The organism is Corynebacterium sp. 1103A (assembly GCF_055700955.1).
In genome coordinates this window covers 1-57671 of record NZ_JASTTF010000004.1, presented here as the reverse complement: position 1 = coordinate 57671, position 57671 = coordinate 1, and the positions used below count along the sequence as shown (strand labels likewise).

Sequence of the window (57671 nt, the reverse complement as noted above, 5' to 3'; positions counted from 1 at the left end):
GGCCTCGAGCGCGCGCTGGTACAGCCCGCGCTTGTCGCCGAAGTGGTAGTGCAGCATGCGCTTGGACAGGCCCGAGAGGTTGGCGATGGTCTCCATCTTGGTTTCGGTGAAACCGAACTGGGAAAACTGCTCGAGCGCGACTTCGACGGCGCGCTGGGCAGACTCGGCTCCCGTGACGGCGGTGGGAGAATCGGAGTTACCCATAGCACTATGTCCCTCTTTTTAAGAATCGCTTAGACGGATTGGTTCATTCCCTATCGTGCCGCAAATTCGCGACCCCGTCCGGTAATTGCCCCCGGGTGCGGTAAAATGCCAGTACAGCCGAGTTAGAGATGTACTTCTGCTACCTCAATTCGAGGGCAATTGGGCAGAACCTATCGCTCTACCGTTTTTGCGTCTAGACTAGGAATTTCACCAAAAACTCGAGGTGTTCTTCTGGGAAGGATGATGCACATAATGTCTAAGCCAACAGCACAGGGTGCACCGAAGCACAACGTTTCAGAACCCATCAACGTCACGGTCACCGGCGCCGCCGGGGCCATCGCCTACTCGCTGCTGTGGCGGATCGCCGCCGGCGAGGTCTTCGGCGCCGACCAGCCGGTCCGCCTGCGCCTCCTGGAGCTCGAGTCCGCCGTGCGCGCCGCCGAGGGCGTGGCCATGGAGCTGCAGGACTCCGCCTTCCCGCTCCTGGCCGGCGTGGACATCACCGCCGACGAGGATACCGCCTTCGCCGACACGAAGGCCGCCTTCCTGGTCGGCGCGCAGCCGCGTACCAAGGGCATGCAGCGCGCCGACCTGATTTCTGCCAACGCGGAGATCTTCTCCCGGCAGGGCGAGTCGCTAAACCGCGTGGCCGCCCGCGACGTGCGCGTGATGGTGGTGGGCAACCCCGCCAACACCAACGCGCTCATCGCTGCCCACCACGCGCCCGACCTGGATGATTCCCAGTTCACCGCGCTGATGCGGCTCGACCACAACCGCGCGGTCGGCCTGCTGGCCCAGCAGGTAGGCGTGCGCCCGGATGAGATTGAGAAGCTGGCCGTCTGGGGCAACCACTCGGACACCCAGTTCCCGGACATCACCTTCGCCACGGCGGGTTCCCGCCCGCTGGCGGAGGCAGTCGACCAAGGCTGGTACGAAGACACGTTCATCCCGGCCGTGGCCGGGCGCGGCTCCGAAATCATCGAGGTCCGCGGATCCTCGTCGGCGGCCTCGGCGGCCTCGGCGGCCGTGGACCACATGCACGACTGGATTTTCGGCACCCCGCAGGACGACTGGCGCACCGCGGCTATTGTCTCCGACGGCTCCTACGGCATCGACGCCGGCCTGGTGGCGGGATTTCCGACGGTCAGTCGGGACGGCCGCTGGAGAATCGTGCAGGGCCTGGAGTTAAACGATGCCCAGCGGGCCCGCATCGACGCCTCGGTCGCGCAGCTGCGCGAGGAAAAGGAAGCCGTCGCCCACCTGCTGTGCTAGCCCCGGGACAAAAACCCGCGGTCTTGCCTGGGTGGGGCCCAAAGGGGTTTGACCGACAGGGTAGAATTGGTCGGCGTGACTGAGCGTAAAAATGAGGAACTAGTAGGTACCAACCGCGCGGACGCGCTGCCCAAGTCCTGGGAGCCGCAAGAGCAGGAGACCGCCCTGTACGAGGGTTGGGTCGACGCGGGGTATTTCACCCCGGACGCCCACTCCGACAAGCCCGCCTATTCCATCGTGCTGCCGCCGCCGAACGTGACTGGCCAGCTGCACATGGGCCACGCGCTGGACCACACGCTCATCGACTCCATCATCCGCCGCAAGCGCATGCAGGGCTATGCCACGCTGTGGCTGCCGGGCGCGGACCACGCCGGTATTGCCACGCAGACCAAGGTCGAGGCCGCCCTCAAGGAATCCGAGGGCAAGGCCCGCTGGGACTACGACCGCGACGAGTTCATCGGCAAAGTCTGGGAGTGGAAGGAAAAATACGGCGGCACCATCCAGTCCCAGATGCGCGCCATTGGCGACTCCGTGGACTGGTCCCGTGAGCGCTTTACCTTGGACGACGGCCTGTCCAAGGCCGTGCAGACCATCTTCAAGATGCTCTACGACGCCGGCCTGATCTACCAGGACTACCGCCTGGTCAACTGGTCGCCGGTGCTGGAGACCGCCGTGTCCGACATGGAGGTCGTCTACGACGACGTCGAGGGCGAGCTGGTCTCCATCCGCTACGGCTCGATGGATGACAATGAGCCGCACTTGGTCGTGGCCACCACCCGTGTCGAGACCATGCTGGGCGACGTCGCCATCGCCGTCCACCCGGACGACGAGCGCTACGCCGACCTGGTGGGCAAGGAGTTCCCGCATCCGTTCCGCGACGATCTGAACCTGAAGATCATCGCCGACGACTACGTCGACATGGAATTCGGCACCGGCGCGGTCAAGATCACCCCGGCGCACGACCCGAACGACTACGCCATGGGCCAGCGCCACGGCCTGGACATGCCCATCATCATGGACACCACCGGCCACATCGCCGATACCGGCACCCAGTTCGACGGTATGACCCGCGAGGACGCCCGCGTCGCCATCCGCGAGGCGCTGGCCGAGCAGGGGCGAATTGTTAAGGAAATCCGCCCCTACGTTCACTCGGTTGGCCACTCGGAGCGCTCCGGCGAGGCCATCGAACCGCGCCTGTCCGAGCAGTGGTTCGTCAACGTCAAGGAGATGGCCAAGTACTCCAGCGAGGCGGTCCGTAAGGGAGATACCACCATCCACCCGGCCTCGCTCGAGCCGCGCTACTTCGACTGGGTCGATGACATGCACGACTGGTGCATCTCGCGCCAGCTGTGGTGGGGCCACCGGATCCCGATCTGGTACGGGCCGGAGGATGCCGACGGCAACCGCGACGTGGTCTGCGTGGGCCCGGACGAGCAGGCCCCGGCCGGCTACGAGCAGGACCCGGACGTCCTGGACACCTGGTTTAGCTCCGCGCTGTGGCCGTTTTCCACGCTGGGCTGGCCCGAAAAGACCCCGGACCTGGAGAAGTTCTACCCGACCAACGTGCTGGTCACCGCCTACGACATCCTGTTCTTCTGGGTCGCCCGCATGATGATGTTCGGCACCTTCGCCGCCACAAAGACCCCGGAGCTTCTGGGCAAGGGCACCGACGGGCGCCCGCAGGTGCCGTTTGCGGATCTCTACTTGCACGGCTTGGTGCGCGACGAGCAGGGCCGCAAGATGTCCAAGTCCCTGGGCAACGGCATTGACCCGATGGACTGGGTCCGCGACTACGGCGCGGACGCGCTGCGCTTCGCCCTGGGCCGTGGCGCCAACCCGGGCGTTGACCTGCCGCTGGGCCCGGACGCGGCCGCCTCGGCGCGTAACTTCGCCACCAAGCTCTTCAACGCCACCAAGTTCGCCCTGCTCAACGGCGCCGGCGTGGCGGAGCTGCCGGAGCGCGATGCGCTGACCGATGCCGACCGCTGGATCCTGGACCGCGCCGAGCAGGTCCGCGCCCGCGTCGACGCCTACCTGGACGATTTCCAGTTCGCCAAGGCTAACGAGCTGCTCTACCACTTCGCCTGGGACGAGCTGTGCGACTGGTACGTCGAGATCGCCAAGACCCAGATCGCGCGCGAGCCGGCCGACGAGGCCGAAAAGCAGCGCGCCCGCACCACCCAGATCGTGCTCGGCCGCGTCCTCGACGTCGTGCTGCGCCTGCTGCACCCGACCATGCCGTTTGTCACCGAGGTCCTCTGGAAGGCTCTGACCGGCGGCGAGTCCCTGGTCGTGGCCGACTGGCCGACCGCCGAGGACACCAACGGCGGCGTCGAGACCGACGAGGTCGCCGCCCGCCGCATCCAGGACGCCGAGAAGCTCATCACCGAGCTGCGCCGCTTCCGCTCCGACCAGGGGGTTAAGCCCTCCCAGAAGGTGCCGGGCCGCCTGGACTTCGCCGCCGCGGACCTGTCCGGCCAGGAGGCCCTGGTGCGCAACCTGGCCAAGACCACCGAGCCGGGCGAGGACTTTACCGAGTCCGCCTCCATCGAGGTCCGCCTGTCGCAGGCCACCGTCGAAGTCACCCTGGACACCTCTGGGGCCGTTGACGTCGCGGCCGAGCGCAAGCGCCTGGAAAAGGACCTGGCCAAGGCCAACAAGGAGCTGGAACAGACCACCAAGAAACTCGGCAACGACAACTTTCTGTCCAAGGCCCCGGAAGAGGTCGTGGAAAAGATCCGCACCCGCCAGACCGTGGCGCAGGAGGAAGTCGACCGCATCAGCGCGCGTTTGGAGGCGCTCAAGTAGTGACTGACCGTACCGGAAACGGCGGCAACGGCCGCGAGCAGGACCGCGATAAAGGCCGCGATAAGGGCCAAGAGAACGAATACGAGATCGTCGACGCCCTCAAGGAGGGCACCGAGGGCTCACCGGTGGAAATCACCGAGTCGGGACTCACGCTCAACCTGGGCGGGGCAGAGGACTATTCCGCGCCCGCGCCGGAGACCGTCAGCGCCGAGGAACTGCGCGAGCTCGCCGAGGTCGAAGAGGAACTCAACGCCCGGTGGCCGGAGACGAAGATCGAGCCCTCGCTGGAGCGCATTGAGAAGCTCATGGACCTGCTCGGCCACCCGGAGCGGGCCTTCCAGGCCATCCACGTGGCCGGCACCAACGGCAAGTCCTCGACGTCGCGGATGATCGACTCGCTGCTGCGGGCCTTCCACCGCCGGGTCGGCCTGTTGACCAGCCCGCACTTGCAGCGGGTGACCGAGCGCGTCGGCATCGACGGCAAGCCCATTCACCCGCGCGACTACGTGCGCATCTGGCGCGAAATCCGGCCCTACGTGGAGATGGTGGACGCCGAGTCGTTGGCGGCCGGCGGCCCGGCCATGTCCAAGTTCGAGGTCTTGGTGGCCATCGCTTATGCCGCCTTTGCCGATGCCCCGGTCGACGTCGCCGTCATCGAGGTCGGCATGGGCGGGCGCTGGGACGCGACCAACGTGGTCAACTCCGAGGTCGCGGTCGTCTGCCCGGTGGGCATGGACCACACCGATTACCTGGGCGATACCCTCGCCGAAATCGCGGGGGAGAAGGCCGGCATCATCAAGGCCCGCCCGGACGCCGACGACCCCATCACCCCGGCCGAGAACATCGCCATCCTGGCGGAGCAGGAGCCGGAAGCCATGGAGGTTCTGCTGCAGCAGGCCGTGGCCGTGGACGCGGGCGTGGCGCGCGCCGGCAGCGAGTTCGCCGCGCTGGAATCCACCATCGCAGTGGGCGGCCAGCAGCTGCGCATCCAGGGCCTGGGCGGCCTGTACGAGGATGTCTTCTTGCCCCTGGCCGGCGAGCACCAGGCCCGCAATGCCGCGGTCGCCCTGGCCGCCGTGGAGGCCTTCTTCGGGGCCTCGGCCGGGCACCCGCTGGATGCGGCGAGCGTGCGCAACGGCTTCGCCCAGACCATTTCCCCGGGCCGCCTGGAGCGCATGCGGCAGTCGCCGACCACGTTCATCGACGCCGCGCACAACCCGCACGGCGCCCGCGCCCTGGCTCAGGCCCTGGGCCGGGACTTCGACTTCGCCCGCCTGGTCGGCTTGGTTGCCATCCTCGGCGACAAGGACGCTGCTGGGATCCTCACCGCGCTGGAGGACGTGCTGACCGAGATCGTCATCAGCCAGAACAGCTCCCCGCGGGCGCTGGACGCCTACGAACTGGCCGAGCTAGCCCGCGACATCTTCGGCGAGGAACGCGTCTACGTCGAGCCCGACCTGCAGTCGGCCTATGCCCAGGCTGTCGAGCTGGCCGAGGATGCGGAAATCCAGTCCGGTTCCGGTATTGTCATCACCGGATCGGTGGTCACCGCCGGTGAGGCACGCGCGATGTTTGGAAAGGAGCCGGCATGACGGACAAGCCGAAAGACGTCGGGCCCCTGGGCATGGGGCACAAGCCCGTCAAGGACCCGATTAAGGGCTTTAACGGGATGGTCATCTCCAGCACCCTGACCCTGGAGGCGCTTACCCTGGTGCTGGCGCTGCCGATGCTGCGCATGCTCTACAGCGGCGAGCTGTGGACCGGGGTCAACATCGCCATCGTCGTGGCACTGATGGTCTTCCACCTGGTAATGCTGGCCTTCGCCAGCCGTCGGTGGTCGCTGAATGTCATCCTGGCCGTGCAGGTGTTGGGTATTGTCGCTGGCCTGTTCATCCACTGGTCGATCGTGGCCATCATGGTGGTCTTCGGATTGGTCTGGCTGCTGGCGGCCTACCTGCGCTCCAACCTCATCGCGCGCATGGAGCGCGGCCTGCTGACCACCCAACACCTGGATGAGAAGGGCTAGGGAGGCCGCCGTGCGCTACGTGTATTCGCTGCTGGCCGCGCTGGCCTGTGTGGTGGTCATCCTCGCGCGCGCTTTCCACTGGCCGGGCGTGGTCATCGTGGTGGGGCTTATCGTGGCGGCCGCCTTCCTGGCGCTGGCCTTGTTCCGTGGGGACCAGAATCGCCCGGGCAAGGATCGCCCGCTGCGCCAGGCCGATTTCTCCCCGGAGCGCGAGGAAGAAATCCGCGAGCTCGTCTCCGCCGGCAAGTACGGCACCGCGGTCAAGCAGGTCCGGCTGTGGTACCGCCACGTCGGCCACGACGAGGCCGAAGCCATGGTCAGCCAGCTGACCACCGGACGTTAGCTCCACCGCCTACCGCAGTCTCGGCCCACTTTGCCGGCTCCAGTGCGAAGGATTACTCGGTATTCGGTACGATGGCCGGTATGACTGAACGTACTCTAATTCTCATCAAGCCGGACGGCGTCAAGAACGGCCACGTAGGCGAAATCATCTCCCGTATTGAGCGCAAGGGCCTCAAGCTGGTGGAGATGGATCTGCGCACCGCAGACCGCGAAACCGCAGAAAAGCACTACGCTGAGCACAAGGACAAGCCGTTCTTCGGCGAGCTCGTGGACTTTATCACCTCCGCTCCGCTGGTCGCAGGCATCGTCGAGGGCGAAAGCGCCATCGCTGCCTGGCGTCAGCTGGCCGGCGGCACCCACCCGGTCGAGAAGGCCACCCCGGGCACCATCCGCGGTGACTTCGCCCTGACCGTCGGTGAGAACGTCGTTCACGGCTCCGACTCCCCGGAGTCTGCTGAGCGCGAGATCTCCATCTGGTTCCCGAACCTCTAAGACGCACCCTCTTTACTACCCCCGCCCGCGGCGCCTGGGTATTCAGGCCCCGCGCGGGGGTTTCGTGCATTCACAGCACCACTAGGCGACCGCGGCTCCGAGCCTGTTTCTAGCGCCGCTGCGACTCGGCCAGCGCGTGCACGCCCAGGGGAGTAATGCTCATATCCCAGCGGGCGGATTCTCCCTGCCAGATGGGCACGCGGAGCTTAACCAGCTTGGCGCTGTCTAGCTCCTGCAGGCGCTCGCGCAGCGCTTCCTCGTCCGCGGCCAGCGCGGGGTCCAGAATCCTGTGCAGTCCCTTCAAGCTCACCTCGTTACCGTCGACGGCGCCGATCGCGATGAGCGCGGCGAGGATATCGGTATTCTCCTCGGCCAGGCGTTGCGTGGTGGAGGTCAGCTCGGTCAGCTCGAAGTCCATCCGCTGGATGCGCCGGCGGCCAATGCTGTAGGAGCGCCGGAAGTGCACGGTGCCGGAAAGAAACAGTCCCACGCTGTAAAACGCCGCCGTGGACAGCGTGGCCACCGCCGGCGGGACCGAAAAATCCCAGCCCAGCGCCTGTACCGGCAGGGCCAGCAGGGGCGCGACGATGGGAATGAGCGGGGCGAAGTAGGCGGCGGCGGGGTAATCGCCGTCCCGGAATTCCGTTTGCGGGACGGCCACGGCCTTCGAGTAGTGGCGGGCAACCTTGACCCCGCTGGCCACCGCCGCCACCAGGCACAGCGCGCTAAGGACGTAGAAGGCCGTATGGTCTAGGAAGAAAAAGCCCACGCCGAAGCTCGCCGTGGTGGTGAAGGCAAGCAGCTCGCGCGGGTTGAACTCGTTGCGCCGCCGGTAGTGCCGGATTGCTGCTGCCGGTGAGGTGGGCACGAGTTCGCCGTCGGACATGGTCTTAAGCTAACACAGCGCGAAATTCCGCGCGCTCGGGCAGGTGTGGCAAGAAGCGGGCGCCCAAGTGTGCCACAATAGGAGCTAGAGCCTGTATGCCGGGCTTGCAGTTGTGCATAACTAAATACTCAATCTTTAACACTTAAACTTTCGGCGCTTTCAGGGTAGAAAGCCCCGCGGTGTGCTTGCCTGCAGCTTGGATGACTTGCGCGGCCCCGCGGCGAGCTTGCCCTCGCGCTATTAGACGTCAGGAGTAGCCCGTGGCTGCAAAGACTAAAAACGAACAGAATACGGATTTATCAGCGGCCGCCGCGTTGGCCGAACGGATCGATAGGGGCCAGCTGAAGGACAAGACGCGGCTCTACGCCCTCGCCAAGATGCTGGGGATTTCCTCCAAGGCCCTGGTGGAACAGTTCGCCCAGCAGGGCATCAAGAAGGCCCCGCAGTCCGGCCTGAGCAAGGCGGAGGCCGAGCAGATGCTCGACCGTATCCAAGCCGCCGGCTCCCAGGCCTCGGCTGGCGATGCCCCCTCCGAGGCCGCAACCGATCCGGAGACCGAGGCCCAGGACGCGCCCCAGGCCAAGAAGAAGACCATCAAGTCCACTAAATCCACCAAGAACAAGCGGAAGGCCGCGCCCAAGGGCAAGCGGGCCGCCACTAAGTCCGAGAAGGCTAAGGCCGAGAAGGTCAAGTCCGAGGAGGCCAAGTCCGAAAAGGACGCCCCGGCTGAGGAGCGGGCCGAGGATAGCGTCGCGGACAAGCCCAAGAAGACCCGCAAGCGCGCGACCCGCACGTCCACCAAGAAGCGGGCCGTGCGCGCCGCCGCCCCGGCCAAACCGCAGCAGCCGGATGAGGAGCCGCGCGAGCAGGGCCCGGATGCCGAGGCCCCGGCAGGCGACGAGCCGAAGCACAAGGACTCGGCCGACGCCGTGGCCACAGCCGCCGAGGAAAAGCTGCGCGACCGTGTGCGCAAGAACGTGAAAAACGAGTTTAACCAGATCGCAGACAAGGTCGACTCCGAGCTGCAGAACCTCGCCACGACCGAGGCGCCCGACGGCGCCGACGCAGCAGCCGGCCACGGTGGCCAGGACGGCATCGACAGCACGCAGGCTGACCAGGCCGACACTGCACAGGCCGAGGACGAGCACGCGGACCTTGAGCGCGAGGAGGACCTGGAGGAGCTGGTCGCGGCCCTGACGCCGCCGTACCAGGCAGCGGTTAAGGATAATGCCGCGGACTACGCGCCGGTCTTTATCGCCCCGCAGGCGAATGCAGCCAAGCCGGCCCGGCAGGCCGAGCCGTATGATGCGGACGGCGATGACGACGAGCCGGAGCGCATCGAGGCCCCGCGCGGCATCAAGGGCTCGACCCGTATCGAGGCGCAGAAGCGCCGTCGGGCGGAGATGCGCGAGAAGGGCCGGGAGCGCAAGCACATCGTCTCCCAGGCGGAGTTCTTGGCGCGCCGGGAATCCGTTGAGCGCACGATGGTGGTGCGCGAGCGCCAGCGCGTCGACCACGCCGGTTCCGTCACGCAGGTCGGCGTCGTGGAAGACGACCTGCTGGTCGAGCACATCGTGACCTCGGACTCGCAGGCCTCTTTGATCGGCAATATCTATCTCGGCCGGGTGCAGAACGTGCTGCCGTCGATGGAGGCAGCCTTCGTCGACTTCGGTGAAGGCCGCAACGGGGTGCTCTACGCTGGCGAGCTGAACTGGCGCGCCTTGGGGCTCAAGGGCCGCTCCCGCAAGATCGAGCAGGCCTTAAAGTCCGGCGACCAGATCCTGGTCCAGGTATCCAAGGATCCGGTCGGGCACAAGGGCGCGCGCCTGACCACGCAGATTTCCCTTGCCGGCCGCTTCCTGGTCTACGTGCCGAACGGCCGCAGCGCCGGTATTTCCCGCAAGCTGCCCGCCCCGGAGCGCAAGCGCCTCAAGGAGATCCTGCGGCGCGTCGTGCCGGGCGAGGGCGGCGCCATCATCCGCACCGCCGCGGAGAACGTCTCCGAGGAGGCCATCGCCACGGACGTTGGCCGCCTGCACGGGGTCTGGGAGGACATCCAGGAGCGTGCGGAAAAGGAAAAGAAGTCCAAGGGCGCGAAGCCGGTGACCCTCTACGAGGAGCCGGACATGTTGGTCAAGGTCGTCCGCGACCTGTTCAACGGCGACTTCAAGCACCTGGTCGTGGACGGCAAGAAGGCCTTCAACACGGTCAACGCCTATATCCAGTCGGTCGCCCCGGACCTGGCGGACCGGGTGGAGCGCTTCGACCGGAAAAAACACGGCGGCCAGGACGCCTTCGAGGTCTACCGGATCGACGAGCAGCTGCAGAAGGCCCTGGCCCGCAAGGTGTGGCTGCCTTCGGGCGGCACGCTGGTCATCGACCGCACGGAGGCCATGACCGTCATCGACGTCAACACCGGCAAGTTCACCGGCTCCGGCGGTGACCTCGAGGAGACCGTGACCCGCAACAACCTCGAGGCCGCAGAAGAGATCGTGCGGCAGATGCGCCTGCGCGATCTGGGCGGCATGATTGTCGTCGACTTTATCGACATGGTGCTGCCCGAAAACCAGGAGCTAGTCCTGCGCCGGCTCAAGGAGGCTTTGGGCCGCGACCGCACCCGCCACCAGGTCTCCGAGGTCACCTCGTTGGGCCTGGTGCAGATGACCCGAAAGCGCCTGGGAGCAGGTCTCCTCGAGACTTTCTCCACCGAGTGCGCGCACTGCCAGGGCCGCGGCATCATCATCCACGACGACCCGGTCGAGCACACCGACGATCACTCCGGCCACGGGCATCACGACCGCCGCAACCACAAGCACGGGGATTCGGGCCACGGCCGCAACCAGCGCTCCGACGAGGAGCAGGGCTCCAAGTCGGAGTCCCGCGGCGGCACTAAGCAGCTCGATGAGCTGGTGGCCAGCGTGGTCAAGGATGACAGCGCCGCCAAGGACGGCGAAAACCGCGACGAGCGCAACGACCGCGATTCCGAGGACCGTAAGGGCTCGTCTTCGCGTCGCCGCCGTCGCCGCGGCAGCCGGGGCGGTCGCTCGAACCGCTCCCGCGCCGAGCACTCGCGCGACGACCAGTCCGGTGACGATCGGTCCCAGGACTCGGTCAGCGATATTGAGAAGATCGCCTTCGCCGCAGCCGACAACGCCGCCGATAGCGACGATGTCGCCGAGTTCAAGGACTACGTGCCGGACGAGGACGCGCAGCAGGAGCAGGGAAGTGGCGCCATCTCCTACGACGAAGCAGTCGAGGAATTCGAGGCTTCCCCGCGCCGCAAGCGTAAGACCCGCGGGAACTCGCGTTCCGACCACCGCCCGCGCCGGGAGGATTTCCCGAGCCAGGGCAGTGGTTCCGCGCAGCCCGCGGCCGGCCCGCAGGCCCAGCCGGAGGACGCTGCTGACGATTCCGGCGATTCCTCTGCGGCCCAGCCGGCGCGCGCCAAGCGAGGTCGCCGTCGGGCTACTCGCCGCAGCGGCGGACAGCGCGGTGGGCGCGGCAACCGTCGCGGTGGGCAGTCCGCCTCGGCGCAGGAGCAGGCCCCGGCCCAGGCCTCGCGGGCTGATGCCTCGGCGCAGGCCGAGGACAACACCGAGGACAACACCAAGACCGTGATCCGCGGACGCCGCCGGCGGGCAGTGCGACGCTCGACGAAGGCCGCCCAGCCGGAGCAGCCGGAGTCCGGTCGCGCCCGTGCGAACCAGTTGCGGCGTGGCACGGATGAACCCAAGGCCGACGGCGGTGCAGAAACCCGGAAGCAGCCCAGCCGGGGCCGCCGCCGGGCGACGCGCCGAAGCAGGAAATAGGCAGAAATTGGTGCGACCGGCGGGTGCAGGAAAGACGCGGTTTGTCTTTTCTGGTTCCGTCGGGGTAGGATTTCCAAGTCACCGTTTAAGTCCAGTTGAGCCGCGCCAGAAGTCTCATGACTTACGTGTCGCGCCGGCACTGGACTCAAGCGCAAAATGTAATTGTCCATTCAGGGGTGGGCCTCGCCTGCCCCTGAGCCGAGTTTAGATAAGGGGTAACCCTCTATGTACGCGATCGTCAAGACCGGCGGAAAGCAGTACAAGGTTGCCGAAGGTGACCTCGTCAAGGTCGAGAAGATCGAGGGTGAGCTAGGCTCTGCCGTGGCTCTCACCCCGGTTCTGCTCGTCGATGGCGCAAACGTCAAGTCGAAGGCCGATGACCTGGCTAAGGTCAAGGTCGACGCTGAGATCGTTGATCAGGCCAAGGGCCCGAAGATCAACATCATGAAGTACAAGAACAAGACTGGTTACAAGAAGCGCATGGGCCACCGCCAGCCGCTTACTGTTCTGAAGATTACCGGTATCAAGTAAGCTGCGAGGCTTGCACTAAAGACCCCTTGAAGGAGGGAAACCACAATGGCACACAAGAAGGGTGCATCCAGCACTTCTAACGGTCGTGACTCCAACCCGAAGTACCTCGGCGTAAAGCGCTTCGGCGGTCAGCAGGTCAAGGCCGGCGAGATCATCGTTCGCCAGCGCGGCACCAAGTTCCACCCGGGTGAGAACGTTGGCCGTGGCGGCGACGACACCCTGTTCGCTCTCGAGGCCGGCTCCGTCGAGTTCGGTGTCAAGCGCGGGCGTCGCATTGTCAGCATTGCTCCGGCCGAGGTAGCTGCCCCGGCTGCGGAAGCTTCCGCCTAGTACTACTCTAGGTTCCACACCCCGTCATTCCACGCCTTAAAGCGTGGGGGGCGGGGTTTTGGCATGCCTGGGTACTCTCGGGCTTACTGGAGGCTGGGAGAACCGTGGTCAGCGGCCCTCGGGGAAGGCGGAAGAGGGGTAGCTGATGGACCTGCCGATCGAGAACCTGAAAGAAAGCTCCGAGTTTCCATAGCGTTAAGTGAAAGTATTGGCAAATTTCGCGCCCGTTATCAGGGTGTGCGCGGGTTTGCAACCGCCGATGTATGAATAAATATTATGGCGGTCAGCTTTAGTCGCGCTTCGCAATTATGCAGCTTATGGAATTTTAACCGGGTAAAAATAGCTTAAAGGGCCAAGTAAAGTTCCAACACCAAAAGAGGCCTTTTCGGCTTGTCTTTAATTAGAAGTTGTCTTAATATTACCTGTGTTATACATACTCCCCAAGCCTAACGATAACCAACAGTGGTGATGGGCCCAAGGGGTGACATTTCTTTAGCTGAGAGGCTCTTGTATTAATGACCGCTTCCAAGAAGATTGCCGCCGCTCTGGCCGCGACTACCCTGACCTTGACCACCGGTTTCGTCGGCGCTGGGGCGAACTTTGCCTTCGCGCAGGAAACCGGTGCGGAATCCACCCCGGCGGAAGAAGCGGGCGCTGAAGCCCCGCTGGCTCCCAACAACGGCGCCGGCCTCATCAACGCCGACGCCGACGTCGCTCTCACCATCGAAAAGTACCTTGGTGAGCCGGGCGATACCTCCACCTCGCTGCCGGGCGCTAAGTTCCGTGTCGAGCGCGTTAACGGCATCGATCTGACAGACCCGGCCGGCTGGGCACAGGTTGGCAACCTCAACCCTGACGATGAGAGCCTGGACGTGACCGCGGTTACCGGCGGCGAAAACGGCGTCTTCACCACCAACGATCAGGGTGTTATTAACCTGACCACGGCCGCCAACGGCCTATCCGTGGGCGTTTACCGGGTCACCGAGGTCCAGTTCGAGAACTACACCGTGGCGGCCCCGTTCTTCGTCACCCTTCCTTATGACAACAACGGCAGCTGGGAATACTCTCGCACCGTTCAGCCGAAGAACCAAGACGTGACCCCGAACAAGCAGGTCAAGGATGACGGCGTCACCGTCGGCAAGGCCCTGGAATACACCATCAACGCTCCGGTTCCGGCAGGGGATCTAAACCGCTTCAACATCGTGGATAACTTGGTTGAGAGCCTGGCCGCACCGACGGTCGGCGACGTGACGGTCAGCACCAACGGCGATGTCGATCTGGCCGACGGCACCGACTACGAAATCTTGGTGAACGGACAGGAAGTCCGCGTCAACTTCACCGCCGCGGGCCGCGCAAAGCTGCAGGAGGCCCGCCAGTCCAACTCGGGTTTGCAGGTCAGCGTCAACTTCCCGGCGGTTGTTAACTCCATTCCAGAAAACGGGGTCATCAACAACTCCGCGACCGTGGAGCTTCCGAACGGCCAGGACAGCACCACCGACGACGGTGATACTCCGACCAACACCGTCTTCGGCAACCTGACCATCACGAAGACCTCGCCGGCTTCGGAAGGTTCGCTGAACGGCGCAACCTTCGAGCTCTACCAGTGCTCCGCGCAGGACGACGGAAGCTACCAGCTGCTTGGTGACGCCGTCGAGGTAGCTTCCGCGGCCAGCGGTGAGAGCATCACCACCGGCACCGAAATGACCACCGCCGGCGGCGGGGCCGATGATGCCTCGGACGCAACGGCGAACGGCTACGCCATCCCGCTGCAGTCCACCTCCACCGGCGCGACCGGTGTCGTCGCCAACACCTACTGCGTGCTGGAAACCCAGGCCCCGGACGGCTTCGTCCGTAACCCGCAGCCGCAGCCGGTCAACGTGGACATTGAAAACCGCGCGCTGTCCGTCTCTGTGGAAAACCAGCGTGATTCCATCATCGGCCAGCTGCCGGCTACCGGTGCCTGGGGCATCCTGATCGCCTTCCTGGTGGGCATGGCCTTCCTGGCCCGCGGCCTGTACACCAGCTACAAGGATTCCCGCACAACGGCCTAAGACCACGGGGTCATCCTGACGGGCGAGGGCCTAGCTGGTCAACGGTGCGTTCGCGAATGTGAGGAGTAAAGATGCGAGCAGGCGGTGACCATGCGCAGCCGGTAACGGCCGCGCAGGCGCCCCGACGTGGGTGGTGGAAACGTTACCGCTCCGTCGTCTACCTCGTCATCGCCGCCCTCATCTTCCTCACCCCGGTGGGGCTAACGCATTACCAAAACGTCGAGCAGAACCGGATCGCGGAAGAGTATTCCCGCAACGTGGCGCAGCTAGACCCCGCCGAGCGGGAGGCAGCGTTGGCCGCGGCCCGGGACTATAACTCCCGGCTACCGGAGTTCGACGCCCCGGACCCGTGGACTTTGGGGCCGGACAAGGACTCCGAAGGCTACCGCGAATACCTCACCCACCTCGACGCCTTCGACAACATGGTGCGCCTGCGGGTGCCGTCGGTGGGCATCGACTTGCCGGTCTATCACGGCACCGACTCCAGCGTCCTGGCGCATGGCGTCGGGCACCTGTACGGCACCGCGCTCCCCGTCGGCGGCGTAGGCACGCACTCGGTGCTGACGGGGCATACCGGCCTGGCGACTCTGACCATGTTCGACAATCTCACCCATATTCGCGAAGGCGAAGTCTTCACCGTTGAGGTGATGGGGGAGAAGCTCGCCTACAAGGTCACCTCGATTGAGACCGTGCTCCCGGAAGATATTGAGACCATCCGCCCGGTGGCTGACAAGGACCTGCTGACGCTTGTTACCTGTACCCCGTACGGGATTAACTCGCACCGCTTCTTGGTACACGGGGAGCGCACCGAGCTACCAGGCGATATTGAGCAGGATTACCACAGCCCCTGGCAGCCCTGGATGATCGCCGCCGTGATTATCGGCCTGCTGGTCATCATCTACCTGTGGTGGTGGATGCGGCACCAGCGCCGGAAGAACGAAAACGACACAAAGCAGACTCCATAGACGCAGCCTGCAGTACCGGACACGTTTTAGACAAGGACTTGAACTATGGACATAGTTAGCGCACTAGGGCGGCACCGCCGCGGCGCTTCGTCGTTGACGGCAAGTCTGCTAGTAGCTCTGCTTTGTGCACTCGGCGTAGTGGTCACGCCGTGGGGTACCCCGCAAAGCGCTGCGGCGGAAGAAACCGGGACCGTCATGGTTGCTAAGACGGCCGGGGTAGGGGATGAGTCCGAACCGGCTGTCGCGGGTGCCCAGTTCCAGCTGCTCGAATTGCCGGAGCTGCGCGCTGACAGGGAAGAAGACTTACAAGAACTCGTCCGCGCCAACCCGCGTCTGCTCTACGGAGATCCTGGAGTTCCTGTGGGCCGGCGTCTGGTGGCAGAGACCGACCAGGCGGGCATCGCCCGTTTTGAAGGAGTCTTTCCGGGCGGTTACCAGCTGCGGGAGTTGCCCTCCCAGTCCGGCGATGTGGAACGCACCGCAGCCACCACGACGCTCGTGTGGGTCGAAGCCGGCCGGACGGCGTGGGTGCGCGCGAAGAACCAGCCGTTGCGCGTGGACAAGGAAGTCAACGTGGCCTCCGCTCGGCCGGGCTACACTGTTGCGTACCGGATCACCAGCAACGTGCCCGACGTCGACGCCGCAGGCGCACTGCACCGGTGGGAGTTCCGCGATGAGCTGAACCGGAACTTCGCCTCCGGGGCTATTAAGCGGATCACCATCGCGAATGCTGACCGGGATATCACCCTGGACGAAGGCGTCCACTACACGGATAAGTCCGTGGGGCTGACGCTGGAGGTATCGTTTAGCGATCCCGGGCTGGCAGAGCTCGCGCGGCTGCGCGACGGCCACCCAGAAACCACGGTCAGCGTGTACCTGGAAGCGGTCGTTAGCGACGACGCCGCCGCGGACACGCGGGTCCCGAATACCGCGTTGGTCGCAGTCGACGGCCTGCGCCTGGAGCGCAACGCCGTGGAGTCTAACCGGGCTACCATCACCGTGGTCGCTTCGAACGAGCCGGTGCCGAGCACCTCTCCGTGGCCGAAACCGGAAGAACCCGACCGGCCCGACCACGAGGCGCCGGGGCGGCCGGGGAATGGGCAGCCCGAGACGTCAACGCCGCAACCGCAGCAGACTCCGGTACCGCCCGGGCGCGGGCCCCGGCAGGTGCTGGACAAGCTAGCAACGACGGGCGCGAGTATCTTCGGGCTGGTCCTAGCAGGATTATGCGCCATAGCCATCGCGATTGTATTACTGCGCCGGCGGCGCGAAGAAACGAATGAGACAGAGGTGTAAGGAATGAAGAACAGGAGCACGCTGATGCCCGGGCGTAGGCTACTCGCCTTTGTTCTCGTCGTCGTCTTGTACATTTCTGCGTTCATGGTGCCGGGCAATTTCTCAGAGGAAGTGACGCCGCAGGCGCAGGCCCAAACCAACGACGGCTCGGCGGGGCAGGCCGGCGACTTCGACTTCGGGGACTGCGCCGTCCGGCAAACCCGCGGCCCGCTCGTCGACGACATTCCGGAGCTGTGCTGGATCGACTTCAGCGATCTTGGTGCGCTGTCTACCACCCCGAAGAAGTTCACCAAGCAGATCGGCCATTACGAGCTGTCCTTCGACCTGCAGATCAACCAGGCGATTCCCTCAGATCACGTGACTGCGCGCGGTGAGCGCCAAACCTACTCGGCCTTCGGGTATGCAGACGCGGAAAATACTATCTATTCTCCCTTTGCCGGCGACCAGACCAAACCCATCATCCACGTCGATCAGCGGAATGCTACGGCCACGTTCAGCCCGATTAAGCAGGCAAAGTTCACCTTCCGGAATATCCAGATCGTGGACAAGAAGGCTGGTGCGGCACTGCCGAATTACAACATGGTGCTGGCTGACGCCGAGTCGACTAGGGTGCAGGCCTACGGCGAGCATATGGTCATGGATGACCTCAATCCGAACACGGTTATTGAGGACTGGGGGCAGATAACCCCGCCGGATTTTGATTCTGCTTGTCAGCCGGCACCTTTAGCGGGTGACAACTATTACGGGCGTGCGCGCAATGACGATGGAAGCTTTGTTTACCGCAACGATGATGCTGAAATCGTCGGCGAAAATGGCCCGCGAGCCCGGCGCTATGTTTACGAGTATTACCGCGCGGGCGATCCCTCTCGCCAAGAGACGAGGGACATTGCCTGTGCAGAAAGCCGTGGCGCATGGCCGCAGTCCAAGGGCAAGTCCGGTACGTACTTGTGGTCGGCTGATACTCCCAAGAGCCTCGAGGTCACGACCTTTTCGACCCGAAATCAGGCTTTTGCTTTGGCCGTGCCGCTGTCCTTGATGCGGACTAGCCAGAAGGCCGACACGACGATGGAGCAGACCGTGACCGGTCAGGCCACCGGGTTCGACACGGATATGTTCTTGGCCGACGACGGCGAGGAGACCCCGATCTCGAAGTCGACGGGCGACCGCTACAGCGAGGCCCTGCGGATTGTCACTACTCGCGACCAGAACGGTAACCTGCAGGACCGCAACCCGCGTGCCATGTCGGAGCAGGTCTTCCGCTCCCAGGCCAAGGGCGACCAAGTGGACAAGGTCTTTGACCGCTACCGCCCGCAATGGAAGTGTTCCTACCAAGCCACCGAGAACGAGGTCTACACCCTGGACGAGAATTCCCCGAAAGCGGGCGAATTCACGTTGTTCAACGACCCGGAGAAGCATTTTTCCGAGGTACGCACCACGAACACGGACAACCACGCGGTCCACTGTGAGGTGGAATGGCAGCCGCGGTTTAAGACCGCCTCGCTGCAACTGCAGAAATCGGTCGCCGGTTCCGCGGCTACCTTCGCGGAAAACCAGAACCGTTCTTTCCACCTGAAATACCAGTGCAACGTTTCGGATGCCTACCTGTGGGCCTACGGCGATGATGTGGTCACGGGCGAAGCCGACTTGCTCAATGGTGGTACCACCACCGTCGATGGCCTGCCGACCGGATCCGAGTGCCGCGTGGTCGAGGACTTTGGGGAGGCGGAACCGCGTCCGAAGGGCCAGGACTGGGACCTGGTATGGGACGTGAAGCAGGGATCGAATCCCGACGCCGCTCCTCGGACAGAGGAGGAAAACGGCATTGACGCGCAGGTGCTGACCCTGACCGAGGGCAATAACGCCGTTTCCCTGCGCAACAACTACGAGGCCCGGCTGGGCACCCTGGACCTGTCCAAGCACGTCACCGGCGCGCCGGTAGCGGAGCTGGGAAGCCCCAAGGATTATCGTTTCCACCTGACCTGTGAGGGCACCAACTACGCCCAGGACGTCACCCTGAGCTTGTCCGGTAGCGGGGAGCTGTCGGGCTCTACCGAAATCACCGGCATCCCCACCGGCCGTGACTGCACGTTGTCGCCGTTGACAGGCCTCGACCGGGAGCAGACAGAGTTCATGATTTTCGACGGCCGAGAGGTCACCTTCAAGGGACAGGACACCCCGGCGGATGGATCCGGCTCCTACCACTTCGAGCTGGATGAGAACCCGACTGCCGCGGGCGCCGAGGAGATGCGTATCGAAGCGCACTATTCTTACAAGACCCGGGAGCTCAATGTCGTCAAGCAGCTGACGGGCCCGGGCGGCGAAAAGGCGCGCGGTCTGCATTACGACTACCCAGTGACGGTCCGCTGCCAGCGCGGCGATTTCGCGGAGTCGCTGGTTGAGGCCGAGGGAACGACCAGCACGCAGAACTATTTCTCCGTCGCTGACGTTCCGGTCGGCGCCACCTGCCGCGTGGAGGAAGGCGAGTTTGACTACCCCGCGGACGCCGGCATCCTCCCGTCAGATAATCCGGTGAGCATCACCGTTCCGGACGGGACGTCGGAAACGCGGACGGTTGAGTCCGCAAGCGTCGAATTCGTCGTCCCGCCGGCCTCCCGCGCAGCGACGGTGCCGGTCGTGGTGACGAACGACTATGACGTTGAGGTCGCCCCGGTTAACCTGCAGAAGCTGGTGGACACCAACGGCATGGCCGGGCAGTTCCCGGATTCCTACGAGCTGCAGTTCCGCTGCGGAACCCGCAACGTCCGCGCCGCCGACGGCAGCTACCCCTCGGTGAGCCTGACCGGTAGCGTTCGGCTGGCTGCCAACGAAGATCAGCGCTTGGTCGCGGACACGGACAACCCGGAGCTAGCCGCCTTGGTCAACGACCAAGACGGGGCGCTCGGCGTACCATTGGGCAACGAATGTACGTTCACGGAGACTACTCCGGGCGGTCTGCCCAGCGGCGTTAACTGGAGCTCGGATCTGTCGCAGAGCGCGCACGAAGTCACCGAGGGCGACAACCAAGTCACCGTGACCAATACCTTCGAGCCGGCCGGTGAAGGCCTTACCATCAACCAGAACTTCGCCGGTATCGCGCGCCTGGGCGAGGACGTTGAATACCAGCTGACCTGTGAGATCGATGGCGCGCCCCTGCCGCTGTCGCCGGCGGAAGAAAACTTCACCCTGGGTCCGGACAACCCGCGGCACGAGATCGATAGCTCCTCTCTGCGCGAGGGCGCCGAATGCCGGATCAAGGAGATCCGTAATGAATCCACCAGTGGTCTGCGGACCATGGATGGCATCACCTTCCCAGTCCGTCGTGATAGTAGCGCGACGCTGTCGCAGGACGACGGCAGCGAGCAGCGCTACGAGTTCGCCGACAACGAGCTCATGGAAGGCTCGTTCACGATCGGCCAGTCGACCGTTATCAACCTGGAGCACGCCTACGCCTACCAGATGCGTGATATCTCGGCCCAGAAGCTGGTCGAATTCGCGCACCCGGAGGATCCGATGATTTCGCCGGCCGGCCAGGACGCGCTGCGCGAGCGCGGGTACACCGTGACCCTGCAGTGCGTGCCGCCGGCTGGTGGGGCCACCATCACGGTTACCGACACGATGACCAGTACCGAGGGCGCCGAGCGCCTGGCGGCGGTTCCGGCCGGCAGCCGCTGTGAGCTGGTGGAGCAGGACTTCGCCAGCGGCACGGGCCTGGATTCGGAGAGCAAGATCTCCCTCGAGGGCGGCGATGGCTCCGGCCCGGCTATCGATGACCCCCTGCGTTTTGTTGCCGTGAACCCGGAGAACCCGCAGAATACGGGCGAGATCGCCGCGAAGATCACGAATACCTTTAACCGCCGCGCGGCCACGGTCGAGCTGAACAAGATCGCGCGCACCCCGATTGACGTCCAGGCCACCTTCCCCGAGTGGGACTTAGGTCCCTTCGGCGGTGATAACGGACCGTCGCACCCGGACAACGGTCGGGTGTTCTACCAGCACGACTTCGTGCTGACCTGCCACGATCCAGGGGACAAGGACTCGGTCATCGCGGTCCGCGAATCCACCATCACCGGCCCCGGGCAGACCGAATTCGTCGACGTTCCGGAAGGCGCCGAGTGTAGCATCAGCGGCAACAAGTTCGGCACCCTGAACATGACGAAGGAGCAGGACGGCATGGAGCTGGAGACCCACCTGCGCCCGAAGCAGGTCAACTGGGCCTCCGTGCACAACGACGGCACGACGCTGGTCGATGACGAGTTGGCTAACGACGCCACTGAATCCCTGGAATTCTCGGTCCTGGCGGACAACGGTTCCGATCCCGGCAACGTCATCAACCTGACTAACACCTACGAGTTCCTGCCGGCTACGGTGCGCTTGACCAAGGAAGTCAAGGGCGACGCGGTGAACCTGGCGCGGTTGGCAGAAGACCAGCAGTTCGGCTTCTCCTACCAGTGCCGCGGCGTGGGATATTCCTACTCCAGCATTGGCCTGGGCGAAGTGACCCTGCCGAACACGCTGGAGCTTAGCGAATTCATCGAGCGCGACGGGGTCTATCGCTTCGAGTCGGAACCGGTCCAGGTGCCGTCGGGCGCGCTGTGTAATTTCACCGAAAACCAGCCCCTTGACACCCCGGAGGAGCTGGAGCTCAACGTGGATTCGCCGGGCGATGCCGTCCGCGTCGAAGACGCCGCGGACCAGGAGATCGATCAGACCTTTGAGTTCGTGAACAACTACTCGCGCCGCATGGTGGACGCACGCGTGACAAGCATGCACGATGGCTACCTCGAGGGAGCCGATCCGGCCGGGTACAACTACCACCTCACCTGCCAGGACGCAGATGATAGGGACGCAGTTCTCTTCGACGAGACCTTGAGCTTCGACCTGCAGTCCTCTTTCGCCGAGGGTAATCTGAGCACCTCCACGCCGCCGTTGCGCGGCAGGGTTATCCAGATTCCGGTCGGCTCTGAGTGCCGCATCGAGGCGGGGGAGTCCCCGGCCCTGGCGCCGCGCCCGGAGTTAGAGGTCAACCAAGGCGACCGTGCCCCCTACATGGAATTCGCCCACTGGGGAGCGGCCACCTCGGAAACCGAGAACCCAACGCGCCCACTCAGTGATGTCGCGCCGTGGGACGTCACCGAAGAGATGAAGATTTACTCCTACGAGTTCGGGGTTCCGGGCTCTGCCCGCAACCCGGGCGCCGAGCAGGTTGCCCTGAGCGTGGCCGGCGAGGCGGTGCACCCGCGCGCTACCGTGGACTTGGCGTTTACCAAGGAGGTAGACGGCGACGCCCCGCGCGACGCGGACTACGATTTCTACGCTTCGTGCACGGGCGAGTCCTTCAGCCTGCAGGCAGGGGAGACCCACGTCATCCACGACGTCGACGTGAACGCGCCGTGTACGGTCTACGAAACCGAGGACGACAACCCGAACGTAGACGCGGTGGTCGAATTCGGCGACGACTTCGGTGAGAACCTGTCGAACCTGGGCCCGGTCGCTGACGGCGTGGAGCACCGCCAAGGCCCAGACGAGGTCAACCCGGATTCCACGGTCCAGGTCCCGACCGGCTGGACCGTGCGCGTGAACCCGGTGGCGTCGGCCACGGACCTCTCGCGTGACGGGGCCGAGTGGGCCTTTACCGGCATCAACCGGATGCCGGGTGTGGACATCGACAAGCACATCGACGGCGCGCCGCTGTCCGCAATCACCGGCGCGGTTGCGAACACCGCACTCCTGCCGGATGATGCCACGCAGATGCACTTCAGCTACACCGTGACCAACCCGGGCGCGCTGCCGCTGAAGGAATTCTCGTATGCCGAACCGGGGCTGGCCGGCCGCGAGATAAGCTTCGGCGATGGCCAAACCGTCACCGTCGGCGAGGACGGAGTCTTGCCGGCGGAGGTCTGCGCGGCTAGCATGTCGGGCGAGGAGCTGGCACCGGGCGCGTCCTTTACCTGCGAATTCGACGTCGCCGTGCCGGAGACCAGCGAGGAGTTCTTCCGCTACGGCGGCGGGGACGACGGCACGGTCACGGTCGCCGCCAGCGTCGTGGGCCAAGAGGACACGGGCGCTATCGTGCGCGACTCGGATAGCTACGGCGCCATCCGTCTGCCGGAGAGCATCGGCTGGATGCTGCCCGATACTGGTCGCCAGACCCTGGTCTTTATCCTCCTGCTGGGTCTGCTGGTTCTGGCCGCCGGCTTGATTCGCTACCTGCGCCACCGGGATGATGAAGAAAACGAGCTGGACGAAACCCAAGGAGCGGAGGAGTCATCGCGGAACTAACCAGCCCCAGCACGGGTGCTGACCCGGCCGCCATCGCTGCCGGCGATGCCCGTGCTGTGCGGCACGGCCGCAGTAGGCATAGTGGCCGGTCGGGCCGGGACCGCCGGTGGCGCTCTTTGGTGTGGATCCTGGTGGGTATCCTCATCCTGTCCTACCCGGTGGTCGCGACGTTGTATAACGACTACCGGATCCAGAAGCAGGCGGAGGACTACAGCGGTTCGGTGAAAAAGATCGACCCGCCGAACCGGGCGCGGCAGTACCTGGCCGAGGCCCGCGACTACAATGCCCGGCTGTCCCAGCAGGGCCACCACGCGCTGCCGCCGGTCGATGAGTCCCCGGGCTGGCAGGAGTACCTGTCCACGCTGAACGCCCCGGAGACCAACGGCATGATGGCGCGCATTACCATTCCGGCCATCGACGTGGACTTGCCCGTCTACCACGGCACCCAGCCGGACGTGCTCTACGAGGGGGCGGGCCACATGTTCGGCAGCGATCTGCCCGTGGGCGGGGCCGGCACCAACGCGGTGATTACCGCCCACACCGGCATGGTGGATGCCTCCATGTTCGACCGGCTGCCCTCGCTCAAGGATGGCGAGATCGCCACCGTGGAAGTCATGGGGGAGAAGCTGCACTACCGGGTCACCGGCCGCAAGGTGGTCAAGCCGGACTACTGGCAGGCGGTGACCTACGAGGAGGGCAAGGACAAGCTCACGCTGGTGACCTGCACCCCGTACGGGATTAACTCGGACCGCCTGTTGGTCGAGGCCGAGCGCGTGGATCTCGGATCCGACGGGGACTATTCGTGGAAGCCGTCGTTTAGTTGGTGGATGCTCGCCGCTCTGGCCATCATCGCGATCGTCTTAATCATCGTGGCCGTCAAGGAGTGGCGCCGACGGCGACGCCGTCGGCAGCAGGCTGACCAACCGGAGACGAGGACCGGCGATGGTGTCTACGGCGTAGCAGGTGAGCATTCCGGGCCCTAGGCACCGGGCTGGTAGACTCCCTTTTTAAGTGAAAATCTGTTCTTAACGTGGGGAATTGTAGGTGAGGCACCATGGCCCGATTTGTTGACCGCGTCGTTTTGCACTTGCAGGCAGGCGACGGCGGGCACGGCTGCGTGTCCGTCCACCGCGAGAAATTCAAGCCCCTCGGCGGCCCGGACGGCGGCAACGGCGGACACGGCGGGGACATCGTCCTGGAGGTTTCCAACCAGGTCCACACGCTGATGGACTTCCACTATCGCCCGCACATCAAGGCCGAGCGCGGCGGCAACGGAGCGGGCGACAACCGCAACGGTGCCCGCGGCAAGGATCTGGTGCTGGAGGTGCCCGCCGGCACGGTAGTCCAGGACGCCAAGGGCCGGGTGCTGGCGGACCTGACGGTCCCGGGCACGCGCTTCATCGCGGCTGAGGGCGGCTACGGCGGCCTCGGCAACGCGGCGCTTGCTACGGCCCAGCGCAAGGCCCCGGGCTTTGCGCTCCAGGGTGAGCCGGGGCAGGCGCACGACCTGGTCCTGGAGCTTAAGTCGATGGCCGATGTCGGGCTGGTCGGCTTCCCCTCGGCCGGCAAATCCTCGCTGATTTCCGTGCTCTCTGCGGCCAAGCCGAAGATTGGTGACTACCCGTTTACTACCCTGCAGCCCAACCTCGGCGTGGTGGACATGGGGGATTCTTCCTTCACCATCGCGGACGTACCGGGGCTTATCCCGGGCGCTTCCCAGGGCAAGGGCCTGGGCCTGGACTTTTTGCGTCACATCGAGCGCACCGCAGTGCTGGTCCACATCGTGGATACCGCCAGTATCGAGCCGGGCCGCGATCCGGTCTCCGACATCGAGGCGCTGGAAAACGAGCTGTCCCAATACAAGTCCGTGCTGGACGAGGACACCGGCCTGGGCGATCTGCGCGACCGCCCGCGGCTTATCGTCCTCAATAAGGCCGACGTCCCGGAGGCAGCCGAGCTGGCGGAATTCGTCAAGGATGACCTGGACAAGCAGTTCGGCTGGCCGGTCTTTATTATCTCCGCGGTGGCCCGCAAGGGTCTGGAGCCGCTGAAATACGCCCTGATGGAAGCGGTGGATAAGGCCCGCCGCGAGCGGCCGAAGCAGAAGGCGGATCCGAATCACACGGTCATCCGCCCGAAGGCGGTCGGCCCCCGCACCGGCGGTTCCTTCGCCCAGTTCACGGTCGAAAAAGACCCGGAGGTCGAGGGCGGCTTCATCGTCGAGGGCGACAAGATCGAGCGCTGGATCACCCAGACCGACTTCGAGAACGAGGAGGCCGTGGGCTACCTGGCCGACCGCCTGGCCAAGGCCGGCGTGGAAGACCAGCTGCGCAAGGCCGGCGCCGTGGAGGGCGCGCCAGTGACCATCGGCGGTATCACCTTCGAATGGGAGCCGATGACCGCCGGGGATCCGACCCTGGCTGGCCGCGGCCACGACGCCCGCCTACAGGGCACCTCGCGCGTTTCTGCCGCCGAGCGCAAGCGCGCCTCCCAGGCCCGCCGCGGGCTCATCGACGAATACGACTACGGCCAGGACGAAGAAGTCACCCGCGAGGGCGCCAACCGCGACCGCTGGCAGGGCTAGACAACCCCCTTGCCGGCGCCGGCCGCGCGGGGCGAGGTGGGCCAAAAGTAGGTAATGCCGGCACACCGGCGCGGTAGGTTTGTATGATCAGTGGGCATGACTGCGCAATCGGACAATCACAGTACTTCTTCCGACCAGCCTTCCCGGCCCCTGCCGCTGGAGCCGTATGCGGATCAAGCTCCGGAGACCCCCTTCCCGGACCCGGCGCCACAAGCCGACGAGTCCCTGGCGATGGGGCACGAGTCCCAACTGCGCGAGGAAATCGCCAAAGCCAAGCGCGTGGTGGTGAAAATCGGTTCCTCTTCGCTGACGGGCGATGATTTCTCCGTCGCCCCAGAGAAAATTGACCGGATTGTGGACGCCATCCAGGCCCGCATGGAGTTCTCCGACGTCATCGTGGTCTCCTCCGGCGCCGTAGCCGCGGGTATGAAGCCGCTGGGGCTGACCCAGCGGCCCACGGACCTGGCCACCAAGCAGGCCGCCGCCGCGGTAGGCCAGGTGCACCTGGCCTACGAGTGGTCGCGGTCTTTTGCCCGCTACGGCCGCACCGTCGGCCAGGTCCTACTGACGGCTTCCGATGCCGGCAAGCGCGACCGCGCCCGTAACGCCCAGCGCACCATCGAGCGCCTGCGCCACCTGCGTGCCGTACCGATCGTCAACGAAAACGACACCGTGGCCACCTCCGAGATGCGGTTCGGCGATAACGACCGGCTCTCCGCCCTGGTTGCGCACCTGACCTCGGCGGACGCGCTCTTCTTGCTCTCTGACGTGGACGGGCTCTACGACCGTAATCCGGTGGAGCCGGGTGCCCAGTTCGTCGACGAAGTCCGCACCGGCAAGGATCTTAAGGGCGTGGCCGCCGGCGACGGCGGCAAAGTGGGCACCGGCGGCATGGCCTCCAAGGTCTCTGCCGCGCGCCTGGCCGCCCGCGGCGGCGTGCCGGTGCTGCTGACCTCGGCGGACAACATCGGCCCGGCCCTGGAAGATTCCCGCGTCGGGACGGTCTTCCACACCCGCGAGGAGCGCCGCCTGTCCGCCTGGAAGTTCTGGGCGCTGTACTCGGCGGACTCCGGCGGAACCCTGCGCTTGGACGCCGGCGCGGAGGAGGCCGTCACCCGCGGCGGCAACTCCCTGCTCGCGGTCGGTATCACCGACGTGGATGGCGAGTTCCGCGCTGGGGAGATCGTCGACATCGTCGGCCCGGAGTCCAAGGTCATCGGCCGCGGCGAGGTCAACTTCGACTCCAGCACCCTGCGCGAGATCATGGGCCGCCACACCGACGAGCTCCCAGTGGAGATGCACCGCGCCGTCGTCCACGCGGACTACCTGTCCAACTACGCCTCCCGCCTTTAAAACGGAGGGTAAAAAAGAAAGCGCAAGGCGTCGCGGCCGGCGGCTCGGTCGCGTAGCGTGGGGCCCATGAAATTTTTTATGGGCCCCTACGTTTGGGAAGAGACGGTCGCCGATATCGACGCGGCTGGTCACGAGCGCGTCGACCGGCTGGAGGACGCGGAAGCGTATATCAACACCACGCCGAACCCCGCCAAGATTCCGGATATGCCGGGCAACATCGGCTTCATCCAGCACTGCTTCACAGGGGTGGAGGGCCTCATCGGGGCCGGGCTGATTAGCGAAGGCGGGCTGCGCTGGGCGAATTCGGCCGGCGCCTTCGCCACCCCAGTCGCCGAGTCCGCGCTGGGCCTTTTGCTCTCCCAAGCCCACCAGCACAAGGCCTTTGCGCTGGCCGCGGACTGGAGTGTGGCCGGCCAGCTCGACAAGCAGCAGGCGTGGCTCTACAGCCCGGCCGGCCGCGAGCCAAAGACGGTGGTGGTGCTGGGCGCGGGCGGCATCGGCAAGCGCCTGATTGAGCTGCTCGCCCCGTTCGGCCTGCATGTTATCGCCGTGAATAATTCCGGCCGCGAGGTCGCCGGCGCTAACGAGACCTTTGCGCTTAAAGAGGCCGGTGAGGTCTGGGGCCGCGCCGACTTCGTGGTGAACATCCTGCCGCTAACGCAGGAGACGAACGGGCTTATCGATGCCTCTTTCTTCGCCCGCCTGAAGCCTAGCGCCATCTTTGTCAACGTCGGCCGCGGGGCCACGGTGGTGACCGACGACCTGGTGCAGGCGCTGCAAGACGGCACCATCGCCGGCGCCGGCCTGGAGGTTGTGGACCCGGAGCCGCTGCCGGACGGGCACCCGCTCTACGCGCTGCCGAACTGCACGATTACCCCGCACATCGCGGCCTCCCAGCGGGTGGCGCGCTTCCACATGGGCCCGGTCTTTGACGCCAACGCCCGGGCCTTCGCCGCCGGCGAGTGCATGCCCACCGAAGTCAACCCGGAAGCAGGTTATTAAGCCATGAAATACGTGATGTACCCGCAGTGCTGGGACGCCGCCCAAGCCGCCTTCGACGAGGCCGGTTTCACCCAGCTGGGCATGGAGCAGCTGGGGCAGGCGGACTTCCTGTTCTTCACCGGCGGCGCCGACGATCTGCCGGAGAGCCTGCCGGAGTCCCTCGGCTTCGTGCAGCTGCCTTTTGCGGGCGTGGACGCGCTGCTGCCGCAGATGCGCGAGCTGACCCGCACCTGCGGCACTCGCTGGTCGAACGCGGCCGGGCTCTACGATGAGACCGTGGCCGAATCCGCCATCGCACTGTTGCTCGCGCAGCTGCACGCCCACCGCCGCGTGGGTTCTACCTGGGACAACTGCGACGAGGTAGAGGCGCACACTTCCTTCCTCTTCGAGGACAAGACGGTCGCCATCGTCGGCGCCGGCGGCATCGGCGCGCGGCTTATCGAGATGCTGCGCGGCTTTGGCCCAGAGATCATCGCGGTCAACCGCAGCGGCAAAGACGTGCCGGGCGCGGACCGCACCATCCCGACCGAACAGATGGATAAGGTTTGGCCGGCAGCGGACTACTTCGTGCTGCTGCTGCCGCTGACGGACGAGACCCACCACGTGGTGGACAGCCGCGCCCTGGAGCAGATGCCGGAGCACGCCGTGGTCATCAACGTTGGCCGCGGTCCCCTCGTGGACACGGATGCGTTGGTAAAGGCCCTGCGTGAGGGCAGCATCGCCGGCGCCGGCCTAGACGTGACCGACCCGGAACCGCTGCCGGACGGGCACCCGCTGTGGGAGATGCCGCAGGTGGTCATCACCCCACACGTGGCCAATCCGCCCTATTCGGTCAAAAAACGCAGCGGCGCCCACACCGTTACCGTGGCCCGGGCCTTCGCCCAGGGCGGCAGCCTGCCCACCGAGGTCGACGTCGACGCCGGTTATTAACGCCGCGAATCACCGCCTGCCCGGGAGCGCGTGAGTGTGACCCAGTGCATCAATCCGGGGGATGAGCGGCGGGGGTTTACGTACACTGGGACGCATGACTCAATCTACGGATGAACTGAGCCCAGAACGCCAAGCCGAGCGGGACGAGGTGCTGACCAAGGCCCGCGCGGCTAAGGAGGCCGCCGCGCAGATCGCGCAGCTGACCACCCCGCAGAAGAACGAGATCTTGCGGCAGGCGGCGAAGGACTTAAGCGCGGCCACCGAGGAGATCCTCGCGGCCAACCAAAAAGACATCGACGCCGGCCGTAAGGCGGGCATGTCGGATTCACTCATCGACCGCCTGAGCCTAGACGCTGACCGCGTCGCCGGCATCGCGGACGGCCTCAACCAGGTGGCCGGTCTGCAGGATCCGGTGGGGGAGATCGTGCAGGGTCGCACCATGGACAACGGCATTCAGATGCGCCAGATCCGCGTGCCGCTAGGGGTTATGGGCATGGTCTACGAGGCCCGCCCGAACGTCACCGTGGATGCCTTCGGCCTAGCCTTAAAGTCCGGCAACGTGCCGCTGCTGCGCGGCTCGAAGTCGGCCCGCAACTCCAACGAGAAGCTGGTGGAGATCCTGCAGTCCACCCTGGAGGCCGCCGGCCTGCCGCGCGCCGGGGTCCAGCTGTTGCCGTGTGAGACCCGCGGCTCGGTCCGGGACCTGATTACCGCCCGTGGCCTGGTCGATCTGGTCATCCCGCGTGGGGGTGCCGGACTGATTAACGCCGTGGTCACGGGCGCCACCGTGCCGACCATCGAGACCGGCACCGGCAACTGCCACTTCTACGTCGACGCCTCCGCGGACCTGGACAAGGCCGTCGCCATGGTCATCAACGGCAAGACCCGGCGGACCTCGGTGTGCAACTCCACTGAGTGCGTGCTGGTGGATGCCGCCCTGCCGGCCGCCGACCAACTGCGTGTCATCCAAGCCCTCCAGGACGCCGGGGTGACCATCCACGGCGACACCGAGGAGCTGGCCGCACTCGGCGTCGAGGGCGCGGTGCAGGCCAGCGAGGAGGGCTGGGCGGAAGAATCCCTGTCGATGGACATCTGCGCCAAGGTCGTCGACGGTATCGACGGGGCCATCGAGCACATCCGCCGCTATTCCACCGGCCACACCGAGGCCATCGCCGCTCAGGACGCAGACGTCCTGCTGCGCTTTGCCAACGAGGTCGACGCTGCCGCGGTCATGCTCAATGCCTCGACCGCCTTTACCGACGGCGAGGTTTACGGTATGGGGGCGGAGATCGGGATCTCCACGCAGAAGCTGCACGCGCGTGGCCCCATGGCCCTGCCGGAGCTGACCTCTACTAAGTGGGTGCTGCAGGGCAACGGCCACACCCGCCCCTAGCCGGGACGTATACTAGCCATCCATGAGCAACCGTATAGGGATTATGGGTGGGACCTTCGATCCCATCCACCACGGCCACTTGGTGGCCGCGAGCGAGGTAGCGCACCGCTTCCAGCTGGACCAGGTGGTCTTCGTGCCTACCGGCCAGCCCTGGCAGAAGGCGGACCGGCAGGTAACCCCTGCCGAGCACCGCTACCTGATGACGGTGGTGGCTACCGCCTCCAACCCGCGATTTACCGTCTCCCGCGTGGACATCGACCGCGAGGGGCCGACCTATACCATCGACACGCTCCAGGACCTGCGGGAGTTCTACCCGGAGTCCGAGCTGTTCTTCATCACCGGCGCGGACGCGCTCAGCTCGATCATGAGCTGGCGGGACTGGGAGAAGATGCTGCAGATGGCCCGGTTCGTAGGCGTGACGCGCCCGGGCTACGAGCTGACCGACAAAATGCTGCCCCGCCAGTCGCGGCAGGGGATAGAGTTGGTGGAAATCCCCGCGATGGCGATTTCCTCGACCGATTGCCGTGAGCGCGCTGCCGCCGGCCGGCCGGTGTGGTATTTGGTCCCGGATGGGGTAGTGCAATATATTGCCAAGAACAATCTCTACCGCATCAACCCCGAACAGCCGCTCTAGCAGCGCGCCGCGAGTAGGAAAATGTCCGAAAACGTGGGACACTAGTAACGATTATTGGTAGAAGTTAACGCCTGCAGAATTTGTTGAAGGATTTCCCGCATTGTCTATTACTGACGTAGCCCGGAGCATGGCCGAGGTAGCCGCGCGCGCTGCCCAGGAGAAGTTGGGCGGCAACATCGCCGCTATCGACGTCTCCGACGTGCTGGCGGTCACCGAGGTCTTCGTGATCGCCTCCGCCGATAACGAGCGCCAGGTGCGCTCCATCGTGGACGAGATCGAAGACGAGATGACCGCGGCCGGCTATGAGCCGAAGCGCCGCGAAGGCAACCGGGAAAACCGCTGGGTGCTGCTGGACTACGGCAATGTGGTCGTCCACGTCCAGCGCGAGGGCGAGCGGGACCACTACGGCCTCGACCGCCTCTACCACGACTGCCCGCTGGTGGAGATCCCCGGCGTCGAGGCTCCGCAGCGCCCCGGCCAGTGGGCCGACGAGGTCAACCCGCGCGAGGCGGAATCCGTCGCCGACCTCCCGCTGGCCGACAAGGCCCCGGGCGAAGACGAAGAGATTTAGGTAGCCGCACCATCATGAGCCGCCGCCTGATCCTCATACGCCACGGACAGACCACCTATAACGCCACGGGCCGCATGCAGGGGCACCTGGATACGGAGCTGTCCGAAACCGGCTATGCCCAAGCTCGGGCGGCCGGCGAGTTACTGCGCGGTGAGGGAGTGGCCAAGATCGTCGCCTCGGACCTGCGCCGCGCGGCGGAGACCGCCCGCGTGGTCAGCGAGACCCTGGGGCTGGATTACCAGACCGATTCGCGCCTGCGGGAGACCAACCTGGGCAACTGGCAGGGGATGAGCTCCGCCGAGGTGGACGAGCAGTTCCCCGGCGCCCGCGCCCTCTGGCGCCACGACGCCACCTGGGCCCCGCCGGAGGGCGAATCCCGCGTGCAGGTGGCCGAGCGCGCCCGCCCGGTCATCGACGAGCTCATGGAGTCGTTCCAGGACTGGAACGGTCAGGCGCTGCTGGTGGTGGCCCACGGCGGGGCCATCGCGGCGCTGACCTGCCACCTGCTCGGCCTGGAGGACCGCCAGTACGGCACGCTGTCCGGGCTGAAGAACACCCACTGGGCGCAGCTGACCGCCCGCCCTGTCTTCGACGCCGCACGTCCGCTCGCCCCCGTGCACTTTGATCCCGCACAGCCGGCCAAGGCCACTTGGTACTTCGACGGCTGGAACATGGGAGGGCGCGTCGCCGGCGACGGCGGGGCTGATATCTAGTGGCGGTACGCGTAGTTACGGATTCCTCGGCCGGGCTGCCGGAGGAGATCGTGGCGGAGCTGGGCATTGGTGTTATCGAGCTCCACGTCATGGACGACGAGGGCAAGGAGGGCACCGAGCAGTCCACCTCCGGGGTCAGTGCGATTGAGCTCGCGGCTTTCTACGGCCGCCAGATGGAGCGCGCGGCCGCCGCCGGCGGGGAGGAAGCCGTGTTGGCTATCCACCTGTCGAAGGAACTGTCCTCGACGTATTCTTCTGCCGTGACGGCCTCCGGGGCCTTTGCTGCCGATGCCCTGGCGGTCATTGACTCCGGCTCCACCGGAATGAGCATGGGCGCGGCGGTCATGGCGGCCGCGCGGCTGGCTCAAGACGGAGCGGACCTGGCGGAGTGCCGGGCCGCGGCCGAGGACACGCTGGCGCGCTCCAATACCTGGGTCTACCTGTCCAGCACAGACGATCTGCGCCGCTCCGGGCGCATGTCCACCGCCACCGCCATGCTCTCGACCGCGCTGCTGGCCACCAAGCCCATCATGGAGCTCGTCCACGGCAAGGTGGACCTGGTGGGCAAGACCCGCACGCAGACCAAGGCCTTTACCAAGCTGGTGGAGCTGGCCGTCGAGCGCGCCGAGGGCGAGCCCGCCTTCGTGGCCATTCAGCACAACGGCGACGAGGAGGCCGCTGAGCGCCTCCAGGATCTGCTGGATGGGGCCTTACCGGAGGGCTCGTCCTTCATGCTGCTCCCGCTGGGCGGGGTGCTATCCGTGCACGTCGGTTCCGGCGCCATCGGGGTCTCTGCGGTCTTTGCCACCGAAACCCCGGTCTCGGCCCCGAAGCCGAGGAACCCTTTGGGCACCTTCGCCGCCCGCCATCAGCGCGAGCAATAGCCGCTAGACAGCAATGTAGCCAACGAGGGCGAAATTTTTCGTGCCTCGATGGGACCATTGCGAGTAACCAATAAAGGCTCCATTATTGGTTAGGGTTAAATTCCGGTTTGTGGCCGGTGTGCAGGGATAATCTCTTCCCTTTCCGTCGGTGGCACTTTAGTCTCGGCGGCATGAACGCACCGCATTTGAGCGATAGACTAAAGGAACTGACCCGGCCCACCGGGACCGAGGAGCTGATGAACGTGTCCTTCCCGGCTCCCCGGTTCCGCATTCCCATCGCACCCGCCGCCGTGTTGGGTGTCTTGCTCATCCTTGGCCTGGTGGTGTGGGTGGGCTGCACCGCCTTGCGGGACGACCCGGCCGAGGAGGCGCACCTGGCCTGGCAGGAGGGAGGACCCGAGATCGAAGAATCCTACCTGGCGCTAAGTGGCCATCCGGCTGAGGCCAGTGGGGCGGGTGCTGTCGCAACTGAGCAGGTCGCGCCGACTACGGCCCCGGTGGTGGTCTCCGTGGTCGGCAAGGTCGCCCGGCCCGGGTTGGTCACGCTGGAGCCGGGCGCGCGGGTGGCGGATGCGCTCGCCGCCGCCGGCCCGCTCCCGGAGGCAGACCTGGCGCAGGTCAATCACGCGCAGGTACTCCAGGACGCCCAGCAGATCCACGTGGTCGGCCCCGGCGAGACCCCCGTGGAGCCCGGCGGCCTCCAGGGCGGGGATGGCACCGGCGACGGTGGCGGCGGCTCCTCGGGGGCCGCCGGCGGGGCGGTGAATATCAACACCGCCAGCGCCAGTGAGTTGCAGTCCCTCAGCGGGGTGGGGGAGGTCACCGCCGCGGCCATCGTGGACTACCGCGACAGCATCGGCGGGTTCAGCGCGGTGGACCAGCTGCTGGAGGTCAGCGGGATCGGGCCGGCGAAGTTCGCGCAGCTGGAAGGGCAGGTGACCGTGTGAGGGAGCTGCGCCTGGTGCCCGCGGCCGCCAGCGTCTGGGCAGCCACCCTGGCCGTAGTGCTGGGCTGGCCGCTGGTAGGCCTGGGTGTGGTGGGAGCGGTGGTCGTGGCTGCCGCGCTGCGCCGGCACGTCGGTCAGGCGCTGGTGGTGGCGGCGACCGGCGGTGTGGCGATGGTGGTCGCGCTGGTACGGCAGGCCCGCGCCGCGGCGTTCGCGCCCACCGGGCGGCTAGAAGGCGAGCTGCAATCGGCCCCGGTGGCCCTGGACAGCGGCGGGTGGCTGCTGCGCCTGGACGTCGAGGGCGTACCGGGGGCGGTGCCGGTCTTTAGTGAGTCGCTTCCCGAGGGTGCCGGCTTTGCCACGCCGCCGGCGGGCACGCGGGTGGCCGTAGACGGCACGGTGAGTGAGTCGAACCGCCCCGGGGTGGTCGACGTCGTGGTCAACGGGGAGGTTACTACCGTCGCCGCCCCGCAGGGCTGGGCGGGTTGGGCCGCCGGGGTGACCGAGAAATTCCAGGCCGTGGTGCTGGATACCGTGGGGCCGGCCAGCCAGGGCCTGCTACCCGGGATGGTCCTGGGGGACGTGGGGCTGCAGGACGCGGCCGAGCGCACCCTGTATATTGAGACCGGCCTGAGCCACCTCTCGGCGGTCTCCGGGGCAAACGTCGTGGTGGTCACTGCCGCGGCCGCGCTCGTGGCGCGCTGGGCGCGGGCGTCGCCGTTAGGACAGGTGCTGAGCGCGGTCGGGGCGCTGGCAGTCTTCGTGACCTTGGTGGGTGCGGAGCCTTCCGTGCTGCGTGCGGCCGTGACCGGCATGGTGGGGCTGTTGGCGGTGGTGAACTCGTCGCGCATGGAACCTGTCCACGGCCTGTGCCTAGCGATCATCGGGCTGCTGTGGTGGGACACGGAGTTGGCGGTCAACTACGGCTTCGCCCTATCCGTGGCGGCGACGGCGGGGATTGTGGCGCTGCAGCCGGTCTTCTACCGCTGGCTGGCCCCGCTCGGCCTGCCGGACCTGCTGACCCGGGCCGTCGCGGTGGCGGTGGCGGCCGACATCGTGACCATCCCGATCGTGGCGCTGATGGCCGGGGAGGTCTCGGTGGTCTCCATCGTGGCGAACGTGGCCGTCGCCCCGGCCACCGCGCCGGTGACTGTGGTGGGGCTGCTGGCCGCCATCGCGGTCAACATCCCGGGGATCGGGACGCCGCTGGCGGTGGTGACTGCGGGCCCGGTGGCGGTCACGCTGGTTTACGGGTGGGTCGTGGCCGGCTTCCTCTTCCACCGGCCGCGGCTGACGGTCACGCTGGTGCTGAGCCTCGCAGCGGTGCTGGGGCTTGCGGGTTCTCTGGGGTATGCGCCCGCCTGGATTCAAGCCCGGGGCGGAGCGCGCTTGCACACCAGCGCCCCGGAGGTCGACCTGACCGGCCTGCGCGCGCACGTGGTGGACACGGACGACGACATCGATCCGGTCCCGCCCGGCACGCAAGTGATCGTGGTATTGTCCGGCGAGGGCGCCGCGGCGGACCGGCCCACCCGCACGCAGGACCATATCCCGGTGCTCTACCCGGCCCGGGACGGGCCCGTGCGGGTCTATGCGGACGGCACCCAGCACGCGGTGGACGGGAGGTTCTAAGATGAAGGGCATGCCAGCTTCACCGGTCCACCTCATCGTCGGCGACGACGAATTCCTCACCGAACGCGCCCGCCGCACCATCACCAAGCAGATCGCGGCGGATACCGGCCAGACCCCGGAGATGACCACCCTGCGGGCCAGTGAGGTCACCGAAGGCGAACTGGCCGAGGCCACTAGCCCGTCCCTCTTCGGCGACAACCGGTTCATCGTGGTCACCGACGCCGAGAAAGTCGGCAAGGAGCTAACCGGCCTGCTGATTAACTGCGCCAAGCAGCTGGCCCCGGGCATGACCCTGGTGGCGATCTACAGCGTCACGGCGAAGACACTGAAAAACAAGAAGAAGCAGCCCGAGCTGGTCACGGCGTTTGCAAAGCTGGGGGAGCGCCACGACGTCTTTTCCCTCTACCCGAATGAGTTGGGCCGCTGGGTGACTAAGGAATTCTCCCGCCACAACGTGCAGCCGACCCCGGACGTGGTCAACGCGGTGCTCCAGGGAGTGGGCTCGGATCTGCGAGAGCTAGCCTCGGCGGTCAGCCAGCTGGTGGCGGACACCGGCGGCAACGTCACCATGCAGGCGGTCCAGGAATATTATTCCGCCGTTGCCGAGGTGGCCAACTGGGATATCGCGGACGCCGCGGTCGCGGGCAAGACCAACACCGCGGTGGCCACCTGCCGCCGCGCGCTGCAGCTGGGCGCAAGCCCGGTGGCCATCGCCAGCGCCCTGGCCAACAAGGTCAGCGCCATCGCGCGGCTGTACTCCGCCCGCGGCGATCAGTATTCCCTGGCCAAGCAGGCCGGCCTGAACCCGTACGTGGTCAAGCTGACCCAACCGGTGGCCCGCCGCTGGTCCAGCCGGGCGGTCACGGAGGCCGTGATTCTCATCGACGAGCTCGACTACGATGTCAAGGGCCAGTCCGGCAAAGACCCGGACTTCGCCGTGGAGTCGGCGGTGCGCCGGATCGCGGAGCTGGCCGGATAAAACGCCGGGCCTAAGGCCAGTCGGCCGGGGTCAAAGATTAGGCTTGAGTGCATGACTGCACCTGGACCGGAACTGCAAGACCTTGTCAACCGCCTCTTCGATATGGCTCGCCAGGGCGATAAGACGCTGCTGGACTACATCTACCAGGGCGTGAATATCGACCTGGTCAACCACGAGGGGCAATCCTTCGTCATGCTCGCCGCCTACCACGGCCACGCCGAGCTGGTCGCCGCCCTGGCGGAGGAGGGCGCAAACGTGGACCTACTCAACGATCGGGGCCAGTCGCCGTTGGCCGGCGCCATTTTTAAGAAGGAAGACGCAGTTATCGACGCCCTCCTGGCCGCCGGCGCCGATCCGCAGGCCGGCACCCCCAACGCCCTGGATACCGCGCGCATGTTTGAGCGCACCGACCTGGTCGAGCGCCTAGCGTGAGCTGGTCATCGTTTCTCGCGATCATCGTGATGAACCTGGTCGGGGCCGCCAGCCCCGGCCCGGACGTCATCCTGGTGACCCGGTACGCCACGAAGTCCCGCCGGCACGCCATCGCCGCGGCCGCGGGCATCCAGGTCGGCGTGCTGATGTGGTGCACGCTGACCGTATTCGGCGCGGCCGCGCTGCTGAGCACCTTCCCGTTCGTTTTGGGCTTCGTCCAAGCCATCGGCGGCGCCTTCCTGGTGTGGATGGGTTGGAAGACCATGCGCGCCGGGCTCCAGGAGCGCCGCAACCCGGCGCAGAGCCTGGATGACGCCGTGCAGCGGCTCGGCCGCATGCGCCAGGCCTTCCGGCTGGGGCTGGCGACCAACCTGTCCAACCCGAAGATCGTGCTCTTTTTGGCCGCGATGATCGCCCCGCTGCTGCCGGCGCACCCGTCGCCGGGGCTCTCAGTCGCGCTGGTGCTGTCGCTGTCGCTGTCCAGCTTCTTCCTCTTCGTCGCGCTCAGCTGTGTGATTTCCACCAACGCGGTCCGGCGGAAGTTACTGGCGGCCGGCCCCTGGATCGACATCGCCGCCGGCGCCTTCTTCCTAGTGGCCGGCGTCCTGCTGGCGGTCAACGGCCTGCGGGAGATCCTCTTCCCATAGCCCCGGCTGCCCGGCCGGGGGCTCGGCCTGGGCGGCGTGGGCCAGGTCCCGAACCCACTCGGTCCAGGCGGCGACGGTGGCCGCGCGCCGCTTGAGGGTGGACTCGCCCAGGCCCAAGTCTGCGCCGCGCATGATCTCCTCGGCCTCGTCGCGGCCTATCTTTTCCCCGGCCAGCGCGCGCTGGGCGGCCGTGCGGAAGACCCTGCGGGCGGCCAGGCGCTCCACGATCGCGAAGTTGCGCGCGTCCAGGTCATCGAGCGCCATGACCTGCTCGCCCAGCTCGGTCAGGGTCACTCCTCGCTGGCTGATGCGGACCAGGCCGAGGTAGGCCGCCGCATTCGCGTAGTAGTCCGCCTGCCGGGCGGTAAAGCCGTAGGCGGTGTGGATATAGTCCTTGGTCAGCGGCTCCTCGCTGGCGGCGAGAAGCTCGCATAGGTTGACCACGCGCGCAAACGAGTCCGCCTGCGGAAAGGGCGCTGCGGCCGGCTCCGGTTCCACGCGGGTGCGCTCGATGGCGTCGAGGAGCGAAGAGGCCGTCAGCTGGGTGCCGCCCAGGCAGTAGCGGGCCGAGCGCACCTGCCGGATGCTGCGCGGGTCGTTCTCGTCGCCGAAGGCGTAGAGAAACAGGTGGAAAACGCCGTTCGAATACAACAGGTAGACCGGCAGCACCGGCTTGGAAACCACCTGCCGGAAGCGCCGGTAGGGGAAGTACAGCTGGCGGATGTTAAAGTCCTCGGGCAGGTGGTTCTTCGCCTCAATAAGCATCAGGCAGTCCGCGGACTCGTAGCCGCCGTCGATCTCCATCTGCGCTCGGTCCACGGTGAAGTCCCGACCGTCCAGCCGCATCGGGATCTGGTGGGTGGACATGCGCCCGGAGACCGTCGAGCGCAGGGGAGCGCTGCCGATGAAGTCTTCCAGGATGCCGCTAAGATCCGCCGCAGCCAGGGCCAGCGACTCGGAGGTAATCTGGGAAAAGTCCAGGGACTCGATGTCGGCCGGCACCGGCAGGCGCCGGGTGGGCTGCGGCCCGCGCTCGAATTGCTGGTAGAGGCCGAACTTGCCGACCAGGTAGGTATCCCGCGACAACGGCACCACGGACAGGCCGTATTTGCGGAATGGCCACGGCCGCGAGCTGGAGTAGTCGTGCTAGGCCATCAGCCGGGGCTCGCGCCGGCTGATCTCCTTCAGGCGGGAGGCAGTAATGCGGGCGAAGCCGTCGCGCGCAAGCGGCCCGGCGAATTCCTCGGTGGCGAAGACACGCAGCCAGCCGATGTCGTTGACGCCGAGTTTCGTGTCCTTGCCGATGCCGAAACGGTCGCGCAGCTCGGCTATTTCGGCGGCCTCGGCGTCGGTGGCCCGGCTCATGCGGTGGCTCCTCCTGTGGTGTCGGTGTAGTTGCGGACTAGGACCTCATTGACTTTCCCGCGCCGGGAGGCCACGGAGTTGATGGCCCGGGTGGCGCCGACGATCTCGGTGGGGTAGTCCGCATACAGGTCCCGGATGAAATCCGTGGCGGAGTTCGACAGAAGGAAATTGACCCCGCGCGCGTCCAGCTCGTCGCAGGCCTGCTTGAGACGTTCCTGCTGGCTGCGGTCGAAGCCGCCGGCGGCGTAGCCGGTAAAGGAGCTGGTGACGTTAACCGGGTCGTAGGGCGGATCAAGGTAGACGAAGTCGCCGGCTTGGGCGGCCTCCAGCAGCACTGCGTAGTCGCCGTTGAGCAATTCGACGTTGTTGTCGCGCAGGTAGGCGCCCACCGCCCGCAGGGTGGGCTCGTCGCAGATGGTCGGGTTCTTGTAGCGGCCGAAGGGCGCGTTGAACTGGCCGGCGGAGTTGACCCGGTACAGGCCGTTGTAGCAGGTGCGGTTCAGGTAGACCGTACGGGCGGCGCGCTCGACGGCGCTAAGCGCAGCGAAGCCCTCCGGGTCGCGGTCTAGGGCGCGCAGCTCATAGAAGAACTCCGGGGTGTTCGGGTAGCCCGCCAGCAGGCCGATGAGCTTGTCCACGTGGTCGCGGGCGACCCGGTAGACGTTGATGAGCTCGGTATTTAAGTCGTTGACCGTGGCTTTTCCCGGGGCGAGCGCGAGCAGTACCGCGCCGCCGCCCAGGAAAGGCTCGTAGTAGCGCTGAAACCCGGCCGCGGGGAGGGCGGACCGAATGGCTGGTAGGAGCTGGCGTTTGCCGCCTACCCATTTCATTAAAGGCTTCAGGTTGTTCATCGTGGCAATATTTTAGCGCCCCGACCGACCCGCCGGCCGCGCGGCCCGCCTTGCGGGGAACAGGTGTTCGCCTGGCGGGGTAAAAAAAGGCCGCCGGCCCGCGGGGAGGAATCCTCCTTAGTGTGCGGGCCGGCGGTCAGTATTTATGAAACCGGGGTGGGCTTAGGCCATCTTGTTGAAGGCGTTAGCCATGCCGGACTTCTTGTTAGCAGCGGTGTTGCGGTGGAACACGCCCTTGGACACGGACTTGTCTAGGGAGCGGGAAGCGACGCGCAGCTGCTTCTCAGCGGCAGTCTTGTCACCGGAGGCGACAGCCTCGCGGAACTTGCGGATCTCGGTGCGGACCGCGGAGCGGATGCCCTTGTTGCGACGGCGAGCCTTCTCGTTGGTAATGACGCGCTTCTGCTTGGACTTGATGTTAGCCATAGCTGAAAATACCTCTTAAGTAATCGATCTGATTGACAACGAAACTTGGGGCACTCTCCGGACATGGCTCCAAGCCACCGCTGGTGGCCGCGGCGCCGGCGTACAAGACGAACCCAAGGTCCTGCCCGCCCGGCCGACGCGCCCGGAGTCCAAGTAACCCGGCTATCTTAGCAGCCGGGCGCCTGCCCGGCCAAAACGCGACTTCTTGCTAGGCCCAGTGGTAGACGGCGCGCAGACGGTTGGCGATCCGCTCGAAGCGGCGCTGCGGGAACAGGATGCCTTGGCGGCGGACTTGCTCCTCGCTGATTTCCAGCAGGCGGTCCAGGCGGATCCAGCACTGCCGGCCGGACTCGTCCCATTCGCCGGAGCCTATCTCCAGCCAGCAGTCGTCCTCGGCGTGCTCCGGGTTGGGGGAGATGAGCAGGCCCAGCACCGTGGTGCGGGTGCGGCCGACCACGAGGACCGCGCGCTCGGTGGGCGGGGACTGCGGGCCGCCGGTGGGTGCCCAGACCCAGACGACCTCCCCGGAGTCGACCTGGCCGTCCATGTCTGGGGCGAAGAAGATAGACCGTGCTCGGTCCTGGGTGGCCTCCACCCGGATGTTGGCGGGCTTGCGCGGCTCCCAGCTCGTGCGGTGTCCGTGCAGGCTCAAGCTCTGGTTTATGTGGCTTAAGCCCTTGTCGATGGGTTCCTTGTCGCTCACGCCCAGCGCGTGCAGGACTTTCCGGCCCCAGGAGGGTGAAGAGGTGCGAGCAGACTCGGGGTTAACCATGTGTCTATCCTACTTGCCGGTAGCGCCCGTGTCTTGGGTAAGCTGGGACGGACTATCTATTTACTCGAGGAGATTAAGGGACATCGTTGTCTGAGAATTTTGCGGCCACTACGTTCACGGATCCGTCCAAGATCCGGAACTTTTGCATCATTGCTCATATCGACCACGGGAAGTCGACCCTGGCCGACCGCATTCTCCAGCTGTCCAAGGTGGTAGAGGAGCGCGACATGCGCGACCAGTACCTCGACAACATGGACATCGAGCGCGAGCGCGGCATTACCATCAAGGCCCAGAACGTGCGCCTGCCGTGGGTCCCGCAGTCGGGCGAGCTGGCCGGCACCCAGATGGTCCTGCAGATGATCGACACCCCGGGCCACGTCGACTTTTCCTACGAGGTCTCCCGCGCGCTCGAGGCCTGTGAGGGCGCCATCCTGCTTGTCGATGCTGCCCAGGGCATCGAGGCCCAGACCCTGGCCAACCTCTACCTGGCCATGGAAAACGACCTGGAAATCATCCCGGTGCTCAACAAGATCGACCTGCCGGCGGCCGATCCGGACAAGTATGCGCTCGAGCTGGCCAACATCATCGGCTGCGAGCCGGAGGAGGTTCTGCGCGTGTCCGGCAAGACCGGCGAGGGCGTCGTGGAGTTGCTCGACCGCCTGGTCGACCTGGTGCCAGCCCCGACCTCGGAGGGCGGCTCGGACGCCCCGGCCCGCGCGCTGATTTTCGACTCCGTCTATGACACCTACCGCGGCGTGGTCACCTATATCCGCATGATGGACGGGGCCCTGAAGCCGCGCCAGAAGGTGCTCATGATGAACACGGGCGTGGAGCACGAGATCCTGGACATCGGCATCGTCTCGCCCACGCCCACCTCCTGCAAGGGGCTGGGCCCCGGCGAGGTTGGCTACCTGATCACCGGCGTGAAGGACGTGCGCGAGACCAAAGTGGGCGACACCGTCACCTGGGCCAAGAACGGCGCGGACAACCCGCTGCGCGGCTACGAGGACCCGAAGCCGATGGTCTATTCCGGTCTGTTCCCCATCTCCCAGGCGGACTTTCCCGACCTGCGCGACGCGCTGGACAAGCTGCAGCTTAACGATGCCTCCCTCACCTTCGAGCCCGAGACCTCCGTGGCGCTGGGGTTTGGCTTCCGCTGCGGTTTCTTGGGCTTGCTCCACATGGAGATCACCCGCGACCGCCTGCAGCGCGAATTCGATCTGGATCTCATCTCCACTGCGCCGTCGGTGACCTACCGGGTGGTCAAGGAGGACGGGGAAGAACAGATCGTGCACAACCCCTCCGACTGGCCGGGCGGCAAGGTCGGCGAGGTCTACGAGCCCATCGTGAAGATGACGGTCATCGTGCCGGAGGAATTCGTCGGCCCCACCATGGAGTTGTGTCAGTCCAAGCGCGGCCAGATGGGTGGGATGGATTACCTGTCCGAGGACCGCGTCGAGTTGCGCTACACCATGCCGCTGGGCGAGATCATCTTCGACTTCTTCGACATGCTCAAGTCCCGCACTAAGGGCTATGCCTCCCTCAACTACGAGGAGGCCGGCGAGCAGCTGGCCGACCTGGTCAAGGTGGACATCCTGCTGCAGGGAGATCCCGTGGACGCGTTCTCGGCCATCGTGCACCGCGACCACGCCCAGCACTACGGCAACAAGATGACCAAGAAGCTCAAAGAGCTCATCCCGCGCCAGCAGTTCGAGGTGCCCGTGCAGGCTGCCATCGGCTCGAAGATTATCAGCCGTGAAAACATCCGCGCCATGCGCAAGGACGTGCTCGCCAAGTGCTACGGCGGCGACATCTCGCGTAAGCGCAAGCTGTTGGAGAAGCAGAAGGCCGGTAAGAAGCGTATGAAGTCCATTGGCTCGGTCTCCGTGCCGCAGGAAGCCTTCGTCGCCGCGCTGTCGACCGACTCCGACTAGTACAGCACCACGCGCGCGTTGTTCCCGCCGGTGCACTCCATGGACTTATCACCTAGCACGCTGCACTGCATGTTGTAGGTCTGGCCCGTCGTCGGGCTGGTCACGGAGATTTCCGGCTGGTAGAAGTCCCGGATGTTCTCGCCGGTGGGGTTGTGTCCGGCGGTCTGGGCGTCGAGGACGGCGCTACCGAATCCGCAGCTGGTGTTCTCGCCGGCCAGGACAGTGTGCAATCCGAAGCCGTCGCCCAGCACGCAGACCTCGTAATAGGTGCCGGCCACGGTGGCGGTCTGGCCGGGGGCGGGGTTGTGCATGACCAGATCGAGGTAGTCGGAGACGACGTAGTCGACGGCGCGGTTGCTCGCGCCAGCACCAGCGCCGGCTCCCTGGTTGCTATCGGCGACGGGTTCCTGGGGGCCGCCGGTAGAAGCGGCGGTGTTCTCGGTGGAGGAGTCGGCATCGCCAGCCGCCGGGCGCTTGGAGTCTTTGGCCTTCGAGCTGGACTTGGGGGTAGTTTGGTCGGACTCGTTCGCTGCGCTGGATTCCTGCGTGACGGTGCTTCCGGCTTCGGGGCTGGGGGTGTCTTGGGTGGATTCGCCGGTGGAGCAGGCAGCGACGAAGAAGAGCGGGGCGATGGTAAAAGGTGAAGTGCGTCTCATAAAAGAAAGATTAGTGTGTATACAAGTGAGATAAAAGGGGTGGGTAGGAAAAACTTGGTACGCTCGGTTGCTAAACGCCAGTAACAAGGAGTGAGAAGTCACGATGACGGTGCCTCAGTCCCCGCATCAAAAGGACCCGCGAACCGCCTACCGTACCGGCCCTTACCGGCAGCCTTCCCCGGAGCAGTCCGTGCCCCGGCAGGGCCAGCAGCTGCCCCCGCTGCCCGTCACGCAGGCTACCCTGGATTCGCGCCCGGCGGGAGAGGTCCTGCGCGAGGACGGAGCGCAGCTGCTCGAGCACCTGCAGGTGCTACGCCGCGACCTGCACCAGAACCCGGAGATCGGCAACCACACGCCCTATACCCAGGCTAAGGTGCTCGAGGAGTTATCTGGCCTGCCGCTGGAAATCACCACGGGGGTTTCGGTGACCTCCGTGGTGGCAGTCCTGCGCGGCGGCAAGCGTGGCGAACATCCGGTCTCCGTCCTGCTGCGTGCAGACATGGACGCCCTCGAGGTTGCCGAGCGCACCGGCTCGCCGTTCGCGGCCACCAACGGCTACATGCACGCCTGCGGCCACGACCTGCACACCTCCGCGCTGGTCGGCGCGGCGAAGCTGCTGAGCCGGCATCGCGAGGAGATCCCCGGCGACGTCATCTTCATGTTCCAGCCCGGGGAGGAGGGCCCGGGCGGTGCGCGCCCCATGATTGAGGAGGGCGTGCTGGATGCCGCCGGCCGCCGCCCGGTCGCCGCCTACGGCATCCACGTCGGTCCGCAGGACTACGGCAACTTCTACCACGTGCCGGGCCCGTTGATGGCCTCTTCGTCTAACCTGCGACTGACCGTCCACGGCAAGGGTGGGCACGGATCCCGCCCGCATGATGCCATAGACCCGGTCGCCGCCATGGCCGAAATCCAAGTCGCCCTGCAGGCCGCCGTCACCCGCCGCTTCGACGCCATGAACCCAGTGGTCATCACCGTGACCAACTTGTGGGCCGGCGACGGTGCCATCAATGCCATCCCGGACAAGTGTGGGTTTTCCGCCACGGTCCGCGTGCTTGATGATGCCGCCATCGATCGCGTCCGCCAAGTCATCACCGAGGTGGCCTCGAACGTGGCGGCGGCGCACCGCTGCGCGGTGGACATCGACTTCGAGATCCTCTATCCGACCACCAAGACCAACCCGCGCGAGAACGCCTTCGCCGCGGGCGTGTGGTCCCGCCAGTTCGGTTCGGACCGGGTGGTGCCGATGCGCTCGCCCATGATGGCCAGCGAGGACTTTGGCTTTGTCCTCCAGCAGGTGCCCGGCACGTTCGTCTGGCTGGGCACCGCGAACCCGGAGACCCCGCAGGCCAAGCGCGAGTGGAACCACTCGCCGCTGGCGCGCTTCGACGACTCTATTCTGGGCGATCAGGCCGCCGCGCTGGCTGGGGTGGCCTTTGAGCGGCTGGTGGCTGAGGAGCTGCTTCCGTCGCCGACCATTCACGCGGCCCGTCAGGCAGCCCAGCAGGACTAGCCGCCACCAGCTGAGGGCGGCGGCGCACCAGGTAGAGAATCCAGGCGGCCACGCCCACGGAGAAGACGACCTCGGCGGCAACGGTCGCCCAGCTCACCTCCACGGCATTGGGGTCCGTAATGCCCACCGCCGCGGAGCCAAAAGCGAAGACATTGCCTACGGTATGGACCACCGTGGCGGCCTCAATGCCGCCGGTGTACCACGTCAGCACAGTCGCGGCCGCGGCGAAGGCCGCGATGGCGGCCAGCCCCTTGGCATCGTAGGCATGCCCGGCGATAAACAGCCCGAAGCCGGGCAGGTAGGCCAGCCACCGCGATCGGATCCAGTGCCCCAGCCACTGGGGCAAAAGCGCCCGGAAGACCAGTTCCTCGCTGAGTGCCTGTAGCGGAACCAGCGTCACCGTGAGCGCCAGCAGTACGGCCGCGGTGGAATCCCAGTGCGGGGAATTTCCCTCGATGACCATGACTGGAAGGTAGGCCACCGCCCAGGCTACCGCGGCCGGCAGCACGGCCTGAGCAGCCAACCCCCAGCGCACCCGGCCGTCAACCGACCACAGCCCGCGGGCCCCGCGCCGGGTGGTCGCCACGTTCCAGCCACGCCGGCAGATGCTCGCCGCCACCCAGGCGGCGGCGCCCAACACGATGATAAGCCCCAGGCCGACGGCGAAGGTGCTTGGCCGGGACATGTCATCGATGGCGTCGATGACCTCGTCGCCCAAGCTGAACCCTGCGACCAGGGCGAAGCCGAAGAAGAAGACCACGGCGAAAAAGATAAAGACCACGGCTTCTAGTAGCGGGCGCCACCAGGGGCCCGGCAGCATACGGTGAAATGAAATCTGCGTTAATTCGTCCATGCCTTCCACGATGTCAGGTTTCGGCCCGGGTGGTTTCCTTCCCAGGGAGGATTTCGTGGCCTCGGTAGCCGCCTATACTGAGCCTATGACTGTGGGACCGAAGACCGTGCGCCGGATTGGCATCGTCGTGCTGTGCGCTGTGTGCGACGTGGCGGTAGGGCTGGTGCTGGTGGGCATCGATCTGGAGGATTCGCCCGCCGCCGATACTCCGGAGTTTGGCGCCTACGTTGCTTTCATGGTGCTTGTCAGCGCGGTGGGGTGGCCGCTGCTGTTTATCGGCCTGCGCCACGAGCCGGAGGAAGACTCCGCCCGCCCTGGGACCCGCGGGGCGCTGGTCTGCAGCGCGCTGGTGATCCTGTGCAGCTTTTCCTATTTTGGCGTCGTCTCCTCTGTGGTGGCGTTTATTTCCCTGGTCGGGCGCGGCTCCACGCGCTGGTCCGTGATCGGGGTGGTCGCGATGGTAGCCGGCTTCCTAGTGGATTGGACCTTCAACCCCAGCGGCGCCCTGCCCCTGGACGACTGGTATTTCCTGGCCGCGCTCACGATGGTGATGGTGCCCATGCTACTCATCGGCATGGGGCGGGCTGCCAGCAAGCGGGACCATCGCGCACGGGTGGCAGCCGCCGCAACCGCCGAGCGCGAAAGCCTGGCCCGCGACCTCCACGACAGCCTTTCGCACCGGATCAGCTTGATTTCCCTCTACGCCGGGGCTTTGGCCGAGCGCGAGGACTTGAGCCCTGAGCAGCAGCGCCGCTCCGCCGAAACCATCCGCGCCGAGGCCGCCCTTGCCGTCGATGACCTGCGGGAGGTGCTGCGGTCCAGCACCGGGCGGCAGGCCCCCGGGCCCGGCGTCCGCGAGATCATAAGCTCCGCGCAGGAGGCCGGCGACGCCATCACCTTCACCAGCGACGGCGCCACCCCGCGCCTGTCCACCGCGGCCGCCCAGGCCCTGGCCCGCGCGCTGCAGGAATGCCTGACCAACGCTCGCAAGCACGCGCCCAGCCAGCCGGTCACCGTGGTAGAGGCCACCGATGCCACTGCCTGCACCTACACCTGCCACGTCAGCAACCCGTTCCTGGCGGGGGTGACGGGGAGAGGCACCGGCCGCGGGCTGGAAGGCATGCGCCAGCGGCTCAAGCTGGTGGGCGGTAACCTGGCCATCGACCAAGGCCACGAGTTTTGCGTTCGCATCACCCTGCCGCTAAAGGAGGCGCAATGATTAGGGTCGTCATCGTCGACGACGAGGAGCTGGTGCGCGACGGCGTCCAGCTGGTGGTGGAATCCGATCCGAAGATCCGGGTGGTCGGCGAGGCCAGCAACGGCCGCGACGGGGTAGCGGTCGTCACCGACCTGCAGCCCGACGTGGTGCTCATGGACATCCGCATGCCGGTGCTCGACGGCATCTCCGCGGTAGAAAAGATCGACCCGGCCGTGCCGGTCATCATGCTCACCGCCTTCGACACCGACGAGTTTATCGCCGCCGCCCTGCGCGCCGGGGCCGTGGGTTTCCTGCTCAAAAACACCCCGCCGAAGGCCCTGACCGCCGCGGTGCGCGCCGCGCACGAGGGTCAGCAGATCCTCTCGCCCGGGGTGGTGGCGTCGCTGCTCAACGCAGAACCGCACGCCACCCCGAAGCAAACTGAAGCTCGGGCGAAGCTGGCTCAATTATCCGAGCGGGAACTGGGTATTGCCCGGCTGGTCGCCCAGGGATTGAGCAACGCGGAGATCGCCGCCACGGAATTCGTCTCCGTCACTACGGTCAAGACTCATGTGCAACACATTCTCCGGAAGCTGCCGGCGCGCAGCCGGATCCACATCGCCATCACGGTGCTGGATGCCGGCTGCTAGATCCGGGGCGTGGTGACGTGGCCGGAACCATCGCCAGGCTATGAACGCTACCGCGGCGAACACGAGAAGGTTGCTGGCGATATTGAAGACCATAGTGCCCCAGCCGATCTCGTCGCCCAGAGCTTGTTGTCCCACCAGAACTGGGAAACCAAAAGCCATAAGGTTTCCTGCTACGTGGATTCCAATACCGCATTCAAGCCCGCCTGTATAGTGCACCAAAGCGCAGTTGAGGATTGCAAACACTCCGGTGATAACCAGGCCTTTAGAATTGTAGGTATGGCCCCATACGAACGCGAGGATTCCGGGCAGATAGCACACCCACGCCGGCGTGAACCAGCAGCCAAAGAGTTGTGGACATAGCCCCCGGAAGAGTACCTCCTCGGCGGTGGCTTGGAAGGGGACTAAAAGAACGACTATCCCGAGCAGGATCCAGCCATCCTGGTCCGGCCAAACGAAATTTATCCCGTCGTCAAGAGCGTCAATCCCGCAGGTGATGGCGAGATTGACCGCCAGTGCTACCGTGAGGCTGGCGAGGAGCAATCGCCAGCGAATATGGCCCACCACAGACCACAAATGACCTGGCCGGGCGCCTAGGTAGCGCAACACGATGGGCCCGCATAACAGTGTCACGGCCAGTGCCAGCAGGGTCGCTCCCTGGGAGAGCGGATCATTTTCGTCTCCGGTCATGAACCGGTCCGGATCTGCTATGCCCATCCTGCCGGCTAGGAGCGTGATCGCAACGATCGCCACTTGGATGAGGCAAACCAGGGCGACGGTGAGTAGGATTCCGATGATAGGCCGCCACCACCTCGTGGCGCGGGTTGGAGAATCATGTGCAGCAAGTTGGTGATAAGTAATCATGATTCCCACTGTGTCCTATCCGGGCCGGAGGAGGTATCGCCCAATGAGTGGATTATTCCCGGTTGCAATCACCCTTTAGGACGATGAAGGTAGGCAGGAATTCGCGCCTAGATTGGTAAGCATGACGATCCACTCTTCCCGTCCCCGTTGGCAGACCGTGCTCCTTTTGCTGGCTTGCGTGGTCGGGGACTTCGTTGCTTGGTTGGAATTTCTCGACCGGGCAGAAAACCTCGGAAACGATTTTGTGTTTAGGTTCATTTGTGGGCCCGTTTTGTTCCTGGTCTGCTGGCCACTGCTTTTTGTCTCCCTGCGGCATGGGCCAGCCGAAGACTCTGCCGTGCACCCCCGACCGGGGCCGCGTAGTACTCTCGTTGCCGGTCTTATAATCTGCGCGACGTTCGGGCTGATTACCTATCGTCCCACCGTGTGGGTGGTGTTAATATCATTGTGTTCGCGGCGCAGCCAACGCTGGGCCTTTAGCGCTGCCGGGGCGTCCATGGTCGCAGTGACGGTAGCAGCTCTGGTTGGTCCTACCTCGGTCGGCCCCCGAGGCGAGGGATCGCTGCCTTACCAGATAGGTAGTTTCATTGGGGCTTTCCTCGTCTACCCGGTATTCATCTTGGGGTGCTTGGCGATCGGGCAAGTGCGGGCATCTCGGAAGGAACGGATCATCGCGCTGGCCGCTCAGGCGCAGCTAACACAGGAGCACATCAATGCTCGGGCGGAGGCGGCCCGCCAAGCTGAGCGGGAGCGAATCGCCCGTGATATGCACGACTCCCTTTCGCACCGATTGTCGCTTATTTCTGTTCAAGCCGCGGCATTATCTTATCGAGATGATCTGCCAACAGACGTCATCCAATCGGCTGCCCGGACCATTCAACATGAGGCGGAAGGCGCGGTGGGGGACTTAAGGGAGGTCTTGCATGCATTGCGTCATGACGATTCGATCGATCCACTGACCGGACTGGTCCATCTAGTCGAGGACGAGCGAGAACGCGGTACTGATATTCGCACTGACCTTGTCGTAGACGAGGCCGAACTTTCCGCCTTATCAACCCTCGCGGCCCATGCCCTGACCCGTACCTTGCAAGAGGGGTTTACCAACGCCAGAAAGTACGCCCCTGGGCAAGCCCTAAACCTCTCCGTCACTGCGGATGACAGCTTCCTCATCGTCACCTTAACGAACCCGGTGCTAGGTGCCGGCGCCACTGGGAACTCAGGTGGTTATGGTTTGGTAGGGCTGAAGGAGCGCGCCCGCGTGGCTGGCGGGGATTTGCGCGTGGACCACACCGCCGGCCAGTTCCGCTTGTGTCTCCGGTTGCCTCGGAAAGAAGGTTAGACGCGGAAAAGGTTAGACTTTTTACAAATGATTAAAGTGGCGTTAATTGATGATGAAGAACTGTTGCGCAGCGGTCTGGCTCTGGTGCTTGAAGGCGCTGCGGATATCACCGTGGTCGGACAGGCCAGTAACGGCCGCGACGGTGTGGAACTGGTGACACGAACCAGTCCGGACGTGGTGCTAATGGACATCCGTATGCCTGTAATGGACGGCATTGAGGCGACCTCGCGGCTGGCGTCCATGTCTTCGGCGCGCGATATTCCAGTGGTGATGTTGACCGCCTTTGATACCGAAGAATTTATCCTGTCTGCCTTGCGCGCGGGGGCAGTGGGGTTCCTGCTGAAGACTACCGGTCCGGAGCCCCTAGTGGCGGCGGTGCGGGCTGCCGCGGCCGGGCAACAGATCTTAAGCCCCGAGGTCCTTTCCTCCCTCGTTCAGATTAGCGGGCAGCCCGAGGGCGCCGCAGTCCCAGAGCCCGATCCAGGTCGTGGGCCAGAAAACGCGGCCCTAAGACCGCGCTACCTTGCGGAGCTTAGTGAACGGGAAAACGAGGTCGCCGGCTTAGTAGCGCAAGGATTTAGTAACCAGGAAATTGCGAACACGCTGTTTATTTCGTTGACTACCGTCAAGACCCACCTCAAACACATCTTGTCGAAGATTGACGGCACCAACCGTGTGCACATAGCTATCGCTGTGCTGGAAGGATGAGGATCCTCGCAAACGTAGTAGGGGTTTACTGCGTCTTCTGCTGCCGCGGCATGGTCACTACTGCAATGATTGCGGCGATCACACCGATAGCGGCGACCGCGAGCGGTAACCAGCCGGCTAGTGACCAGTAGGTGGGATAGTACCGCAGGGTGTAGCCAAAGACCTGGCCGTCGTCGAATTGTCCGGCCAGGCTCAGCGCTAAGCACCAGAGCTTTACGGTGGCAAGACCCGCCCCGAGTACTAAAGCGCCGGCAATGGTTCCCCTGGATCCGCGGCGAAAAGCCCAACACAGCAGTCCTACGGCAACGAGGACTATGCCCGCCATCGTGGCGGCGAACCACAGTGGCGTCTGGACAGAAAACGGCGAACCGTGGAGCAAGAACTTGTGGTCGACGCGGTGCTGGTCAATGAGCGTGAATCCGTCAAGGACGACGTCTGCGGGAAGGCCCATGCCTCAAAATCCTACTGGCACCCGCTCCGCTGCGGGCGGGATAGCGCTGTAAGCCTGGCCACTACGAAGCTAGTCCTGGCGGCCCTGCTGGCCTTCTGGGACGTCTGCGCCGGTTTGGTCCGCCTGCTCGGCCTGCTCGGCCTTCTCGCCGATGTAGTCTGGGTGCGTGGAATCGTGTTTCGGGTCGTACCCGTCGGACCAGGTGTCGGTGGAAAAGTCGTAATCGACGGCGTCGCCGGCTTCGTCGGTGCGCTGGTACCAGCGGGTGTAGCGGCTGGCCGCGAAGTCGAAGTCGGAGCCGGCGCCGCGACCGTCGGTGGCGTGCTCGACGGAGAGCTCGAAGTCGTCGCCGTGCTCCTCGATGCCGCGGATCACCGCGTTTTCCACCGCCGTGCGCGCGTACTGGCGGCGGATGAACATCGGGTCGCTGCGCAGATCCACGATGAAGGCGACCATCATCACCAGCAGCACCACGCAGAAGGGCAGCGCCGACAGGATGGTCAGGTTCTGCAGGCCGGACAGGACCTCCTCGCCGCCGGTCAGAAGCATGACCACGGCGATGCCCATCATGCACAGGCCCCAGAAGACCACCAAGGCCTTGTTCGGGGAGGGGTTGCCCTTCGAGGCCATGGTGCCCATGATGACCGAGGCCGAGTCCGCCAAGGTGATAAAGAAGATGGCCAGCACGCCCAGCAGGACAAACGGGGTGATGGTGCCCAGCGGCAGGTTGCTGAACATGTTGAACAGGACGGCCTCGCCGGAGGTGTCGGCGTCGAAGCCCGGGATGCCGGCGTCGTGGAAGGTGATGGACGTCCCGCCGAAGATGGTAAAGGCCAGGATGAGGATGATGGTCGGGGCCAGGATGGTCACCGCCGCGTACTGGCGCAGGGTGCGTCCGCGGGAGATGCGCGCGACGAACATGCCGACGAACGGCGCCCAGGCGATCCACCAGGCCCAGTAGAAGGCGGTCCAGTAGGACTGGAACTCGACCGTCTCGTCACCCCAGGACAGCGACTTCGACATCATTGGCAGCAGCTCGTCCAGGTAGGTGAGCATGCCGGACGGCAACAGGTTGATCAGCAGCAACGTCGGGCCGGTGATGAAGACGAAGGCCACCAGCGCCAGCGTCAGCGTGATGTTCAGGTTGGACAGGTAGCGGATGCCGCGGGAGACCCCGGAGACTGCCGAAACAACAAAACCCACGCCGAGTACGGCGATGATGATAAGCAAGATGCGGTTGGGCAGCGGCCCGGCGCCGGAGATAATCTCCACACCCTGGCCGATCTGCACGGCGGAAACGCCCAAGGTCGCGGCGGTGCCTAACAGCGTGGCGATGTGCGCCATGATGTCGATGACCTTGCCCAGCGGGCCGTCGGTGTCCTTGGAGCCAAACAGCGGTTTGAAGATGGACGAAATCAGCGGCACGCGCCCGCGGCGGTAGGACGAATAGGCGATCGCCGCGCCGACCACCGAGTACATCGCCCACGGGGAAATGCCCCAGTGGAAGTGGGACTGCGCGACCGCCTGGTGGAGGGCCTCGACCGTGCCGCCTTCGTCCACCGTGTGCGGCGACGGGGTCAGATAGTAGCTCAGCGGCTCGGAGGGACCGTAGAAGAACAGGCCGACGCCGATGCCCGCGCCCCGAACACCATCGCCACCCATGAGAAGAAGCCGAACTCCGGCTGCTCGTCGTCGGTGCCCAGCTTGATGCGGCCCAGCTTCGACAGGCCTACGTACGCCATCACCACGATGGCTAGAATCATGGTGATGTTCAGCAGCCAGCCCGCGTTGGTAATGGCCCAGCCAAAGGCCGCCGATGCCGTCTGCGCCACCTGGTCCGGCGATATCACGCCCCAGGCGATGAAGCCGACTACGAGTACCGCCGTCACGCTGAAGATGATCTTGTCCAGGCCGAAGGTGTTGCGCTGGTCTTCCACGCCGATACCCGGGACCAGGCCCGGGTGCATGTTGTGAGGGTAGAGGCTCATCGCGGGCCCAGTGCTGCCGGTCGGCCCGGCGCTGCGCGGCTGCGGCTCGCTGGAGGAAGCGGAAAAGCTAGACGGGGTAGCAGGGGTGGATGAGGAGGACGAGGATTCAGGTTCTGGTTTCGACACGAAGGTAAATCTCAGGATATTGGCATAAGCCACAACTCGGAACCTCGCTGCAACTGCTTAGTCTAGACATGCTAGACAATCCCGTCTATTAGCCGATAGGGTAGGCGTCATGTTGATTTCTGGACTTCTGGTGGGCGGCGTCTTCGGCGCCGTGCTGCAGCGCGGACGCTTCTGCGTGACCGGCATGCTGCGCGATATTTTCATGAACAAGACTTGGCGTGGGTTTACCGCGCTGATGATACTTATCTCCGTGCACGCCTTCGGCCTGACCCTGCTGACCAGCCTGGGCGTCATCCAGCCCGAGGTCGCCAACTTCACCCCGGTGGCCATCATCGTGGGCGGCTTCATCTTCGGCCTGGGTATCATCCTGTCCGGCGGCTGCGCCTCCGGCACATGGTACCGCTCCGCCGAGGGCCTGGTCGGCTCCTGGATCGCGCTGCTGCTCTACGGCCTTTCCGCCGCGGCGATGAAATCCGGCCCGCTGGCCGAGGTCGACGGCTGGTTCAAGCAGTGGGAGATGCCGCTGACCACCATCCACGGCGCGCTGGGGATCACGCCCTGGCTGCTGGTTGCTGTGGTCTGGGCCGTGACCTTCGGGCTGTGGCGCCACTACCGCCGCAAGGACGCCGGCCGCCCCTCCTACGACCTGGGGCAGCCATGGTGGGCCCGCCCGCTGTCGCTGAACACCGCCGCCATCCTGGTAGGCCTCATCGCCACCGTGGCCTTCCCACTGTCCGCGGCCACCGGGCGCAACAGCGGCCTGGGCATTACCACCCCGACCGCCGACGTCATGCGGTATACCACCACCGGTGACGGGCAGTACCTCAACTGGGGCACGCTGCTGGTGGTCGGCCTGTTCATCGGCGCCTTCCTCGCGGCCAAGGCCACCGGCGAGTTCCGCGTGCGCGTCCCGGACGCGCAGACCGCCTACCGCGCCGTGGCCGGCGGCATCATGATGGGCGTGGGCGCGTCCCTGGCCGGCGGCTGCACGGTCGGCAACGGCATGGTGGAGACCTCCTTGTTCAGCTTCAAGGGCTGGGGCGCTCTGCTGTTCATGGCCCTGGGCGTGGCCGTCGGCGCCAAGTTGTGGCTCAAGCCCCACCGCGTTAACCAGTCCCCGGCCTCGGCCGAAGACGCCGTGCTTCGCGACGCCCCAGCCACCACCCAGCAGCCCTTTCCTGTTGCCACCGGCGCCGTCGCGCTCAAGCCCCAGGTGAGTACGTCCACCCAGAAGGCCCGCCCGCTGGGGCAGGGCCGCTACGCGCTGGATACCCTGGGCGCGGTCTGCCCCTTCCCGCTGATGGAGGCCAAGCAGGTCATGGACGAGCTGGAGACCGGTGAGGCCCTGGTCATCGACTTCGACTGCACCCAGGCCACCGACTCTATCCCGGCCTGGGCGGCCGATGCCGGCCACCGCATCACCGACTTCCACCGCGCCGGCGATGCCGGTTGGCAGGTCACCGTCGTTAAGGGAGGCTAATCACACGGGTGTGAGTTAGGATGAAGGGGTATCGCAGGTCTAAGCGATCCCCTTTAACTTTGTGTCAGCGAGGTATAAACCCACCATGCAGTTCCCAGAATCCGTTGTGGCCGAACTGGAAGAGCTTTTCGCCCCGGTGGTCCAGGAGCACCTCCTCGATGCTTCGTTGCTGCTGCAGCCGCGCTAGCGGGCCTGCGGACTGGCCATTCTCACCTTGTCCGCCAACTGGCGGATATCCGCGGCGCTGGGCTGGCTATCCGGCGCCAAGTTACAAAAGTCCAGTAGTTGGTAGCCGGCGTGCTGGATCGCCTCGTGTTGGGCGCTGAACTCGCCGAGGCGATCCGGCTGGTTGGCGCCCACCGACTGGATGGATCGGCGCTCGGACAGCAGCTCGTACTGCAGGTCGCGGCGCTGGCTCAGGGATTGCTGCGGCGTTTCGGTCAGCAGGGCGCCCAGTAGCGCGCCCATCGACTCGTAGCAGCGGATCTGCAGCCGGTAGTGGTTCAGCGCCGCCGATGTCGGCCGGTACAGCCACAGCGCCAACAGCGCGAACAGGATGGACAGGGAAATCTCCGCCATGCGCGCGCCGACGACGGGCGCCAGCTCCGGCGCCTGCGAGTTGCCCATCAAAAGCGCCAGCGGCGTCGAGAAGATAACGCAGAAGGCGTAGTTTTTCACCACGAAAATCTCCGCGAAGAACTGGCAGGCCGCCAGCGCAAGCAGCAGCGACCAGCCCCATACGCCGAAGTAGTGGAAGGTGGCGAACAGGCACACGCCCAGCACCGAACCGGCCGCGCGGTGGATGGCGCGCACCGTGCCCGGCACCCGATCCGGGCCCCACTGCAGAATCAGCAGGACCGAGATAGCGCCCCAGTCCGGGCGGCCCAGGCCCAGCGCCACGCCCAGCAGCGCGGTAATCAGGCCGGCGAAGAAGACACGCTCGGCGGTGATGAAGGCGTGGCCGTTGCGCACCGCGGAGCGGTACAGGCGGTAGTTCACCGTCGGGCGGCTGTGCGGGATGACGGTGCGGCTCGGGTCGATGTCGTTTGGGGTGTCGGTGAGCAGGGCCTCGGCGGCGCCGAAGTCGTCGCGCAGGTTATGCCTGACGATGCTGCGCTGCGCCGCCAGCGTGCGCCGCACCAGCTCGGACTGCGACTGGTTGATAATGCGACCACCGCTTACGATGCCCGCATCCGCCAACGACTGCCACGCATTCGACAGCGCCGTTTGCGCCTGGTGGTGGCGGGCCAGGTGGTCCTTGTCGGCGTTGGCGTAGTCCTCGGCGGCGCGCTCCAGGGTGTCGACCACGCGCCGCTCCGGCCCGTGCTTATCCAGCAGCGACGGGGCCATGCCGAGGATCCACGCGGTACCCGCGCCGACGCAGGCCCATAGGATGACCTCGCCGACGTGGGTGCCGCTACGAGCGAGCATGGTGGAGCCACCCGAGACCATCACGATGAAGAAGCCGCCCGGCGGCGGCAGGCGCAGGGCGTTTTGGACGAACGCGGCCGTGGTGGCCAGCAGCACCGTAAACAGCGCCGAGAGGATGAGCCACCAGTGGCCGTGGCCGGGGGCGAAGACCAGCGTGCCAACCAGGGTGCCGGTGGCCGATCCGATGATCAGCAGTGTGCCGGCCACCGCGATGACACGGGCGCGCGTGCGGTAGGGGTGGCCCTCGCCGTAGATGACGGCGAAGGCGCCGGTAGCGATGAGCAGGATAGCGTTGGTATAACCCAGCAGCAGGGCCACGCAACCCGGCAGGAGGATGGCCAAGGCGGCGCGCAGCGCGCCGGGCCACCGCGGGGCGGAGGAGTGGAAGGTAGTCAGCAGCTGGAGGGTACCTGGTCTTTGAGGAGTAGGGTTGTCCGTCACGGTGCTGCTACACGTTCCTTTCTCGTATCAAATTTGTTCGGCCAATACAGCGTACTCTTCTGCGGAAGTTTCGCGAACTTTTGCATTCCTTAGTTATCTGTTTTCCACAGGCTGCGGTTCCCGGGCGTTAACCATTGCACTCGGGCGGCGGAGTTATCCACAGGCGCGGGATGGTACCCTTGTCGGGGTTGATCTGTGCTTCTAGCGTGTGAGGCATGACAGCAACGACAGCCTTGGACACTGTGAAAGCAGCGCACTCCATCTTCGCGGACGGGATCCAGTATTTGGACCTGTGCCGCGAACTCAGCCTGCCTAGCTTGAAGGCTGTCATGTCCTTTGTTGAGAGTGTCTGATGGTTTGTGTGTGGGAACCTAACCCGCATAAGGAGGGACCTGACCCCTTGATGGTGGACACGCTGAAACCAGCATGTCGCTGGGGAAGTGAGGTACCTTTCCACCATGCCACGCAAGACCTACACCGAGTTGTTCAAGCGTGACGCAGTCTCGTTGTACGAGTCGACTCCCGGAGCAACGATCAACGCGATCGCCTCCGATCTCGGGGTCAACCGCAACTTTCTGCGCACCTGGCTCGACGCCTTCGGCACCGGCACCAAAACCAACGCCAACGGCGAGAAAGT

48 protein-coding genes and 2 pseudogenes (1 of these 50 running past the window's edge) are annotated in these 57671 nt (G+C 65.5%); 37 read left to right on the top strand and 13 right to left on the bottom strand.

Annotated elements, in window-relative coordinates; all coding sequences use genetic code 11:
* Nucleotides 1-204 carry the 5' portion of a TetR/AcrR family transcriptional regulator gene (locus QQS52_RS04395; RefSeq protein ID WP_472772747.1) on the bottom strand. 513 nt of this gene lie to the left of the window's left edge, so only the first 204 of its 717 coding nucleotides appear in the window; it begins with the start codon at nt 202-204; its stop codon lies off the left edge, out of view.
* A 252-nt stretch (nt 205-456) separates the two neighbouring features.
* Here QQS52_RS04395 and QQS52_RS04390 point away from each other — a divergent pair, with 252 nt between their 5' ends.
* From QQS52_RS04390 to ndk, 6 genes are all read left to right on the top strand, one after another.
* Nucleotides 457-1476 (top strand): malate dehydrogenase, encoded by a 1020-nt coding sequence (locus tag QQS52_RS04390; RefSeq protein WP_472772746.1) that lies wholly within the window; start codon nt 457-459, stop codon nt 1474-1476.
* Between the two features lie 75 nt (nt 1477-1551).
* On the top strand, nt 1552-4284 hold the full coding sequence (locus QQS52_RS04385; protein WP_472772745.1) for a valine--tRNA ligase: 2733 nt from the start codon (nt 1552-1554) through the stop codon (nt 4282-4284).
* Nucleotides 4285-4370: 86 nt separating this feature from the next.
* Nucleotides 4371-5876, top strand: a complete 1506-nt coding sequence (gene folC, locus QQS52_RS04380) for a bifunctional tetrahydrofolate synthase/dihydrofolate synthase (protein ID WP_472772869.1) — start codon at nt 4371-4373, stop codon at nt 5874-5876.
* Nucleotides 5873-6310: a DUF4233 domain-containing protein gene (locus QQS52_RS04375; RefSeq protein ID WP_472772744.1), complete on the top strand. Its 438-nt coding sequence runs from the start codon at nt 5873-5875 to the stop codon at nt 6308-6310. Before folC ends, QQS52_RS04375 begins: the two co-directional genes overlap by 4 nt.
* 10 nt (nt 6311-6320) lie before the next feature.
* Nucleotides 6321-6653, top strand: a complete 333-nt coding sequence (locus QQS52_RS04370; protein ID WP_472772743.1) for a hypothetical protein — start codon at nt 6321-6323, stop codon at nt 6651-6653.
* An 80-nt stretch (nt 6654-6733) separates the two neighbouring features.
* Nucleotides 6734-7144 carry a nucleoside-diphosphate kinase gene (gene ndk / locus QQS52_RS04365; RefSeq protein WP_070769091.1) on the top strand — a complete coding sequence of 137 codons (411 nt, stop codon included), beginning with the start codon at nt 6734-6736 and terminating at the stop codon, nt 7142-7144.
* Nucleotides 7145-7253: 109 nt separating this feature from the next.
* Here ndk and QQS52_RS04360 read toward each other — a convergent pair whose 3' ends face one another.
* Nucleotides 7254-8030, bottom strand: a complete 777-nt coding sequence (locus QQS52_RS04360; RefSeq protein ID WP_472772742.1) for a hypothetical protein — start codon at nt 8028-8030, stop codon at nt 7254-7256.
* A gap of 260 nt (nt 8031-8290) precedes the next feature.
* Between QQS52_RS04360 and QQS52_RS04355 the strand changes: the two genes are divergently transcribed.
* The 22 genes from QQS52_RS04355 to QQS52_RS04250 all read left to right on the top strand — a co-directional run bounded on the left by QQS52_RS04355 (nt 8291) and on the right by QQS52_RS04250 (nt 37991).
* Nucleotides 8291-11839 carry a translation initiation factor IF-2 N-terminal domain-containing protein gene (locus QQS52_RS04355; protein WP_472772741.1) on the top strand — a complete coding sequence of 1183 codons (3549 nt, stop codon included), beginning with the start codon at nt 8291-8293 and terminating at the stop codon, nt 11837-11839.
* A 225-nt stretch (nt 11840-12064) separates the two neighbouring features.
* Nucleotides 12065-12370 (top strand): 50S ribosomal protein L21, encoded by a 306-nt coding sequence (gene rplU / locus QQS52_RS04350; RefSeq protein WP_472772740.1) that lies wholly within the window; start codon nt 12065-12067, stop codon nt 12368-12370.
* Nucleotides 12371-12415: 45 nt separating this feature from the next.
* Entirely contained in the window at nt 12416-12700 is a 285-nt protein-coding gene (gene rpmA, locus QQS52_RS04345) for a 50S ribosomal protein L27 (RefSeq protein ID WP_448879031.1), read from the top strand.
* 515 nt (nt 12701-13215) lie between these two features.
* A complete protein-coding gene (locus tag QQS52_RS04340) occupies nt 13216-14751 on the top strand; it encodes a SpaH/EbpB family LPXTG-anchored major pilin (RefSeq protein ID WP_472772739.1) in 1536 nt (511 codons plus the stop codon).
* 71 nt (nt 14752-14822) lie between these two features.
* Complete coding sequence (locus QQS52_RS04335; protein ID WP_472772738.1) at nt 14823-15716, top strand: class C sortase; 894 nt, start codon at nt 14823-14825, stop codon at nt 15714-15716.
* 195 nt (nt 15717-15911) lie between these two features.
* On the top strand, nt 15912-17012 hold the full coding sequence (locus QQS52_RS04330) for an isopeptide-forming domain-containing fimbrial protein (RefSeq protein ID WP_472772737.1): 1101 nt from the start codon (nt 15912-15914) through the stop codon (nt 17010-17012).
* Nucleotides 17013-17015: 3 nt separating this feature from the next.
* Complete coding sequence (locus tag QQS52_RS04325) at nt 17016-23291, top strand: DUF5979 domain-containing protein (RefSeq protein ID WP_472772736.1); 6276 nt, start codon at nt 17016-17018, stop codon at nt 23289-23291.
* Nucleotides 23292-23347: 56 nt separating this feature from the next.
* Entirely contained in the window at nt 23348-24274 is a 927-nt protein-coding gene (locus tag QQS52_RS04320; protein ID WP_472772735.1) for a class C sortase, read from the top strand.
* Between the two features lie 71 nt (nt 24275-24345).
* Entirely contained in the window at nt 24346-25875 is a 1530-nt protein-coding gene (obgE, locus tag QQS52_RS04315; protein WP_472772734.1) for a GTPase ObgE, read from the top strand.
* Between the two features lie 96 nt (nt 25876-25971).
* Nucleotides 25972-27228: a glutamate 5-kinase gene (proB, locus tag QQS52_RS04310; RefSeq protein WP_472772733.1), complete on the top strand. Its 1257-nt coding sequence runs from the start codon at nt 25972-25974 to the stop codon at nt 27226-27228.
* A gap of 66 nt (nt 27229-27294) precedes the next feature.
* Nucleotides 27295-28230 (top strand): D-isomer specific 2-hydroxyacid dehydrogenase family protein, encoded by a 936-nt coding sequence (locus QQS52_RS04305; RefSeq protein WP_472772732.1) that lies wholly within the window; start codon nt 27295-27297, stop codon nt 28228-28230.
* A gap of 3 nt (nt 28231-28233) precedes the next feature.
* Nucleotides 28234-29160, top strand: a complete 927-nt coding sequence (locus QQS52_RS04300; RefSeq protein ID WP_472772731.1) for a D-isomer specific 2-hydroxyacid dehydrogenase family protein — start codon at nt 28234-28236, stop codon at nt 29158-29160.
* Between the two features lie 94 nt (nt 29161-29254).
* A complete protein-coding gene (locus tag QQS52_RS04295; protein ID WP_472772730.1) occupies nt 29255-30553 on the top strand; it encodes a glutamate-5-semialdehyde dehydrogenase in 1299 nt (432 codons plus the stop codon).
* A gap of 22 nt (nt 30554-30575) precedes the next feature.
* Entirely contained in the window at nt 30576-31187 is a 612-nt protein-coding gene (nadD, locus tag QQS52_RS04290; RefSeq protein ID WP_472772729.1) for a nicotinate-nucleotide adenylyltransferase, read from the top strand.
* 100 nt (nt 31188-31287) lie between these two features.
* Nucleotides 31288-31758: a ribosome silencing factor gene (gene rsfS / locus QQS52_RS04285; RefSeq protein WP_290222855.1), complete on the top strand. Its 471-nt coding sequence runs from the start codon at nt 31288-31290 to the stop codon at nt 31756-31758.
* A gap of 14 nt (nt 31759-31772) precedes the next feature.
* Complete coding sequence (locus QQS52_RS04280) at nt 31773-32471, top strand: histidine phosphatase family protein (RefSeq protein WP_472772728.1); 699 nt, start codon at nt 31773-31775, stop codon at nt 32469-32471.
* Complete coding sequence (locus QQS52_RS04275) at nt 32471-33355, top strand: DegV family protein (protein ID WP_472772727.1); 885 nt, start codon at nt 32471-32473, stop codon at nt 33353-33355. Before QQS52_RS04280 ends, QQS52_RS04275 begins: the two co-directional genes overlap by 1 nt.
* A gap of 170 nt (nt 33356-33525) precedes the next feature.
* Nucleotides 33526-34302: a ComEA family DNA-binding protein gene (locus tag QQS52_RS04270; protein WP_472772726.1), complete on the top strand. Its 777-nt coding sequence runs from the start codon at nt 33526-33528 to the stop codon at nt 34300-34302.
* The gene (locus QQS52_RS04265) at nt 34299-35933 is read left to right on the top strand and encodes a ComEC/Rec2 family competence protein (protein WP_472772725.1); all 1635 of its coding nucleotides are present in this window, start codon (nt 34299-34301) and stop codon (nt 35931-35933) included. The genes QQS52_RS04270 and QQS52_RS04265 overlap by 4 nt, the downstream gene beginning before the upstream one ends.
* Before the next feature lies 1 nt (nt 35934).
* Complete coding sequence (gene holA / locus QQS52_RS04260; RefSeq protein ID WP_472772724.1) at nt 35935-36912, top strand: DNA polymerase III subunit delta; 978 nt, start codon at nt 35935-35937, stop codon at nt 36910-36912.
* Between the two features lie 51 nt (nt 36913-36963).
* Nucleotides 36964-37344, top strand: a complete 381-nt coding sequence (locus QQS52_RS04255) for an ankyrin repeat domain-containing protein (protein WP_472772723.1) — start codon at nt 36964-36966, stop codon at nt 37342-37344.
* Nucleotides 37341-37991 (top strand): LysE family translocator, encoded by a 651-nt coding sequence (locus QQS52_RS04250; RefSeq protein WP_472772722.1) that lies wholly within the window; start codon nt 37341-37343, stop codon nt 37989-37991. Before QQS52_RS04255 ends, QQS52_RS04250 begins: the two co-directional genes overlap by 4 nt.
* On the opposite strand, the gene QQS52_RS04245 is transcribed toward QQS52_RS04250, so the two are convergent.
* The 5 genes from QQS52_RS04245 to QQS52_RS04225 all read right to left on the bottom strand — a co-directional run bounded on the left by QQS52_RS04245 (nt 37935) and on the right by QQS52_RS04225 (nt 41405).
* Nucleotides 37935-39086: a DUF6997 domain-containing protein gene (locus QQS52_RS04245; RefSeq protein WP_472772721.1), complete on the bottom strand. Its 1152-nt coding sequence runs from the start codon at nt 39084-39086 to the stop codon at nt 37935-37937. The genes QQS52_RS04250 and QQS52_RS04245 overlap by 57 nt on opposite strands.
* A 51-nt stretch (nt 39087-39137) precedes the next feature.
* The gene (locus QQS52_RS04240; RefSeq protein WP_472772720.1) at nt 39138-39356 is read right to left on the bottom strand and encodes a type II restriction enzyme; all 219 of its coding nucleotides are present in this window, start codon (nt 39354-39356) and stop codon (nt 39138-39140) included.
* A complete protein-coding gene (locus QQS52_RS04235; RefSeq protein ID WP_472772719.1) occupies nt 39353-40207 on the bottom strand; it encodes a DNA adenine methylase in 855 nt (284 codons plus the stop codon). Before QQS52_RS04235 ends, QQS52_RS04240 begins: the two co-directional genes overlap by 4 nt.
* Nucleotides 40208-40369: 162 nt before the next feature.
* Nucleotides 40370-40633, bottom strand: coding sequence for a 30S ribosomal protein S20 (gene rpsT, locus QQS52_RS04230; protein WP_472772718.1), 264 nt, complete (start codon nt 40631-40633; stop codon nt 40370-40372).
* Nucleotides 40634-40841: 208 nt separating this feature from the next.
* Entirely contained in the window at nt 40842-41405 is a 564-nt protein-coding gene (locus QQS52_RS04225) for a type II toxin-antitoxin system PemK/MazF family toxin (RefSeq protein WP_472772717.1), read from the bottom strand.
* A gap of 86 nt (nt 41406-41491) precedes the next feature.
* Here QQS52_RS04225 and lepA point away from each other — a divergent pair, with 86 nt between their 5' ends.
* The gene (gene lepA, locus QQS52_RS04220; RefSeq protein ID WP_070769036.1) at nt 41492-43339 is read left to right on the top strand and encodes a translation elongation factor 4; all 1848 of its coding nucleotides are present in this window, start codon (nt 41492-41494) and stop codon (nt 43337-43339) included.
* On the opposite strand, the gene QQS52_RS04215 is transcribed toward lepA, so the two are convergent.
* The gene (locus QQS52_RS04215) at nt 43336-43995 is read right to left on the bottom strand and encodes a hypothetical protein (protein WP_472772716.1); all 660 of its coding nucleotides are present in this window, start codon (nt 43993-43995) and stop codon (nt 43336-43338) included. The genes lepA and QQS52_RS04215 overlap by 4 nt on opposite strands.
* A 103-nt stretch (nt 43996-44098) precedes the next feature.
* Here QQS52_RS04215 and QQS52_RS04210 point away from each other — a divergent pair, with 103 nt between their 5' ends.
* Complete coding sequence (locus tag QQS52_RS04210) at nt 44099-45508, top strand: M20 metallopeptidase family protein (RefSeq protein ID WP_472772715.1); 1410 nt, start codon at nt 44099-44101, stop codon at nt 45506-45508.
* Here QQS52_RS04210 and QQS52_RS04205 read toward each other — a convergent pair.
* Nucleotides 45390-46361 (bottom strand): CPBP family glutamic-type intramembrane protease, encoded by a 972-nt coding sequence (locus QQS52_RS04205; protein WP_472772714.1) that lies wholly within the window; start codon nt 46359-46361, stop codon nt 45390-45392. The genes QQS52_RS04210 and QQS52_RS04205 overlap by 119 nt on opposite strands.
* A gap of 85 nt (nt 46362-46446) precedes the next feature.
* Between QQS52_RS04205 and QQS52_RS04200 the strand changes: the two genes are divergently transcribed.
* Together QQS52_RS04200 and QQS52_RS04195 are read left to right on the top strand one after the other, a co-directional pair.
* A complete protein-coding gene (locus tag QQS52_RS04200; RefSeq protein WP_472772713.1) occupies nt 46447-47580 on the top strand; it encodes a sensor histidine kinase in 1134 nt (377 codons plus the stop codon).
* A complete protein-coding gene (locus tag QQS52_RS04195; protein ID WP_472772712.1) occupies nt 47577-48209 on the top strand; it encodes a response regulator in 633 nt (210 codons plus the stop codon). The genes QQS52_RS04200 and QQS52_RS04195 overlap by 4 nt, the downstream gene beginning before the upstream one ends.
* A gap of 168 nt (nt 48210-48377) precedes the next feature.
* Here the strand turns inward: QQS52_RS04195 and QQS52_RS04190 are convergent.
* Nucleotides 48378-48896 (bottom strand): annotated as a pseudogene (locus QQS52_RS04190) (lysostaphin resistance A-like protein); the annotation flags it as partial.
* 295 nt (nt 48897-49191) lie between these two features.
* Between QQS52_RS04190 and QQS52_RS04185 the strand changes: the two are divergent.
* Together QQS52_RS04185 and QQS52_RS04180 are read left to right on the top strand one after the other, a co-directional pair.
* Nucleotides 49192-50409, top strand: a complete 1218-nt coding sequence (locus QQS52_RS04185; protein ID WP_472772711.1) for a sensor histidine kinase — start codon at nt 49192-49194, stop codon at nt 50407-50409.
* 27 nt (nt 50410-50436) lie between these two features.
* Nucleotides 50437-51117, top strand: a complete 681-nt coding sequence (locus QQS52_RS04180) for a response regulator (protein ID WP_472772710.1) — start codon at nt 50437-50439, stop codon at nt 51115-51117.
* Between the two features lie 25 nt (nt 51118-51142).
* Here the strand turns inward: QQS52_RS04180 and QQS52_RS04175 are convergent, their stop codons facing one another.
* Nucleotides 51143-51568, bottom strand: a complete 426-nt coding sequence (locus QQS52_RS04175) for a hypothetical protein (RefSeq protein ID WP_472772709.1) — start codon at nt 51566-51568, stop codon at nt 51143-51145.
* A 69-nt stretch (nt 51569-51637) separates the two neighbouring features.
* Nucleotides 51638-53535 (bottom strand): annotated as a pseudogene (locus QQS52_RS04170) (BCCT family transporter).
* Nucleotides 53536-53791: 256 nt separating this feature from the next.
* Here QQS52_RS04170 and QQS52_RS04165 point away from each other — a divergent pair.
* Nucleotides 53792-55162 (top strand): YeeE/YedE thiosulfate transporter family protein, encoded by a 1371-nt coding sequence (locus tag QQS52_RS04165; RefSeq protein WP_472772708.1) that lies wholly within the window; start codon nt 53792-53794, stop codon nt 55160-55162.
* A gap of 183 nt (nt 55163-55345) precedes the next feature.
* On the opposite strand, the gene QQS52_RS04160 is transcribed toward QQS52_RS04165, so the two are convergent.
* Nucleotides 55346-57034, bottom strand: a complete 1689-nt coding sequence (locus QQS52_RS04160) for an FUSC family protein (RefSeq protein ID WP_472772707.1) — start codon at nt 57032-57034, stop codon at nt 55346-55348.
* A gap of 215 nt (nt 57035-57249) precedes the next feature.
* Between QQS52_RS04160 and QQS52_RS04155 the strand changes: the two genes are divergently transcribed.
* Together QQS52_RS04155 and QQS52_RS04150 are read left to right on the top strand one after the other, a co-directional pair.
* Nucleotides 57250-57387, top strand: coding sequence for a hypothetical protein (locus QQS52_RS04155; protein ID WP_472772706.1), 138 nt, complete (start codon nt 57250-57252; stop codon nt 57385-57387).
* Nucleotides 57388-57492: 105 nt separating this feature from the next.
* Nucleotides 57493-57671 (top strand): transposase (locus QQS52_RS04150; RefSeq protein WP_472772868.1); only part of this gene is annotated, 179 nt, incomplete at its 3' end.

Coding starts and splice junctions, on each gene's coding strand:
- nadD (WP_472772729.1), top strand. CDS start 30,576: ATGAGCAACCGTATAGGGATTATGGGTGGGACCTTCGATCCCATCCAC.
- holA (WP_472772724.1), top strand. CDS start 35,935: ATGAAGGGCATGCCAGCTTCACCGGTCCACCTCATCGTCGGCGACGAC.
- ndk (WP_070769091.1), top strand. CDS start 6,734: ATGACTGAACGTACTCTAATTCTCATCAAGCCGGACGGCGTCAAGAAC.
- QQS52_RS04295 (WP_472772730.1), top strand. CDS start 29,255: ATGACTCAATCTACGGATGAACTGAGCCCAGAACGCCAAGCCGAGCGG.
- QQS52_RS04200 (WP_472772713.1), top strand. CDS start 46,447: ATGACTGTGGGACCGAAGACCGTGCGCCGGATTGGCATCGTCGTGCTG.
- QQS52_RS04330 (WP_472772737.1), top strand. CDS start 15,912: ATGGTTGCTAAGACGGCCGGGGTAGGGGATGAGTCCGAACCGGCTGTC.
- QQS52_RS04305 (WP_472772732.1), top strand. CDS start 27,295: ATGAAATTTTTTATGGGCCCCTACGTTTGGGAAGAGACGGTCGCCGAT.
- QQS52_RS04390 (WP_472772746.1), top strand. CDS start 457: ATGTCTAAGCCAACAGCACAGGGTGCACCGAAGCACAACGTTTCAGAA.
- QQS52_RS04335 (WP_472772738.1), top strand. CDS start 14,823: ATGCGAGCAGGCGGTGACCATGCGCAGCCGGTAACGGCCGCGCAGGCG.
- QQS52_RS04300 (WP_472772731.1), top strand. CDS start 28,234: ATGAAATACGTGATGTACCCGCAGTGCTGGGACGCCGCCCAAGCCGCC.
- QQS52_RS04175 (WP_472772709.1), bottom strand. CDS start 51,568: ATGGGCCTTCCCGCAGACGTCGTCCTTGACGGATTCACGCTCATTGAC.
- QQS52_RS04225 (WP_472772717.1), bottom strand. CDS start 41,405: ATGGTTAACCCCGAGTCTGCTCGCACCTCTTCACCCTCCTGGGGCCGG.
- QQS52_RS04255 (WP_472772723.1), top strand. CDS start 36,964: ATGACTGCACCTGGACCGGAACTGCAAGACCTTGTCAACCGCCTCTTC.
- QQS52_RS04375 (WP_472772744.1), top strand. CDS start 5,873: ATGACGGACAAGCCGAAAGACGTCGGGCCCCTGGGCATGGGGCACAAG.
- QQS52_RS04340 (WP_472772739.1), top strand. CDS start 13,216: ATGACCGCTTCCAAGAAGATTGCCGCCGCTCTGGCCGCGACTACCCTG.
- QQS52_RS04270 (WP_472772726.1), top strand. CDS start 33,526: ATGAACGCACCGCATTTGAGCGATAGACTAAAGGAACTGACCCGGCCC.
- QQS52_RS04165 (WP_472772708.1), top strand. CDS start 53,792: ATGTTGATTTCTGGACTTCTGGTGGGCGGCGTCTTCGGCGCCGTGCTG.
- rpsT (WP_472772718.1), bottom strand. CDS start 40,633: ATGGCTAACATCAAGTCCAAGCAGAAGCGCGTCATTACCAACGAGAAG.
- QQS52_RS04185 (WP_472772711.1), top strand. CDS start 49,192: ATGACGATCCACTCTTCCCGTCCCCGTTGGCAGACCGTGCTCCTTTTG.
- QQS52_RS04280 (WP_472772728.1), top strand. CDS start 31,773: ATGAGCCGCCGCCTGATCCTCATACGCCACGGACAGACCACCTATAAC.
- proB (WP_472772733.1), top strand. CDS start 25,972: ATGACTGCGCAATCGGACAATCACAGTACTTCTTCCGACCAGCCTTCC.
- QQS52_RS04240 (WP_472772720.1), bottom strand. CDS start 39,356: ATGAGCCGGGCCACCGACGCCGAGGCCGCCGAAATAGCCGAGCTGCGC.
- QQS52_RS04205 (WP_472772714.1), bottom strand. CDS start 46,361: ATGGACGAATTAACGCAGATTTCATTTCACCGTATGCTGCCGGGCCCC.
- QQS52_RS04215 (WP_472772716.1), bottom strand. CDS start 43,995: ATGAGACGCACTTCACCTTTTACCATCGCCCCGCTCTTCTTCGTCGCT.
- QQS52_RS04180 (WP_472772710.1), top strand. CDS start 50,437: ATGATTAAAGTGGCGTTAATTGATGATGAAGAACTGTTGCGCAGCGGT.
- QQS52_RS04235 (WP_472772719.1), bottom strand. CDS start 40,207: ATGAACAACCTGAAGCCTTTAATGAAATGGGTAGGCGGCAAACGCCAG.
- obgE (WP_472772734.1), top strand. CDS start 24,346: ATGGCCCGATTTGTTGACCGCGTCGTTTTGCACTTGCAGGCAGGCGAC.
- QQS52_RS04360 (WP_472772742.1), bottom strand. CDS start 8,030: ATGTCCGACGGCGAACTCGTGCCCACCTCACCGGCAGCAGCAATCCGG.
- rpmA (WP_448879031.1), top strand. CDS start 12,416: ATGGCACACAAGAAGGGTGCATCCAGCACTTCTAACGGTCGTGACTCC.
- QQS52_RS04325 (WP_472772736.1), top strand. CDS start 17,016: ATGAAGAACAGGAGCACGCTGATGCCCGGGCGTAGGCTACTCGCCTTT.
- rplU (WP_472772740.1), top strand. CDS start 12,065: ATGTACGCGATCGTCAAGACCGGCGGAAAGCAGTACAAGGTTGCCGAA.
- QQS52_RS04155 (WP_472772706.1), top strand. CDS start 57,250: ATGACAGCAACGACAGCCTTGGACACTGTGAAAGCAGCGCACTCCATC.
- QQS52_RS04195 (WP_472772712.1), top strand. CDS start 47,577: ATGATTAGGGTCGTCATCGTCGACGACGAGGAGCTGGTGCGCGACGGC.
- QQS52_RS04210 (WP_472772715.1), top strand. CDS start 44,099: ATGACGGTGCCTCAGTCCCCGCATCAAAAGGACCCGCGAACCGCCTAC.